Consider the following 57,671-nt stretch of genomic DNA (forward strand, 5'->3'; position numbering starts at 1 on the left):
CGCTGTTCTACAAGGAGAACACGCGGATGCTGTTCGGCGATGCCAAGGAAAGCGTCGATGCGCTGCTGAAAGCCATCGCCTAGCGCGTCAAAACAACCATTCGCGATCGAAGCAATTGCCAGCCGGCCAAAACCGGCTGGCATTTTTTGATTCTTTGCAGATTGGCATGAAACAGGGCACGAAATCGTAGGATGGGTGGAGCCGCAATGGCACCGGCTGTCGGTTTGTATCCCTGGCTACGCGGCGTAACCCATCGGTAAGATCGGTATCGAACAGGCTGAGCCGGTATCCCGGCGGACAGGGGGCATTGGCAAAACAGGTGCCGCACCTGTGATGGGTTACGCCGACCCGGGCTTGCTACTAAACGGCAACCGTGCGGACGGCGGCTGCACCCATCCTTTCTGGTTAAAGCGCGAAGAAACTTTTGCGCCCGGCGCCGATGTCTTTTTTTTACAGCGGTGCTGTTACCACAGCCGAGGTGGCATAGGTAGGGGGGGGGAATAAACGCGCGCCGGCCTGAGGCCGGCGGCGATTGACGGGGACGGCAACCGCTACGGGGTGTCGTTCGTCACCGGCGTCAGGCCCGCCAGGTAGCGTGCCGTCGCCGCGATATCGGTGTCGGACAGTGTGCCGGCGATGCCATTCATGGCCCGGTTTGCATCCTGGCGTTGGCCGCTTTTGAACGCCTTCAGCTGATCGACGAGGTAGAGCTCTCCCTGGCCCGCGAGGCGGGGGGCGATCGGTCCTCCCATCAGGTGGTCGCCATGGCAGGAGGTGCAGGCGTTGGCGGCGACGGTCGCCTGGCCGCGCTGCTCGAGCGCGCTGTCCTTGGCGGCAGCCTCGTTTCGCGCCGGGCTCTGGCGTGAGAAATAGTCCGCCAGTTGTGCGATCCGCCCGTCGTCGAGGGACGCGGCGAGCGGGCCCATCTGCGGATCGTGCCGGCGCCCCTCGGCAAAGGCCTGCAGTTGGTTTTCGATATAGGTCGCGGGCAGGCCGGCCAGGGAAGCATACTGCGCGTTGCCGGACTGGCCGTTGACGCCGTGGCACTGGAAGCAGGAGTCCTGGAGCTGGGGCCAGGCGCCGACATTTGTCTCGTAATCGGCATAATAGGCGTCAAGGGCGCCCATGAAGCGGTAACCCGAAACGATTTCCGGTCCCAGCACCGTACCCGCCACCACCAGGGTCGTGCCTGCGACTGCCGCACCGATCTTGACTGCGCGTTTCATCAGGCGTTCCTCCGATCTTTGACCAGCGCCTGGAGCGCCTCGAGTGCCGCCCGGTGGCCGGCCCGAACCGCGCCGTCCATCGAGCTTGCCCAGATTTCGGCCGTTTCGGTGCCGGACCAGATCAGCCGGCCGACCGCCGGTTTCAGGTAACGGCCCCACCGGGTCAGGAAGCCGGGCGGTATGGACCCGACACAGGTCAGGGTCCAGGGGTCGACCTTACCCCAGTCGTGATCATGGAACTGTTTTGGGTGCAGGGCGTCGTCGCCAAGGGCCTGCGCGTAGATCGATGACAGCCTGGTTTGCGCCTGTCGGGCGTCCCGGGGCAGCTGGCCGGCCCTGACGAAGGCGGCGAGGACGCCGACACTGCCGTCCGGGGGCGAGTTGTCGTAGGAAAGGATCAATGGACCGTCGGCCTGGGTGATCTGGCCGTTCAGCCCCAGGTCGCGCCAGAATGGCCGCTCGTAGACGTGCACGGTCTTGCGCATCGGCGCGTGGGACGGCCAGAGCTGCTGCAGCTGCGCACGTCCTTCGGGCAGCGGCGGATCGAAGCGGATCTGGTTGCACAGGGCCGGGTGCAGCGCGGCGATGACCCGGCGGGCGCGAATGACGCCCTGATCCGTGTGCAGTTCGACGATGTCGCGATCCCAGCCGACGATTCGACGCACCGGGCAGGACAGTTTGAGCCTGTCGCCGAGGGGCTCCGCCATTCTGGTACTCAGAACCTGAGAGCCGCCGACGAAACGGGTTTCCTGGGCGCCGCCCTCGAACCCCTCGAGCTTGCGCATGCTGCTGTCGGCCGAGTTGACGATCGAGAGGTAGTGCAGCAGCGACAGGTTCGAGGGCGGGGTGCCGGTGGTCAGCCCGATGGAGGTGTCGAAGGTGAACCTGCTCTCGTTGTCGATACTCTGGTCCGCCAGCCATTCGCCGACCGACAGCGTGTCGAGGCTGGCCGCATCCGCTGCCTCCCAGGGCGCCCGGCTGGGGACCCCTCGCGCCAGCTCGTTCAGTTTGACGGCGACCGGGTCCTCGGGATCGGTGCTGCCGGGCAGGGCTTCTTCGAACCGGGCGTTCCCCGCCAGGTAGACACTTTTGCCCTGGAAGTACGTCGGGAAGGTGTCGATGTCCAGCTCGCGCGCCAGGTCCGAGATGGCTGTCTGACCCGGCCCGATCCACTGACCGCCGGCCTCGGAAACGACGCCGTTACCCAGGTCGTGGTTATAGGTACGGCCACCGACACGGTCCCGCGCCTCGAGTACGACGAAAGACTCGCAGCCTGCGCGCTGCAGGTCGCGGGCCGAGGTCAGGCCCGCCAGTCCTGCCCCGATAATCGCCACATCCAGAACGTCTGCCTGATCCGGTTGCGGCTCGGCAGGCCGTGCCTGCCCGTTCAGGCTGAACCCGCCGGCCACGGCGCCGCCTCCGATTGCCTGCAGCAGCAGACGCCTCTGCCGTGCCTGCTGCGAGAGTTTAGCGTTCTCTGAAGCCATCTTCGCTCCCGTAAAGTTCGTCTTATTATTTAAAATTACAAATGTTATGTAAATATACATGATGGCTGTCAGGGCGCAAGGGAAAAATCCGAAGCGCCGACGGGAGCGGAATCAGATGTACGACGCCCGACCGCACGGGCAGGGCGCTTGTAGCTGGGAGGGCATTGAAAAGGTTCGCCGCAGATTAGCAGGACAGCGAGGACAAAAAGCCGGGGAAAGCCCCGGCGTGTAGAGAGGCCCGAGCGAGCGCGGTTTCCCGCGGGCGGCTCAGTCGCCGGAAGCGGGGTACGGGCTGATCATGGTGATGGCGGCGTCGAGCAGGGTCTGGACGCGGTGCGGCTCGAACCGTTCGGGTTCGAGCGGGAACATCATCATCCAGCCGTCGCTGATCGCGCTGATCTGGTCGGCGAGCAGGTCGGCGGGAATGTCCCGGCGGATTCTGCCCTGGCTTTGCCCGCTCTCCAGGATCGAGGTGAATATCTGCCGGAAACCGGCGTAACGTTGCTGCAGGATGTTCGCGAACGCGGGTTCGTGACGGGCGTGGGCGAGCAACTGAAACAGAACCAACCAGGCGTCATCTTCAGTTCGCGTCCATTCGAGCCACTGCTCGAGGATGGCCTTGAGATCGGCATGTTCGCGTCCTGCCTCGAGCAGGGCATGGAATTCATCGAACAGGTTTTCGGCGACGGCGGTGATCATGGCTTCCTTGTTGGCGAAATAGTAGGTCACCGCGCCCGTTGTGTAGCCCGCCTGCTTCGCGACCTTGCGCAGCGACGCTCCCGCGTAGCCCTCCTTCGCAATGACCGCGATAGCGGCTTTCAGCAGCACCGCCTGCTTGGCCTTGTGATCGCCTACGGGGCGTCCTCTGCGGGCCGTCGATTTGGTTTTGCCGTTTGTGTCCCTGGTGGGCTCGGAGTGTGCATCTTGCATGGACTAATCGTGACGTCATCAGCTTGAAAGCGAAATAACATAACAGATGATTGGCAAATAAAACAGCGGGTCGTATCGCATGCCAGGCCAGTCCGGCTCGCTGAGGTGTTGCCGCCGGGAGTTGATGGATTCCCGGCGGCGTTCAGGAACCGGCCGGGCGCCTTTAGTCGTCTGCGCGGAAAATCACGGGTGCAATGTTGGTGAAGTTCGCCACATCCGCGATCACCTCGGCTGTCCTGGGGGAGGCGAGCGCCTCATCGATATTCGATTGGCTCGAGAAGCGAAGTATCGCCATGTTGTGCAGTGGTTGGGGGCCGGGGGCCGGTGACAGGTTTTCAGCCGACTCGAGGCCGAATTCGGACCAGGCGGAAAGCGCCAGTTGCAGGTGTTTCGAGAGGTAGTAGTCCCAGTCGAAGGTCCCGCCCTCGGTAGTGGGGTAGCTCACGATAAGAGTCGCCATCGTTAATTCATTCCTCTTGGTTGATGGGCTGAAGTGCGCCTCGCAAGGGTGAGGGCTCCGAGACGCATGGTTTCCGTTGTCGTGTCGGTGGCTTCATCCGGCCGAGGGCATGACTCATACCCTCATGTCGGGCGGCGGCGCTAACTCCAGCGCCAGGTCGATCGGGCCCGTTTACCTGCCAGTCCACAGATCCTTTCCTGATTTAGCGGAGCGCTCCGGTGTCGGTCCCTGCCGGTTCAGAGATGCCTGAAGCAAATGCGCGACCAGTCGGACCCCGCCACCAGTTGATTCGCAGGCTAGCAGTGCAGATAAAATAAAACAACAGATGTTATTGAAAATAACTTTCGTCTGTGGTTATTTACATAACATATGTTCTGTTTAAATGATCGGCGTTGCCTGACGCCGTGAACAACAAAAAAGCAAAGAGGTGCTTACGCATGATTCCCCTGAAGCCTACCCTTACCTTGCCGGCGGTTGGCCTGTCCGGATTCGAGACCCCGTTGTCCGAGGAGGAAGCAGCAATCCAGGCCTCGGTACATCGTTTCGCCAAAGAGGTTATGCGGCCGCTCGGGTGCGAACTTGACCGGATGCGGGCGGAGGATGTGGTCGCGCCGGGCTCGCCGTTTTATAGCCTCTTCGAGGAGTTCCAGAAGCTCGGTCTCGACCCCTCACTGCTGGCCGAACTGCCCCCGGAGATGGCCGTGCGTATCGAGTCGCTGATCGGCGAGGAGCTTGGCTGGGGCGACTCCGGCCTCGGGGTCTCGCTGGGCTGCGCCGGCTTTCCGCTGCAGATGGCGATCGCGGCCGGCAATCAGGAGCTGGTGGAGCTGTGTCAGGGCCGTATCGGCTGCTGGATGGCGACCCAGCCGGATCGGGGCAGCGACAACCAGTTGCTGGATGTTGCGCGGGACTGGCCCGCGGGCGTGCCGGCCAATACCGGCAACCTCACCGCCAAGGTGGTTGGCGACGAGATCATCATCAACGGCCAGAGCTCGGCCTGGGTATCCAATGGCGCGGTGGCGCAGGTCGCCTTCGGCCTGATGTGCGCTGATTACGGTGACGGCTTCTACGATCGCGACGGCCTGCCCCACGGCATCGCGGTCATCGTCCCGCTGGAACTGGCGGGTGTCTCCAAGGGCAAGCCGCTGGAGAAGATCGGCCAGCGCGCGCTGCCGCAGGGCGAGATCTACTTCGACAACGTGCGGGTTCCGCGGCGTTTCGCCATCGCCGAGCAGGAGGGCTATTACGGCGCCATGAGCTCCTCCTGGTCCCATGCCGGCACCCATATGGGCCAGGTGTTTACCGGTGTCGCGCGGGCGGCCTTCGAGCTGGCGCTGCAGTACTGCCATGAACGCCGCCAGGGCGGCCGGCTGCTGATCGACCACCAGATGACGCGGCTGCGCCTCGGCGAGATGATGCGCCGCGTCGAGACCGCCCGCGCGGTGGCCCGCCGCTCGCTCGGCTTCGCGCGGTTGTCGCCGCAGACGCACCCCTACGCCACCGCCTCCGCCAAGGTCACGGTGACCGAAGAGGCGAAGTTGGTGGTCGACGAGGCGTTCCGCCTGTTCGGCGGCAACGGCACCACGCTGGAGTACCCGATCGAGAAGCTGGCGCGCGATACCCAGGCGGCGCTGATCGAGGACGGGGAGAACCGCGTCCTGACCATGCGGCTCGGCCTGCTGGCGCAGCAACTCTACGCCGAAGGCTGGTCGCAGTACTGATCACGGCACTCACTCCATTCATCAATAAAAAGCGAGGAACACCCGATGGCTAAATATCCAGTTGTTGTTTACGGCGCCAGTGGCTACACCGGCATGCTGATCATGGACTGGCTGATCGACCAGCACATTCCGTTTACCGCGGTCGCCCGCAACGCCGGCCGCGCCCGGGAGATGATGGCGCAGCGGGTGGTGGGGCTGGAGTCCGCCACCTACGAGATCGTCGAGTGCGCGCACGAGGTCGAGGCCCTGGTCGAGGTGTTCAAAGGCGCGAAGGTGGTCTGCAACACCGTCGGCCCCTTCGTCAATTTCGGCCTGACCGCGGTGGAAGCGGCGCTGAAGGCGGGCTGCCACTACCTGGACCCGGCGGGGGAGCAGGCGCACATCAAGGCGCTGCGCGATGAATTCGGCGAACTCTATCGTCAGGCGGGGCTGCTGCTGTCGCCGTCGCTGGCCTACATGTACACCTACGCCGAAATCGCGGCGGAACTGGCGCTGGAAACCCCGGGCGTCGATTCCCTGGAGACGGCGACCCTGACCCGTGGGCCGCGCGTCGGCGCCGCCGGCGTGACCGTCGGATCGACCGCCACCATCTTCGAGGGCATGCGTCACCCGGGCGCCTACCTGTGGGAGAAGGAGCTGGTGTCCTACGCGCCGAATTCGAGCTTCAACGTCGTCTGTCCGGACCTGCTGGAGTCGGTGTTCTGTCTGCCCTGGGGCGGCACCTCGCTGCCGGTGTTCTTCGAGCGCGACGGTCGGGTGCGCAGCTGCATGTCCTGCGTCGGCTTCTACGACAACCCGGTGATGAAGATGGTCCATGGCCTGGGCGAGAAGTGGGAGACGGAGTACAAGCACCTGCCGAAGGAGCAGCAGGACGCGGTGATCCAGAACCTGGTGGACTCGACGACGCCGGCGATGCCGCCGCGCGAGCGCAGCACGCTGCAGCGCACGGTGGACTTCGCGATCGGCCGGGGTCAGCTGACGTCGGTGCGGGCGACGGTACACGGCATCACGCCGTACATCGCGACCGGTGCGCTGCACGCGGCGGCGGTGGCGAAGCTGCTGGACAACGACCTGAACAAGGCGGGTTTCGCATCGTCGTCGCAGGCGTTCGGGCACCACTACATGCTGGGCTTCCTGGAGCAGCGCGGTCTGGCGCGCGCATCGGTGAAAGAGCTCTAAGGAGGCCGCGTTGTACGGGCTTGCCTGCCGGCAACAGACGCAGGCAGGCCCGGCTGGAGAGAACTTGACAGGCAATAACGCCGATCCGGATTGCGGATTGATAGAAAAATAAACGAGGCCTCAGTTATGCAAAAAAGTATTCATCTCAAGCGGTTGCCGCTGGCCGTCGCGGTGCTGTCCGGCATGCTCGGACTGGCAAAAGTCAATCAGGCCGAGGCGCTGCAGCTGGATTTCGGCGAGGACAGCGAGCTATCCGGCAGCCTGGACTTCACCCTGGGCTACGCCGCGGCTATCCGCGCCAGCGACGCCAAGTCGGCGGCTCTGGACCCGACCAACAATCTGCTCGGGTCTGGCGCGACACCGAACTATCTGTCCGACGCCCGGGTACCGGACGCCGGCGATCTGATCTCCAGCGTTTTCAAGGGCACCGCCGAGCTGGGACTGGGCTGGCGTAATTACGGTTTCGTCGGCACAGCGACCTACCAGTATGACAGCGAAATCATGGATGGCGACTCGGTCGACTTTCTCGGCAATCCTGCGCCCTGGAGCAAGGCCGCGGAGGACTACGCCGGCAGCGACCTCGAACTGCTCGACGCCTATGTCTACGGTTCCTTCGAGGTTGGCGGCAACCCGCTGGACCTGCGGCTCGGCAAGCAGGTGATCAACTGGGGCGAGGGGCTCTACTTCCTCGACGGCGTGTCGGTCCAGGTGCCGCTGAACATCAACAAGCTGGTAACGCCTGGCTCTGAACTCAAAGAGGGCTATATCGGCGTCAACAGCGTCTATGCCCAGCTGGGCATCGGGGACAGCTCGTCGCTCTCGGCCTACCTGCAGACCGACTGGGAGCGCGCCGAGTTCGGCCCGCGCGGTACTTTCTACGGTGACGACGTGCTGTTCCGCGGCGGTACCGAGACCGACCCGCTGCTGGGTGTGCCGATTCGGGACAATGACGTCGAGCCGGACGAGGGCGGCCAGTGGGGCATCGCCGGGCGCACCTTCGTCACCGATGACACCGAACTGGGACTCTACTACTCCCACTACCACGAAACCTTCCCGTTCCTGCAACTGGCCTTTCCGAGCAACTCCGCGACCGGGCTACGGCAAATCTGGCCCGAGGATCTGGACATGTACGGTGCCAGCTTCGCGACCACGCTCGGCACCTGGTCGCTCAACGGCGAGCTGGCGTACCGTCCGGACCGGCCGCTTTGGACGAACCTCGCGACCTTCGACGCCAAGGGCCGCAATATCGAGAAACACGACACTGTCAATGCCTCGGTACATGGCATCTGGCTCGGCGGCGCACTGCCACTGGGAATCGACGCCCAGCTGCTGACGGTTCAGTTCGGCGCCGACTATATCGACGGCGACCTGGATAACCTCCAGGCCCACAACTCCATCCATTCGGAGGCGTTATCGCCGGACCGCCTGTCCTATGGCGTCGCCGCTCAATGGAACGGTACCTGGCAGGCGATTTATCCCGGCACGGACCTGACGCTGGGGCTCTTCCTGCAGAAGGACCTGCAGGGCAACTCCCATTTCTGGGGCAACTTCGCCGAAGACAGACTGCTCGGCACCCTGTCGTTGACCGCCAATATCGGCAATGCCTGGGAAGCCCGTGCGGGTTACACCTGGGTGAATCAGGACAATTCCAACTACGAGTCACAGGACGTGGTCAACCTGTCCGTCAACTACAAATTCTGAGCCTGAACGCTGAGAGGAGTATCACGATGTACAAGAAAACATTGATCTGTGCCGCGGTTACCATCCTGAGCATGAACAGCGTATATGCCGCGATTTCAGCCGAAGAAGCCGCCCGGCTGGGAGGTGCGGAACTGACGCCGGTAGGCGCCGAGCGGGCGGGCAATGCCGACGGTACCATCCCCGCATGGACCGGCGGTCTGACGCAGGTACCGGCCGGCTGGAGGCGTGGCGACGACCGTCCGGACCCCTTCGCCGGCGAGAAACCGCTGTTTACCATTACTGCGGGCAATGTTGACCAGTATGCCGACAAGTTGACCCCGGGCTCGATTGCCCTGCTGAAGCTGCACCCCGAGTTCAGGATGCCGGTCTACCCGACGCACCGCACCGCGGCCTGGCCGCAGCACGTCTACGACAGCATTGCCGCGAACGCCACCACGGCTAAATTGGTTGATGACGGCAACGGCGTCGAGGGCGTCTGGGGTGCGGTGCCGTTCCCGTTGCCGAAGAACGGCAACGAGGTGATCTGGAACCACAACCTGCGTTTCAAGGGCACCTATTTCAATGCCCCCACGGCGGTCGCGAACGTCGTCTACGACAACGGCCAGCGGCAGGAATGGCTGTTCGAGACCAAGGTGCATTACACCTATTACGATCCCGGCATTGCCGCGAAGGAGCGCGAGTCCGGCGACATCATGCGCTATGCCGCCACCACGATCAGCCCGGCACGCGATGCCGGGGAAGGTTGGCTGGCACTGGAAAATATCGATGCCAAGACGAATCCCCGCAAGGCCTGGACCTACGATCCGGGCGAGCGCCGCGTACGCCGCGCCCCGAACCTGGCTTTCGATACGCCGGACCGGCCGCTCAACGTGATCGACGACTACGACATGTTTTCCGGCTCCCCCGAGCGCTACGACTGGACGCTGGTGGGCAAGCGCGAAATGTACGTGCCGTACAACAACAACGGTTTGAATTCGATCGCGCATTCGATCGAGGACGTCTATACGCCGGGGGCGGTCAATTCCGACCTGACGCGCTACGAGCTGCACCGCGTCTGGGTGGTCGAGGCGAAGCTGAAGCCGGAGGCGCGCCACCTCTACGCCAAGCGGGTCTTCTTCATCGACGAGGACAGCTGGACCATCCTCGCCACGGACAAGTACGACGGCAACGGCAACCTCTGGCGCGTGGGCTTCAACTACCCGGTGACCGCGCCGGAGGTGCCGGTCACCGCCGGCGGTTTCGATGTCAGTTATGACCTCAAGGTCGGCGGCTATTACGCCATTACCGGCGTGACCGGTCAGGACCGGGCGCAGACCTTCGACGAGACGCCGCCCGAAGCGTCCTATTACTCCGCGGCAGCCATGCGCCGTCGCGGTCGCTGACGATGGCAAGGCGGGGCGCTCACCCCGGTGATGCAGCGCCGTGCCTTGCAGACTTGACTACCCATCCCACTTCGGCCCGCCCCGTTTCGAGCTGTGTTTTGACAACCGCTTAGAGCGAACGGGGCGCAAGGATTCCACCATGAAAAGAACCACAAGCGCCGGGCGCAGCCGTGCCTGGTTCCGTTCGCTGTGCGCGCTGGTTTTGACGGGGCTGATCGCCGTGACCGGCCCCCGAATCGCCGCGGCCGACTACCTGGACCCACTGGACATTGCGGCGCAGCCGATGGCGTCGGCGCCGCAGTCTCTGCTGCTGGATATCACCCGGGCGGGTGAGCGCCTGGTGGCGGTCGGCGCGCGCGGGCATATCCTCTACTCCGACGACAGGGGCCAAAGCTGGACCCAGGCCGCAGTGCCTGTTCGCGCCCAGCTCGATGCCGTCTGCTTCGTCGACGACAAACAGGGCTGGGCGGTCGGCGAGGACGCGGTGATTCTGCACAGCATCGATGGCGGAGAGAGCTGGCAGAAGCAGTTCGACGCCCGCGATGCCGATATGCAGGGCCCGTTGCTGGATCTGCTGTTCAGAAACGCCGAGGAAGGCTTCGCCGTCGGCGTCTTCGACAAGCTCTACCACACCGCCGACGGCGGCAAGACCTGGGTGGACTGGCGCGATCACGCCGACAACCCGGACGAATGGCACTTCTTCGCCATGGCCGCCACCGATGCCGATACCCTCTACATCACCTCCGAAGCCGGTCTGCTGTTCCGCTCGCTAGACGGGGGCGACAGCTTCGAGGCGATCGAAACCGGCCATGTCGGGTCCTTCCACGGCATCCTGGTCCGGCGCGGGGAAGACGGCCAGGATCAGCTGCTGCTGTCCGGGGTCGGCGGCAAGCTGTTCAGCAGCGACGATGGCGGCGAGCGCTGGCGCGAGATTCGGACCGGTACCGAGGCGGGACTCTCGGGCGGCACCTGGCTCGCCGACGGTTCGGCGCTGGTGGTCGGCGCCGACGGCGTACTGCTGCATGTCGCCGCGGACCTGAAGTCGGCGAAAAAATACCAACGGGACAACGGCCTGCCGCTGAGCAATGCGCTCCAGCAGGCGTCGGGCGACTTCGTGCTGGTCGGGCTCGGTGGCCTCCAGGCCCTGAACCATCTGCAGGACCGCTAAGAGAGGACGCAGAGAATGACGACAAGCAACGACACGCTAAGATTTTCCGCCCTGACCCGGGCTGTTTTTCGCTACCGCCTGCCGATCCTGCTGCTGAGCCTGATCGCCACGCTGTACCTCGCCTGGCAGGCGAGTTTCGTACGCCCCGACACCCGGCTGGATCGGCTGATCCCGGGCAGCCACGAGTTCGTCACCAATGCCAGGGCCTTCCTCGGCTCGCAAAGCGCCGGTGGCGACAGCGTGATCCGCGTGGCGGTGGCGCGCAAAGCGGGCACCATCTTCGACTACGACCATCTTCTCAAGCTGCAGCAGATCAGCGACGAACTCTCGCTGCTGGACGGCGTGGACACCGGCAGCCTCAACTCCCTCTGGTCGCCCGGCATGCTCTGGTTCACCATCACGCCGCAGGGCTATGCCAGCGGTCCGGTGATCGACAACGCCGGCTTCGCCGACACGCCCGAGTCGATGGACCGGATCCGTACCAACGTCTTCCGCGCCGGCCTCGTGGGCACCTACGTTTCCAACGACTTCAAGGCCAGCATGATCGACTTCAGGGTGCTGCCGGTGAGCCCGTCGACCCGGCAGCCGCTGGACTTCAACGCCTTTTCCGCGCGGCTGGAGCAGGTGCGTCAGAAGTACCAGGACGACGACATCAGCATCCACGTGATCGGCGACGTCAAGAAGGTGGCCGACCTGGTGGACGGCTTTGGCCAGGTGGCGCTGTTCTTCCTGGCCGCCTTCCTGATCACGGCGGCGCTGCTGTTCAACTACTCGCGCTGCTACAAGTCCACGCTGATCCCGCTGCTCTGCTCAGTGGTGGCGGTCCTCTGGCAGCTGGGCGTGCTCAACCTGATGGGGTACGGCCTCGGCGTCTTCTCGGTGCTGGTCCCCTTCCTGGTGTTCGCCATCGCCGTGAGTCACGGCGTGCAGGTGATCAACGCCATCGCCCACGAGACCGCCAAGGGCGAGGATCGCCTTGGGGCCGCCCGCGTGACCTTCCACCACCTGCACAAGGCGGGGCTGGTGGCGCTGGTCAGCGACGGCATCGGCTTCGCGACCCTGTTCGTGATCGATATCGGCGCCATCAAGGACCTGGCGCTGGTGGCCAGCGTCGGCGTGGCGCTGGTGATCCTGACCAACCTGGTGCTGCTGCCGGTGCTGATGTCCTACGTCGGCGTCACCCGGCGCTGCGTCGACCACGCCCAGCACAAGCTGCAGCACAAGACCGCGCTCTGGGAGCGGCTGGCCCACTTCGCCGAGCCGAAGCTCGCGCGCCTGACCGTCGTCGTCGCGCTGGTCCTGACCGGCGCCGGTGTCTGGTTCAGCCAGGACCTCAAGATCGGCGACCTGGACAGGGGCGCGCCGGAACTGCGCGCCGACTCGCGCTACAACCGGGACAACAACTACATCACCGACCATTTCAGCACCAGTACCGACCTGCTGACTGTCTTCGCCGGCATGCCGGACGGACAGTGTAATACCTATAAGGCGATCGACCTGATCGACCGTCTCGGCTGGCAACTCGAGAACACCGAAGGGGTCAAGGCGGTGACGTCGCCGGCCACGCGGGCCAAGCTAAACCGTTACCTTGGCAACGAGGGCAACCTCAAGCTGATGGCACTGCCGCGGGACGAGCGGGTGCTGGGCCGGGCCATCGCCATCACCGGGTTTTCGGCGGCTGTCGAAGACAGCGCGTGCAACCAGCAGCGGCTGCACCTGGAGCTGACCGACCACCGCCAGGAAACCCTGCAGCGGGTGGTGGCGGTGGTGCGCGATTTCGCCGCCGGCAACGACGATGCCGATATCTGGTTCCGTCTCGGCGACGGCAACGCCGCCTACGAGGCCGCCACCAACGAGGTCATCGAGCGTGCCCAGCTCGAAATACTGGCCTACGTCTACGGTATCGTCGGCCTGATGGTGCTGCTGACGTTCCGGTCGCTGAAGGCGGTGGTCTGCATCCTGCTGCCACTGGCGCTGACGTCGCTGCTGTGCCAGGCACTGATGGCGCTGCTGGGAATCGGCGTCAAGGTGGCGACGCTGCCGGTGATCGCGCTGGGCGTCGGCATCGGCGTCGACTACGGCATCTATATCTACAGCCGTCTGGAATCCTACCTGGCGCTTGGACATCCACTGCGGCAGGCCTACCTGGAGGCGCTCAAGACCACCGGCAAGGCGGTCTCTTTCACCGGCATGACGCTGGGTATCGGGGTGGCGACCTGGATACTGTCGCCGATCAAGTTCCAGGCCGACATGGGTATCCTGCTGACCTTCATGTTCCTCTGGAACATGGTCGGAGCCCTGACGCTGCTGCCGGCGCTGACCTGTTTCCTGATGCGGGACCGGCGCCGGCCGACGCAGGCGGTGCTGCAGCCGGCAGCTTCCGGGGTGGCGGAAGCAGGAAGCCATTGAAGTCATCGCGACGGATGGCACTCGCCTATGCTGAATAGAGAATTCTGGCAGCCGAGGCGCTCGTTCCATGCACTGTTCGCGCTGTGGATCGGAGAATCCCGTCAATGCCCGTTTCTGTAGCCAGTGCGGTGTCCGGCTCGATGCGCTCCGGTCTTCCGAGGGTTTGCAGGAACGGGCACCCATAGATTACACCCCCCGGCACCTGGCCGAGCGCATTCTGGCGGCGCGCGCGACACTTGGTGGTCGCGGGGGTGGCGAACGCAAGCTCATCACCGCGATGTTCGCCGATATCGCGGGCTCCACGGCATTGATCCAACACCTCGATCCGGAAGATGCCCGGCACCTGATCGATCCGCTGCTGGTGCTGATGATGGAGGCGGTTCATCACTACGAGGGCTACGTCGCCAAGTCACTGGGCGACGGTATCCTGGCGCTGTTCGGCGCGCCGATTTCACATGAAGACCATCCGCAGCGCGCAATCCTCGCGGCCCTGCGCATGCAGGATGCGATGCGGCGCCATGGCAACAGCATTGCGCCGGAATCGGGGAGTCGGCTGCGCATACGTGTCGGCGTTCACACCGGCGAGGTGCTGATGCGCGCCGTCCGCACCGAGAATCTTCAAGCCGACTACGACCCTGTCGGGCACACGATTCATCTGGCATCGCGCCTCGAGGGGCTGGCTGTCCCCGGCTCGATCGTCATCAGCGGCACGACACAGCGGCTCGTCGAGGGATATTTCGATGTCAGCGCCATGGGCGCCGTACCGGTCAAGGGAATTGACGAGCCGGTGACGTTGTTCGAGGTACGGGGTCCGGGGGCCCTGCAGACACGATTGCAGGTGGCGGCGTCCAGAGGACTGGCTCGATTCGTCGGCCGGCAGACGGAGATCGAAAGCCTCTGCGAAGCGCTGGAGCGCGCCTTGGCCGGGCACGGCCAACTGGTAGCGGTGGCAGGCGAACCCGGGGTCGGCAAATCCCGCCTGTTTCACGAGTTCAAACGCCGTTGCGACCGGGGCTGCCGGTTTTTGGAAACCTTCTCTGTATCCCACGGCAAGGCATTCGCCTACCTGCCGCTGATCGAGCTGCTGAAGCATTTTTTCGCGTTAGCGGCTCAGGATGATGAACGGCAACGCCGCCTGAAGGTGACCGAAGGGGTACGGGCCCTGGATCGTCGTCTCGAAGACATATTGCCCTACCTGTTTCAGTTGCTGGGGGCCGGCGACCCGAACGTCTCGTTGCCGCAGATGGATCCCGGTCTGGGGCGCCATCGTACCTTCGACGCTCTGCGGCGGCTGCTGCTGGCCGCAAGCGTGCGGCAGCCGCTGGTGCTGATATTCGAGGATTTGCAGTGGCTGGACACCGAAACCGCGGCCTTTCTCGATTTTCTCGTTGCGGGACTGGGTGATGCCCGCATTTTGCTGTTGGTGAACTACCGGCCCGAATACCGCCATCACTGGCCAGAGGGTGCATGCTTTCGACAGTTGCGGCTGGATGCGCTGGATCAAGGTGAAACTGAAACGCTACTGAGCGAGCAGTTGGGCGATGACGACTCCCTGGCCCCGCTGCGTCCCCGTATTGCGCAACAAGCCGAAGGCAATCCGTTTTTTCTCGAGGAGCTGATCCGTACACTGGCCGATCAGCAGCTGATCGGCGGCGGTCCCGGACGCTATCGCCTTCTGCGTCTTCCCGAATCGTTGCAGATACCCGACACGGTAAGGGGCGTTCTGAATGCCCGTATCGATCGGTTGCCGCTCCCGGCCAAGGCACTGTTGCAGACGCTGGCGGTGATCGGCAAGGAATTTACCTGGAGCCTGGTTCGACGGGTGCTGGATAATGTCGAAGACGACCTGCGTCGCCTGCTGTTTCAGTTGGAAACGGGCGGGTTCATCTACGAGCGGCTGGCCTATCCGGAACTGGCATACGGATTCAGGCACGCGCTGATCCAGGAGGCCGCCTACGACACTTTGCCGAGGGAGCAACGTGGTCGGCTGCACGAAACGACGGCCGAGGCGATGGAAATGCTGTTTGCGGACCAACGTGAGGAGCGCAGTGCCGAACTGGCGTATCACTTCCGCTGCGGCAACAACCTGGCCAAGGCAATCCAGTATCTGACGCTGGCAGGAGACCGGGCGGCGCGGCAATGCGCCGTTGCCGAGGCGGTCGAACAGCTGACCACGGCACTCGAACTGCTGAAGCAGTTGGCCGATACCCCGCAAAGAGCTCGGCAGGAACTGGCGATACGGCTGCGGCTGGGACCGGTCTGGATGGCATCCCGTGGATACGCGGCTGCCGAAGTCGAGACGACCTATCGCCGGGCGGCGCAACTCTGTGACCAGGTTGGCAGGATGCCGGAACTGTTTTCGGCTTTGTTTGGGCGCTACGCCTACCACCTGGTGCGCTGCGATCTGATGGCGGCGTATGCGCTTGCCGAACAATTGCTGGCGCTGGCGAAGGAATCCGGGGAAGCCGATCAGCAGCTTCTGGCTCGATGCCTGACGGGGGAGTCGCTGTTTTTCCTCGGCAATCTGTCTCAGGCCCGGCAGCAGTTGCAGCAGGCCGTGGCCGGGTACGATAGCGGTCGACACCGCAGGCTGACCTTGAATTTCGGTCTTGACCCCGGCGTACACGCCCTTGGCTATTTGACCTTGATAACGGAGCTTGAAAACGAACCCGCGGCAACGGGGTTCCCGCCAGATGCTGCGCTGGTGCTGGCGGAGCGCCAGGCGCACCCGACCAGCCTGGCGTTGGCGCTGAGCCTGGCGGCGTTGCGGCAGCAGCTTCGAGGGGAGGCGACCGAGGTGCGAAACCTCGCCGAGGCGGCTGTGACGCTTTCAACCGAACGGGGGTTCTCGTTCTGGGCCGCCTTCAGCAACGTGCTGTTCGGCTGGGCGCTGGCCTGCCTCGGAGAGATCGACGATGGTCTTTGGGCGTTACGGCGGGGACTGGACGCCTACCGCATTACCGGTGCCCGCCTGTGCCTGAGCCACTTTTTCGGGCTACTGGCCGAGGCGCAGCTGCGTGCCGGTCGCGTCGCTGAGGCCCTGGAAAGCATCGATGAAGCGCTGGGCGTTTCGAGGCGCACAGCGGAACGCTATTACATGGCTGAACTGCACCGGCTTCGGGGCGAGGCGCTGCTCGCCGGCGATGCCGGCTTTGGCGACGACCGGCAACGGCAGGCGGCCCGCAGCTTTCGGCGGGCCATCGCCGTCGCCCGCCGCCAGGGTGCCGGTCTGCTGATGTGGCGGGCACTGCTGTCACGGGCGCGACTGCAGAACCTTCAGGGTCACAGAGACGCTGCCCGGCGGACCCTGCAAACCATCATCCGGGCGTCCGGCAGGGCTGTCGAAACGGGGGATACCCTCGCGGCCCGGACGTTGCTGGCCGACATCGATCGGCAGGCATAGGTCTCGTTCAGGCCTGTTCGGCAATGGCCTCGAGCGCCAGTTCTGCCAGCGGGCCGACGTACTGGCCCATTTCGGCCGCCTGCCTGTTGGAGGCGTTGCCGTCGATGGCCCGTTTAGCGACGCCCTGGATGATAGCGGCCAGGCGGAAGAAGCTGAACGCAACGTAAAAGCCGAAATTGTCGATCTTATCGATGCCCATTCGCCGACAGTAGGTAGCGACGTACTCCTGCTCTGACGGGATTCCCAGTGCGTCCAGGTCCTTGCCTCGCAGGCCCGATACCGTGCCGATAACCGGCATGCGCATCTGCATGCAGAGGTAACCGAGATCGGCGAATGGATGACCGAGGGTCGATAGCTCCCAGTCGAGCAGGGCAATCGCCCGAGGCTCAGTGGGGTGAAGCATCAGGTTGTCGAGGCGATAATCGCCATGCACCAGCGATACACGGCCGTCGTCGTCGGGCAGGTTGCGTTCCAGCCATACCATCAGCTGTTCCATCGGCGCTATAGGCTCCAGCTCCGAGGCGCGATACTGATCACTCCAGCGGGTGAGCTGGCGCTGAAAGTAGTTGCCGGGCCGGCCGAAGTCGCCAAGCCCCGCCGTGTCGATATCGACCGAGTGCAGTGTTGCCAGCACCCGGTTCATCTCGTCGTAGATCGCGCTGCGCTCGTCCCGTCCGACTTCGGGCAGGGCGGCATCCCAGAACACACGACCGTCGCAGTACTCCATGATGTAGAACATCGAGCCGATCACCTCGCGGTCCTCGCACAGGTGGTAGACACGGGCAACCGGAACGTCGGTATCGGCAAGTGCCGCGAGCACGCGATACTCGCGGTCGACGGCGTGGGCGGACTTCAACAGTCTGCCCGGTGGTTGGCGGCGCAGCACATAGATACCGGATTCGGCGGTTATCTTGAATGTCGGGTTCGACTGTCCACCGGAGAATTTTTCCACCTGCATCGGCCCCCGGAAGCCCTCGACATGGGCTTCCAGATAAGGCTGCAGTTTGGTGAGGTCGAGCGTTTCAACGGCGCGGGTCATGCGTTGTCTCCATCATTGAGGCGTTCATGGATTTCGCGGGACAGGTTGCGGCCCAGCTGCATCATGTGAACCTGGTCGGGCCCATCCGCCAGCCGGATCGAGCGGGCGATGGTATAGGCTCGCGCCAGGAAGGTGTCCTGGCTGACGCCGGCCGCTCCATGTATCTGGATGGCACGGTCGATCACGGCGCAGGCCATGTTCGGTGCGACGATCTTGATCATCGCGATCAGGTCCTTGGCGGCCTTGTTGCCACCCTGGTCCATCTTCGCCGCGGCCTTGAGCGTCAGCAGTCGTGCCTGTTCGATCTCGCAGGCGGAGAGGGCGATCGCCTCCCGTACCGACTGTTGCTTGCTGAGTGGTTGGCCGAAGGCAATGCGCGTTTCGGCGCGCACGCACATCTTTTCCAGTGCACGCTGCGCCAGTCCGATGGTACGCATGCAGTGGTGGATACGACCGGGTCCAAGCCGCCCCTGGGCGATCTCGAAGCCGCGACCTTCGCCCAGCAGCAGGTTGTCCGCGGGCACCCGGACGTTGTCGAAGATCAGTTCGGCGTGGCCTTCGGGCGCATCGTCGTAGCCGAATACCTGCATCGGGCGCACCACCTGCACGCCGGGTGTGCCGGCCGGCACCAGCAGCATCGACTGTTGCAGGTACTTATTGGCGTTGCCCGGGTCGGTCTTGCCCATGACGATATAGATGCGGGTGTGGTTGTTGCAGGCCCCGGATATGAACCACTTGCGGCCGTTAATGACGTAGTCGTCGCCGTCCCGGACGATCGAAGTCGCCACATTGGTCGCATCCGAGGAGGCCAGTTCCGGCTCGGTCATGGCAAACGCCGAGCGGATCTCGCCGTTCATCAGCGGTGTCAGCCACTGCCGCTGCTGCGCTTCGTTGCCATATTTTGCCAGCACCTCCATATTGCCGGTATCCGGGGCGTTGCAGTTGAACACTTCCGGGGCCCAGTAGACGCGGCCCATGAGCTCGGCCAGAGGGGCATATTCCAGGTTGGTCAGGCCGGGGCTGAAGCGGTCGTAGGTATCGGGCAGAAAAAGGTTCCACAGGCCGGCAGTCCTGGCCTTTTCCTTCAACTCGGCTAGTAAGCCCGGCGGCTCCCAGCGGTCGCCGTCAGCCACCTGAGCCTCCCAGCGGGCTTCGTTTGGATAAATGTGCTCATCCATGAAATCCAGGAGGCTTTTGCGCAACTCGCGCACTCTGGGGGAATACTCGAAATCCATAGGTTCATTCCTTCGGCTTAACTGTAGGTGATCAGCTCGAGGCTATAGGGGGAGTCCAGATGCGGCACACTGTTAAATCCGGTGACAGTGGTACGTGCCGGCGTGTAAAAGCAGTGGGTGATCGACGAGTTGCGCATCTGCAGGTTCGTACTGATCAGCGTGTCGGCACCGAACCCCATCAACTGGCTCAGCGCCATGCTGATGGGGCCGCCGGAACTGCAGACGAGGGTATTTCCGGTCGCATCGCGGCGCGCGAAATCCAAAGCGCGATTTACCCGTTGCTCGAACGCCTGCCAGCTCTCCGGTACGGCGCTATCCGGCAATTCTCCGCGGGACCAGGACCGCATGGCATGGCGCAGGCAGCGATAGACATCCTGCGGGCTCTGCCAGTCGCTAATGGCGTACTCCGGAAAGGTCTGGCAGTAACCCAGCAGAAGTTTTTCGAAGTCGAATTCGTTGAAGCCGTGGTGCGTTTCATAGGCCGGGGCGGCGTCGAGACTCTGGCAGATGGCGTCGGCGGACTGGCGATGGCGTGCCATCTGACCGCATATAATGCGCTCAAACGTAATTTCACGGGTTCGGAAATATTCGCCGAGCCAGCGGCACTGCCGATACCCGAGCGTCGAGAGTTGGTCGTAGTCGTCACCACCGAAGGAGGCCTGACCGTGTCGAATTAGATAGAGCTCAGCCATTTTTATATGAGTCAGTTGTCGTGTAACACTTCTGGTTACTTGGGGGGCATGAAACAGCTTTAACGTAGGCGTATTTCTCCAAGTGAAATAAGGGTATCGGGCGTTACTGACTTAATGAAGTTTATATGGGTGATGCCCTGATATTCATGCAGGAAATATCATTGCGTCTCGGCGTGTGACGTCGACAGCAAAACGTCCGGGAGAGTGGGTAGAGGCGCCAGGCCGCCGCCATGCCAGAAGCCGCTACCGGTCCTGCTCTGGTGGCAGTCAGAGGATGTTGGAGGTACGAAGTGGAATTCACTAACTTGTCCCGCGGTACCTGGCGGGACAAAATGCGGTCTTAGCTCAATCGGCAAACAGGCAAACTCTGTTCCTCAGCAATGGGTTGGATACAGTTTTTAGTTTCGCTACCCGCTCCACTTCGGCTTTCCAGAGCCCTCCGCTGAAAGCCAATGCACGTTTAATGTCACTGATCTCGTTATAAATTTTTTTACGTGATCCCGTGGCGTCCAGCAACATCCACCAACAGCCGGTATATGACGGTACATTTGGTGGTACATCATTGCGTGAGACTCCAGATCGCATTTTTGCTGTAGGAACACGGGACCGATAACGAACAATGCATCCAACTCGCATCACGGGGAGTTGGACATATGCTCACCGACATGACGGCAGGCGAAGGCCACGGGCAAGCCATACACAATCGCCGATTTCGATGGCCTATCGCTTTTTTTCTCGGCCAAGGGCAGCAAGGCCTGGTACTTTAGCTACACCTGCCTTGGGCAGCGCGCTCGTATCTCGCTTGGCAGCTATCCCGAGTTGTCGCTTCGGGATGCCCGGCAGCTCCGGGACTTTTCGTGCTTGTCAACTTCAGCGCCGCCCCATCTGTTCCCGTTAGCCAAGGGCAGAGAAATATTCGCAGTCAATTCCGGGCTTCCAGGTGGACTCACCTTGGCTTCAGGGCCCGCCAACTGTGCCTAGTGGTGTGAAGCCTGCGCTGCTAGATTGACCTGATATTTATGGGCATTGGTTCGGTAGCATTGAGTGCTACTCTGGCCAGTATCGATTCGACTATTCGCTCCATTGGGGTTCCGGGGCCGAATACATGCTGTATCCCAATAGCCTCGAGCCGCGTCTGATCTTCTTTCGGAATCACGCCCCCTAGGAATAGCGGTAGATCGGCATAGCCTTCGCGATCGAGCGCAGTCTTCAGTTCCTGAACCAGGGCAAGGTGAGCACCGGAGAGCAGCGATATCCCGATGGCATCGAAGCCCGTCTTGTGAAGTTGCTGCAGTACTTGCTGCGGAGTGCTGAACAGTGGACTTAGTTCGACCCGGAAGCCGGCGTTGGCGAGAGCTGCGGCGACTACCCGGGCGCCGCGATCGTGACCGTCGAGGCCGAGTTTTACGATCAAGATGGAAGGATTTCGCAGGTTATTGAGGGAAAAGGTTTCGACCCTGCGCTGTGCCCGGCGCCAGCTTGCATCATGCCGCCGGCTTTCTGCATAAGCATTCGGGCTGAAACGACTCAGGGCCCTGTACCGAGGCCAGCTCAATAGTAATGCGCGGGTGCACTCGCCGAGGGTGGCGCGAGCCCGAATCGCATCCACGGTTAGCGCGAGCAGGTTGCCCTGTTGTTGCCGAGCGGATGCAGACAGGGCCGCCAAGGCATGATCGACAGCCTCGTCGTCCCTGCGTTCGCGTAATTGCTGCAGACGGTGACGCTGTTCCCCTATTAGCGACTCGGCATCGATTTGACGGGTGCTCGACTGCAATTCTTCGTCGCTGACGAAACGGTTGACGCCAATGATGGGGCGCCGGCCGCTGTCAGTCGCCGCCTGCGTCTGGGCGGCACTTTCGTGGATGCGATCTCGCACCCAGCCGGATTCGATCGCGGCGATGACACCGCCCTGAGCGTCAATGTCGTCTACATACCCCCGTACCTTGTTCACCATTGCCTGGGTCAATGCCTCCATCATGTAGGAACCACCCCAGGGGTCGGCGACGTCGCAGATGCCGGTTTCATGCTGCAGAATCAGCTGTGTATTGCGTGCCAGCCGTGCCGAGTGATCGGTAGGCAGTGACAGGGCTTCGTCATAGGCATTGGTATGCAGCGATTGAGTGCCGCCGAACACGGCGGCCATCGCTTCGATGGTGGTGCGGATCAGGTTGTTTTGGGGCTCCTGGGCGGTCAGCGACCAACCGGAGGTTTGACAGTGCATTTTCATCCTCTTGGCGCGATCCGACGTAGCGCCACGGCGCTCCACCTCTTCGCTCCAGAGCAGGCGGGCCGCACGCAGCTTCGCGATTTCGTCGAAGAAGTTCATCCCCACACCGAAGAAAAAGCTCAGGCGGTGGCAGAAGGCATCGAGATCGATCCCGCGGTCGGCGATCTGATCCAGATAGGCGCGGGCATTGGCCAGCGTCAGGGCCAGTTCCAGGGCCGGTTCGGCGCCGGCTTCCTGAAAGTGGTAACCGGAGATCGACATGCTGTTGAAATTGGGCAGCTCCTGGCTCAGGTATTCCACGACATCGGTGCTGATCCGTATCGAGGGTTCAGGTTCAAAGATGTAGGTGTTGCGTACCATGAACTCCTTCAGAATGTCGTTCTGGATGGTGCCGCGTAGTTGCTGGCGTGGGACACCGCTCTCCTCGGCGGCGACGATAAAGGTTGCCATGATCGGCAACACGGCGCCGTTCATGGTCATCGAGACGGATACCTGGCTCAGGTCGATGCCGGCGAACAGCCGCTTCATATCTTCGACACTGTCGATCGCCACGCCCGTGCGGCCTACATCCGCCTGCGCGGCAGGGTGATCCGAATCGAAGCCCAGGTGGGTGGCCAGATCAAATGCGACAGAGAGCCCTTGTCCGCCTTCAGCCAGGCAGCGCTTGAAGGCGGCATTGGACTCTTCTGCGCTGGCAAACCCAGTGTATTGGCGGATCGTCCATGGCTTCTGGCGGTACATTGATTCGAACGGTCCGCGTACAAAAGGGGCCTCGCCGGGAAGGCTTGAGAGGTGTGGCAGATCGCTGATATCGTCCCGTGTGTAATATGGTTTGTGGTTCTGCATGCTTACCCCCTGTTGGCCCAGCGATACCCGGTGCTGCTCAAGCGTTGCTTGTGGGTCAGAATGTCCGCGATCTTGCTGCCATCTGAATCGCGCCGGACTGTCAGCCAGTGGATCAGACGGCGGTCATCGCTTTTTAACGTGGCGAACTCAAGGTGCAACGAGTCACCGATATTGATGTTGCCGTAGTAATTCAGTTGGCGATCGCGGGTTTGCCACAGTTGGCGGTTGCGGTTCCAGGCCCACTCGGCGCGATCGGCTGCGGCCTGGAAGTTGGCGAAGTAGAGAAAGTCTGCGCCGTTGAAATCATTGTGTGGACAAGGGTGATGCACAATACCCGGTAGGGTTACGGCCCGATTGGGCTTGAGCCCGTGCCACTCCTGCCACTGTTCGCTGCGGAACTGCTTGGCTGACTCTGCCAGTGTGATAGCGCGTGCCTTCAGCCGCAGTAAGTCGTCGCTGTTGGATGTTGATGCGAGAGCAGTGGGAAGGTTGATGCGGGTGACGCTCTGGTTGTTACCCGTTTCCTGCCGGCTGACCTGGGTCGACAGCATCTCCACCTGGGCGCATTCTATACCCTTACACAGAATTCGGTGGGTACTGAAAAAACGTGCCCGGCCCGCAGGGGCCAGGCAGGTTTCAATGACGAAGCGATCGTTTTCGTCGATCAACTGAAGGCGGGTCTCTGCCAGTTTGACCGCCACGAAAGCGGCGTAAACCGACGAACCATCCTGGGCCTTGAATGCGGGCAGCGCCAGTCCGAACAGGTCGGCCAGGGCCAACCAGTGCTGGTTGCCGCACTCTTTCAATAACCAGTTCTCGCTCAGTCCGCACAGCGACAGATTGGGCATGCCGGCCAGAAACGCTGCCTCGTGTGTGATCATGCAATCGCTCCTTCCGGCTTAGGCCGGTACGGCTTCCTCAGAGGTGGCTTTCACCCTGCGCTGGTAGGCCGCGATGTGTTCGGACAGGTGCTCGGCGTCCTGACCGACGCTCGTGAATCGACCGGAGCCCCAGGTGTGCAACCAGGGCAGACCAATGAAGTACAGGCCCGGCTGGTTGGTGACACCGCGATCGTGTTTCGGGTGGCCCTGGCCGTTGAATACCGCCGCATCCAGCCAGCCGAAATCCGGGCGGAAGCCGATACACCAGAGAATGCTGGTGATGCCGGATTCAGCCAGGTTGAGCTGCGTGCGTTCCTGCTCTGGTGTCCAGCTCGGTGTGTAGACGGACGGGCCTTCCTCGGTTTCGATGCCCTGCTGTTCGATCCAGGCGTCGATGCGGGCGTTGATGTTGTTCAGGGTGGCGTCGGCCTTGTCCAGGTTCTGCGTCAGGTTGGGCAGGAAGACCAGGTATTCGCCGTCGTAGTCGGTCATCAGACCGTACAGTTCCATGCCTTCCTGGGCGAACTTGCGTAGGTCGATGTCGCGACCGCCGTCACGGCCGGTGACATAGTGGTTGGTGTTGTTGCGGACGTTCTTGCCCAGCGGATGCTCGTTAACGGAGATCTTGTAGTAGCCCATGTCGTCGAGCCACTCGACCACATCCTTGCCGCGGTAGAAGCGGGATACGCGCGGTGCATCGCCGGTGGCGAGGAATACTTTGCGGCCGGCCAGGTGCAAGTCTTCTGCGATCTGCGCGCCGGACTGACCCGAGCCAACCACCAGCACGGCGCCTTCCGGCAGCTGGGCTGCGCTCTTGTACTGCGCGGAGTGCATCTGGAACACCGATTCCGGCAGACGCTCAGCCATGCGCGGGATCACCGGGATGTGGTAACCACCGGAGGCGACAACCACCTGATCGGCCGTGTAATCGCCGTCTGAGGTTGAGACGTGGTAGACACCATTGGCGTCGGTTTCCACTTTGTTGACGGCCACGCCTTCACGTACCGGGGCATTGAGCTTGGATGCGAAGGTATTCAGGTAGGCGATGGTTTCATCCCGGGTCATGAAGCCTTTCGGATCATCGCCATCATAGGGATGGCCGGGCAGGTTGCACTGCCAGTTCGGGGTGACCAGGGTGAATGAGTCCCAGCGTTCGGCTTTCCAGCCGTGCATCAGGCTGTTTTTCTCGAACACCAGATGATCCAGCTTGAGCTGCTTGAGGTAGTAGCTGACGGAAAGACCGGCCTGGCCGCCGCCAACAACGATGACGGAATAGTGAGTACGGGTGTGATTGAGGTTGCTCATTTGGATATCCCACATAGTCATTAATCTGATTTCGGGTTAGGAGACGCTGACGATCTCGACAGTGTCGTTCTCTGCGTCTTCGTAACGGGCGGCTTTGGCTTTGATGACCGACAGCTGGTCCATGGCGCTGGAGCAGAAGTAGCCAAACTTCTGTTCCACCCGGTTGCTGGCCGCGTCCAGTGCCACTTCGGCTTTGGCGATGAACTCGCTCAACGGTAGGCGGTCACCCGCCTTGAAGTGCTCACGCACAACGGTGGAAGGGGAGTAGCAGTTGTCTTCACTGCCGTCGGGCCAGCGGACGCTGAAGTTGATTGCAGGCATGGTTAGTGCTCCATTGCGTGTTGCGGGGCCCGTGGGTGCGGGCTAAAACCGGTTAAGGGGGTGTTTCTCAGGTCGCGGAACAGCTGGCGCTCCAGCGCCTTGGCAACCCACAATTGTTGGTTGGCGGTAATTTCACCGATCGCCGCGGCGCTGATCTCGCGGTGATGGAACAGTTCCAGTAGCTCTGGCAGGCGCGCCGAGTCGGTGGTCAGCAGGTAACCGAAGCTGGGGAAAGCACAGAGCCAGTCGCTCCAATTCACCGTCGCCGGCTTCGGGAGCGCATCGAGATCGATGCGAGCGCCGACACCGGAGCTCTCCAGTAGCATCAGCGCAGTGCCGAGCAGTCCTGCCTGGCTGATGTCTTTGGCCGCGAAGGCCAGCTCGCGCTCGGCGATGGCCGGTAACAGCGCAATGTCGCCGCGCAGGCGCTCTGCTGGCGCGTCCGTGGCCGCGTTCCAGTTCAAGTACGGCTTGCGGAAGGCGCCGCGGTGGTCGATGGCCGCGACCAGAAGCTGTCCGGGCCGGGCGGCAAAGGCGCTGAGCAGGCGCTTGGCGTGCCCCAGGATCGACACCGCCAGTTGCGGCTGATTGGCGCGCAGGTTGGTGTGGCCGCCGATGATGGGGACGCCGAAGGTCTTGGCGGCGGCACTCATGCCGTCGAAAATCTGCCGCGCGTTTTCAAGATCGTGGTTCCACAGGGCATTGACCACCGCGCGAGGGTGGCCTCCCATGGCGGCAATATCGCTGATATTGACCATTACACCGCACCAGCCGGCGAACCAGGGATCCTGCGCGACGAAGGCGTTCAGGAATCCCTCCATTGCCAGCAGCGAGTAGCCATCGGCTTGCGGAATCGCCGCCGCGTCATCGCCATTGGGGTGCCAGCCTTCGGGCAGGGCCGGAAGATTGGGTGCCAGCAGGACGATATCTTCCTTTTGGGCGATACCGGCGTACTGACTGACCTGACTGAGGATAGTGGCAAGCTCCATCATCAGGCTCCCTCTACAAGAGCGGCCGCAGGCGCTGATGCAAGAGCCGCCGCGGGCGCTGCTGCGGTGGTCAGGTGTGATGCATTGGCGACCGGCAGCTCCAGCAGCTGAGGCGCGATCTCGGTATCGACGCGACGGTTGCGACCGCGCAGTACAAAGCCGCCGTAAGGGGTATGGCAGGGCGGGTAGTGATCCAAATCTGCCTGCATAACCACGTGGGGACGGTTGCGCACAATCTGTTCGCCAATACGCTGCCAGTGCAGGCGGCGGAACAGGGTTTCGTTCTGTTCCTGCACGCGGGCCAGAAAACAGTGGCAGCCAAGTGCATGGGCACTGGATACAGCCAGTTTGATCAAGGTGGCGCCCAGATAACCTTGGGTCCGGAAGGCCGGATCGACTGCGAGTCGAGAGCCGTACCAGATTCCTGGTTCCTCTTCGTGAATACGGACGGTCCCGACGACTTGTTCATGCCAGCCGCCATGTCCACCGAGGGCGACCAGCAGTTGCGCCGACTGGTCGGTCAGGTCGCGGTCGTCCTGCTCGAACAGCGACTGCTCTTCACAGAACACCCGGCGCCGCAAGGCGTAGGCTTCATCAGCCTCCCAGGGCAGGCTGGCCCATTTGATGGTGTATTCGGAGTAGGCCGGATGGCGGCTTGTTACAGTCATGTGGACCTCCTTTGAACTCAGTGCTCGTACTCGGAGAGGGTGGAGCAGGCTCCGCAGCGGCCACAGCCCGCCTTGATGTCGCTGGAGCGCATGGCGGCCAGCTGCAGGTGTTTACCCAGCGGCGCCAGGATCGACGCCATGAACTCGCTGCTCGGCGGCGTCAGATCCTCCAGCGGGGTGCCGGTAATCGGTACGAAGGGCACCACGAATGGGTACACGCCGATCTCGATCAGTTGTGAACAGGTTTCAAGAATCGCGTCTTTACTGTCGCCGAGGCCCGCCAGAATATAGGTGCTGACCTGACCGCGACCGAAGACGGCCACCGCCTCGCGGAACGCCACCATGTACTCCTCGATGGATATCTCAGCCTTGCCGGGCATCAACTCCTTGCGCAGCGCGGGTGTCACCACCTCCAGATGCATACCCAGGGTGTCGATACCGGCCGCTTTCATGCGCGCATACCAGGCTGGATCGGCTGGCGGTTCGCACTGCGCCTGAATCGGGATATCCACAGCGGCACGAATCGCGTCGGCGCTCTCGCACAGAATCGCCGCACCACGATCCGAAGTTGCCGGGGTGCCGGTGGTCATTACCATATGCTGCACACCGTCCAGCTCGACCGCGGCTTTAGCCACCTCTGCCAGTTGCTGCGGCGTTTTGCGGGCGATGGTTCGACCTGCCTGCAGTGACTGACCGATCGAGCAGAACTTGCACGCCTTGCGCCGGCTCTCATAGCGGATGCAGGTTTGCAGTACGGTGGTGGCCAGTACGTCCTTGCTGTGCAGCGTGGCGATATGCGAGTAGGGGATACCGTCCGTCGTGCTCAGGTCATAGAAGCGAGGCGTGTCGGCAAAGGTGATATCCGCCAGCGGTATCGCGTTTTCAATCAGTTTGTGACCCTGCTCGCTGGACTCCACGCTAAACGGGGAGCGCCAGGCCGACTGGGTGTAGATCGGTACCATGACCGTAGTACCGTCGATCGTTACCGCCTGGTGGTCGGAGGGACCGGCGCCGCCGCGGCGACTGACATGATCCTGGCCGGCGTTGTGCAGGCGCAGGCCTCGGGTCTGCAGCTCAGTAATCAAATGCTGGCGCTGGGTTGACTTGCTTAAGCTCATCATCGGCTCCTTGGAGGCATTCAACCTCCGGTGTGGGGGCAAGTGCATGGCTGTAACGTGCCGGACGGTCATTGATCGCAAGACTCAGCAGCTCCGGGCGGGCGTAGTGGCCGACCGCATCCATCATCCGCTTGCGCTTGGTGATCAGGCTGAAGTCAAGATCGGCGATCACCAGGCCTTCACCCTCTTTCAGCGGTGTGGCCAGGTGTTTGCCCTCGGGCGAAATGATTGCGGTGTTGCAGCCATCGCGCAGGGCTTGCTGCAGTTTCTCGTCGGTGGTGATCGATTCGATCTGCTCGTCGTGCAGCCAGCCGGTGGAGTTCACCACGAAGCAGCCGGACTCCAGCGCATGGTGACGGATGGTGGCTTCGATCTGGTCGGCGAACACCGGACCCACCAGGGAACCGGGGAACTGACTGCAGTGGATCTGTTCGTGTTGGGTCATCAACGCATAGCGTGCCAGCGGGTTGTAATGCTCCCAGCAGGCCAGTGCGCCGACGCGGCCCACGGTGGTATCAGCAACCTTCAGGCCCGATGCATCACCCTGACCCCAGATCATCCGCTCGTGGTAGGTCGGGGTGATCTTGCGGCGTTTGAGCAGCAGTCTGCCGTCGCCATTGAAGATCAGCTGGGTGTTGTAGAGGCTGCCGTGGTCACGCTCGTTGACGCCCAGCACGACGACCATACCGTGCTTGCGGGCCCGTTCCGCCACCGCATCGGTGATCGGGCCGGGAACGACAACCGCTTCCTCGTACAGGCGCAGGTGCTCGGCGCCACAGGCTACCGCCGGATAAACGAAGGAGAAGTACGGGTAGTAGGGAACAAACGTCTCCGGAAAGACGATCAGCTCGCCCCCCTTGGAGGCCGCTTCATCCATTGCATTGAGTACGTTAGCCAGCGTGCCGTTGGCGCTCCGGAGATCCGGAGCGATCTGAACGGCAGCGGCCCGTACCACTCGATTGTTGGTCATGGCCGCTACGCTCCTTACAGGGTCCAGGTATCGAGGATCACGGCGTTGTCACGCATGTGAAGCAGCTTGAGATCCATCACGTCCAGCGGGTTGATCGGACGGATACCTTCGATCAGTGCCGGTTCGCCGTGGCCATACAGTGCCTGCAGAGCAAAACGGCAGGCGTACACCTTGCCGCCCTCGGCCATGAACTTCTTCAGCTGATTGGTGTAGTTCTGGTGTCCAGGGAACGCTTCGTCGCCGATGGTCGGGAAGCCGCGCTGGATGCCCAGAGTGACGCCCGGTCCATACAGCAGAATGGATGTTTCGTAACCTTTGCGCTGCAAGCGGGTAGCCTGCAGCATGTTGACCAGACCGATGGAACCTTCGAATGCCACGGTGTGGAAGGTAACCAGGGCTTTCTCGCCCGGATTGGCCTTCACATCCTCGAATACTTTCTCTTCGTAATCGACAAAGAAGTCACCGGCCTTGTGCTGCGGTTGGGATACTGTCGGCATTGTTGTTACTCCATTAGTGTTGCGTGATTGGGTTACACACCAGAGCGTGCCTCTGCGTGATGCAATCAATATAGAGCAATCGATATGCCATTTGTTTTTCTATTGAATGCAATCAATATGCGATCAATGATTGGAGTCTAACTTTAAGAAGCGGCAAATAATTTTCTATGAGGCTTTGCAGTTATCTCGGGACTCTTTTTGTAACTGTTTGATTGAACTAATGTTGTGCGCTTTTATTGAAGAGCGCTTCTTCTTGGTGCGCGCGGTGCGATCGTTTGGTTATAAAAGTTGCATTTTTTCATTATGGATATTGCAGTAGAATTGAGTCTCTTTGTTGTATGCGATAGATGGGGATTGATTGCATAGATGAGTACGCACGAACTCCAGCGCTGGCGTCATCGATTGGAGTCGGACACGGGTGTTCCGGCTTATCGGTTGATCGCAGATCTGATTGAGGAAGATGTAGAGAGTGGGCGCTTGCAGGCTCGCGACCGCTTACCGCCTTTGCGTGATCTGGCCGCTGCTGTTGGTATCAACTACACCACGGCGGCGCGCGCGTACAACGAAGCGAGGACTCGGGGCTTGATCGATTCCCATCCCGGTTCGGGTACCTTCGTCAAAGGGAAAACGGTGATGGTGCAGCCCAGTCGGGGTGGCTATGAGATGACCATGAACCTCATGATTGAGCCGGCAATCCCGACGCTGGTTGAGCAGGTCCGAGACAGTGCCATCTCCACGCTGGCGCGGCAGGACCTGTACTCGATGCTGCGTTATCAGGCCTTTGGCGGAAGTTCTCGATCTAAGGAAGCGGCGTTACACTGGCTGGATCGACGCCTGAGCCGGGCGGTGCCCGAGCAGGTGCTGGTGTGTCCCGGTATCCACAGCGCATTGGTGGGGTTATTGACTCAGCTGGTCTCGCCGGGCCAGCTGGTCTGTGTCGAAAGTCTGGCCTACCCCGGCATCAAAGCGATCGCCGCGCAGTTGGGGCTGACGCTGCACTCGCTGGAGCGCGATGCTGACGGACCTCTGGTGCGTCCGTTCGAGGAGATCTGCAGGCAGGGCAATGTGGCGGTACTTTACCTGAATCCCACCATCCACAACCCGACCACGACCATTATTCCCAAAGGGCGGCGCGAGGCACTGGCGGATGTGGCCTTGCGCTACAGCATTCCGATTATCGAGGATGACGCCTATACCTTGCTGAGCGAGGAGTCCGTAACGCCGATTGCCGACCTGGCCCCCGAGCTGACCTATTACATTATGGGCACTGCAAAGTGCTTTGGGCCTGGGTTGCGGTCCGCTTTCGTGCATGCACCCGCCAGGCGCCAGGCACAACGATTTTCCGGTGCCATGCGCGCACTGTATGTGATGTCGAGTCCATTGGTCGACGAACTGGTCAGCAACTGGATTCTGGATGGCACAGCCGATGCCATGTGCAAGGCGATCCGAACCGAGGCGATAGCCCGACTCAAACTGGCGGAGCAGTATTTGGGACGACAAAGGATCTCTTCAGCTAAGGGAGCCTTTCACCTCTGGCTGAAGTTACCGAAAGCGTCCAACTGGAACCCATCTGAACTGGCTGTTCAGCTACGCAGTCACGGAGTCAGTGCGGTGGCCAGCGCGGCGTTTAGCACCGATAACAATCCCCCGGATGCGTTGCGCCTGTGCTTCGGTGGCCCTATAACGCGTGATAACTGGGAAGAGGGGCTGCAACACGTAGCCGACCTGATCGACCAGCCCGCTTATCTTTCGTCGTTAACCACCTGAGGTGAGAGCGTATGCAACAGTATCTGGATCTCTGCCGACGCATTATCGACGAGGGCGAGTGGGTCACCAATCAGCGAACCGGCAAGCGTTGCCTGACCTTGATCAACGCCGACCTGACCTACAACGTGGCGGCCAACGAGCTGCCGCTGATCACCACTCGCCAAAGTTATTGGAAGGCGGCTATTGCCGAACTGTTGGGCTATATACGCGGCTACGACAGTGCGGAGGATTTTCGCAAGCTCGGGACCAAAAGCTGGGACGCCAATGCCAATGACAACGATACCTGGCTGGCCAACCCCTGTCGCCGGGGCGTGGACGATATGGGGCGTGTCTACGGTGTTCAGGGGCGCCATTGGCGCACCCCGGAGGGCGGCGAGGTCGATCAGCTGGCGAAACTGGTGGATAACCTCAGTCGAGGCATCGACGATCGCGGCGAGATCCTCAGTTTCTACAACCCGGGCGAGTTCCATCTGGGCTGCCTGCGCCCCTGCATGCATACCCATACTTTCTCGCTGCTTGGCGATACGCTCTACCTGACCTCCTACCAACGCTCCTGCGATGTGCCTTTGGGGCTCAACTTCAACCAGGTGCAGGTGTTTACCCTGTTGCGGCTGATTGCGCAGATTACCGGCCTTAAGCCGGGTATCGCGTATCACAAGATCGTCAATGCCCATATCTACGAGGATCAACTGCAGCTGCTGCGCGACGTGCAGCTCAAGCGCGAGCCGTTTGCGCTGCCTAAATTGGAGATCAATCCCGATATTCGCACCCTGCATGACCTGGAGACCTGGGTGACGCTGGATGATTTCAAGGTTGAGGGGTACCGGCATCACCCGGCGATCGGGTATCCGTTTTCGGTGTGATCTCCCTGTGTGGTGTGCGAGCTGATGAGGGTCAGGCGAGATAATACTGGCGATATTCGCTCGGGGTCCTGCCGAACTGTTTTTTAAACGCCTCGCTGAAGTGTGTCATATCGTTGAATCGTAAGCGTCCGGCGATCACAGATAAGGCGCCTCAGTGATGTTCCATCGCATTGCAGCAGTTGCTTGAATATAGCGGGTCGACATCCGCATCGCCTCGGCAACTTTATTGGAGCTGAGTTCGGGGTCGTGCAGATTGGACTCTACAAAAGAGCGGGTACGCGTAAGAGTCGCGATCTTGCTATCCGACAAAGGCGATTCGCTGCCGCTCAGATGTTCGCCAAGTAGGGCGCTGATCAGGTCTGCCAGGGAAGCTGTGATCAAGTCCGCGCCATGAGACAATAGCGGCCATCATCTACTTCAAGGAACGCTCGGATGGATCAGCAACTCACATTCACCGACAGTGAGTTCAGCAACAAACGCCGCCAGCCGCGAAAGGAAAAGTTCCTCGGCCCAATAAGGTCAGGATCCGCACCGAGCATCTGAAGGCCTGCCTCTGCGCCACGGTCGAGCATCCGTTCCGCATCATCAAGTGCCAGTTCGGCTTCGTGAAAGCCCGTTATCGCGGTCTGAAGAAAATGACGGCAAACTGGCGATGCTGTTTGCTCTGTCTAACCTCGTCCGCTTGGATTAGATGTGACGAGCACAGGGTTAATCCGTCTGCACTACCTTAAAAGGTAGTCCATAGGCATCAAAAACCGGGAAACGGCAGCCGAATCCGTATTTCCACTTTTATGGCTACGCTTCAGAGCAGCAATGAAGACTTAATCACAGGCGCTCTAAATAATCAGTCGTCCCTTTTTGGCCGGGCACGGTCTCAATATGAAATTTTCGCGTAATATTGCGATAGCCTTATTGGGGCAGTAATTTCCGAAAGTCCTAAACTTCTCAAGATACTCACAGATGAAAGTACAAATAGTGCCCAAGACCTGCCGTTCAACAAACGCCTAAATGCTGGCGACGGTATTCGCTAGGTGAAAGGCTGTAGCGCTTACGAAACGTCTTGCTGAAGTGTGCCGTGTCGTTAAAGCCGCAACTAAACGCCAGCGTCGATATGTTCTGGCACACCAATGCCGGGTCCCGCAAGCAGCGGGCTACACGCTCCAGGCGTTGTTGCCAGATATAACGGCTAAGAGAGGTGTCCTCTACTGCCAGCAATTGGTTGATGTATCGAGTGGAAATGCCTAGCGATGAGGCTACGGTCGCGGGGCAGAGTTCAGAGTTCTGCAGGTGCTCCTCGACGAAAGTCTTTATTCTGAGCAGGTTTGCAAACTTGTGATCGGAAATTAGCGTAGACGAGTGTTGTACAGTTTCTGATACCATTGCAGCCAGCAGGTCCGCCAGATTGTCTGCGATCTTTTTTGCTGTAAGAGGGGGAAGTGAGGCAATGCCAATTGCTAGTTCTTTTACATAGGCTACTATAAGCGGGTAATATGGGTTGTTGGTTGCCAAGTTTCTGGCTACCACTCGATCCAGACCGGGGGCGCTGCGACTAAGCATTTTACGAGGCACCTGCAGCACCGCTAATTCACTATTCTGCGTGATATTTAATCTGTACGCACGTTCGGCGTTGACCACAACGCCTGTGCCAGTTGGAAGACTTGACTCTCTGCCATCCTGAGTTGCAATCAGATTACCCAATAGTACGATATTAAACACCAGAGAATCTGATCTCGGGCTAAAACGATTGAGCGGTGTGCGCTGAGCGATATGGGGAGTGGCTTTTATAAAAGACAGGGTGGCAGGACCGAGTTCGCTTGAGTACAACGAGCCTTCAAATGGTGTATCGCCGACAACTTTGAATTCCAGGGGCACGACTTTTTCTTCAACCAGCGAGCGCCAGTAATCAAGTTTTTCCCGTTGAGGAATATTTTCTGTCGACTGCGTATTATGCGCTATCGCGTTTTGTGATTGGATGTCGCTGTTGTTACGCATGAAGTATTACCTCCTAACAGTCCGCTTCCGTAAGAGTTAAATGGTTGGTGCGGATGCCAATCCATTATCGCTCTGCACTCACGAACTAAAAGCAAAATGCATGCCAATTGTACTCAATTTTCGTTTGCCCTGACGTCTGGGCCCTAAGTTCTTGAATCATCTGCGGCTTTGGTACCAGCGCTTTGGCCTTGGGTGTGACTCCTTAACGCTCTTAGTGTCGCTGAAAGACCCAGCGTCGAAACGGCCCGGCTTCGACACCAACGGAACGTTTGGCTGCTGTCATGCTGTAGCCTTGATCCACCCCAATGCGCGGTGGCTTCACGCTTGAACTCGGTTGAAGGTGAGCGACGCTGGTTTGCCATTGAACACCTCTTACCAACTGGTGATTGTACCACCTAAAACGGAGCATGGGAGCATGGGAACATGGGCCACCCAAGTTCAAGAGTTCCGTTTTGACAAAGAGTTATCGCCGTTCTGACCAGGCTGATACTTGGCGTTTTGCATACAGTGGAATCGTGAAGGCAGACCTGATGCGCCCTGTAGGCGGCTTATTGCACAGAATCTGTAGTCGTCACTACAGAAGAGGTGCATGGGTTGATAGGTCGTCGACAAGAACCAGAGTCTGCCATGGTGGTCAGGACTCAATGATCCGCATAACAAGAAGAGGGCAATATGGGCATTACACACCCCAAGTACAAGGTGGCCGCAGTGCAGGCCGCTCCGGTTTTTCTCGATCTCGACGGAGCTGTAGATAAGACGATAGCGTTGGTCGAAGAAGCAGCAAAAAAGGGAGCCAAGCTGATCGCGTTCCCGGAAACCTGGATCCCGGGTTATCCCTGGTGGATCTGGCTAGGCTCTCATGCCTGGGCTGTACAGCGTGGATTTGTGCAGCGCTATTACGATAACTCACTGAGCTACGAGGACCCGCAGGCCGAACGTATCCGTCAGGCAGCCAAGCAGAACAACATTACCATAGTACTTGGCTTTTCAGAGCGTGAGTCGACAACCGGTACACTGTACATCAGCCAGTGGCTGATCGGCCCCGATGGAGACACGATAGCCAAGCGGCGCAAGATTAGACCAACCCATTCTGAACGCACCGTATTCGGTGAGGGAGACGGCAGCGACTTGGCGGTCCATGCCACTGACCTTGGTCGACTCGGAGCACTTAATTGCTGGGAAAACCTGTTGTCACTCAATCGTTATGCCATGTTCTCTCAAAATGAGCAGGTGCATGTTGCAGCCTGGCCCAGTTTCTCGACCTATGAGCCATTTGCCAACGCGCTCGGAGCGGACGTGAACAACGCCGTCAGTAAAGTCTACGCAGTTGAGGGTGCCTGTTTCGTAATAGGACCCAGTGCCATTATCTCCCAGGAGATGATCGACACCCTGTGCGATACCCCGGACAAGCATGAACTCACTCATGTGGGTGGGGGGCACGCTGTTATCTACGGCCCTGATGGCTCGTTGCTATGTGAAAAGCTGCCAGAGACAGAAGAGGGAATTCTCTACGCCGACATCGATCTTGCACAGATTTCGCTGGCGAAGAACGCAATGGATCCATGCGGACACTATTCTCGACCAGACGTCATGCGCCTGATGTTGAATAAAACCCCGATGAGCCGGGTCGAGCATCTGGCGCTACCACTTGATGTTCAAGATGAATTTCCGGTTAAGGCTGACAAAGGGAATGACAAGGGTCTCGATTGAGCCCAAATAAGACGATCTAACGCAATAGCTTTTTCAGCCAGTCAGTGTTTCCTGACTGTGAACAGACTGTTGACTCCATGAGCACCGAGATCTCCCGAGCCACCAGGTACGGCAGTTGTCTAGTACCGATAACTGCCTGGGAGGTTGTGGTGCGAAGGATGCGTTTCACAATAGGAAACCAAGGCTGGTAACTGCTTTGCCTGTACGTGTGTATTGCATACGCAGAATGACATTGCCTCGGATATCCAATAATTATCATATAAAGCATGAGGTCACGACGTGAGGATTAAACACTCCAAATTCAATCGAGCTGCGATAGCATCAGTTATGCTGGCCGCCGCTTCGCTCGTACACGCCACTGAGAAACCCAATATTCTACTGATCGTTGCCGACGATCTGGGCTACTCCGATATCGGAGCATTCGGCAGTGAGATACCAACTCCCAATCTGGACGAACTGGCATTCGAAGGCGTGCGCCTGACCAGTTTCCACACCGCCCCCACCTGCTCACCTACCCGCGCGATGTTGCTTACCGGCATCGACAGTCACCAGGCAGGGTTGGGCAATATGGCCGAGCTCCTCACGGCTGAGCAAAAAGGTCAACCGGGTTATGAAGGCTACTTGAACAACTCGGTGGCCACACTGCCGGAAGTATTGCGTGACAATGGATATAACACCTACATGGTTGGTAAGTGGCATCTCGGCGGCACTGAGGAGCGAAGCCCGGCAGCAAGAGGATTCGATAAGTCTTTTGCCTTGATGCAAGGTGGTGCCAGCCATTTTGATAATCGTGCGATTATGGCCGGGGATCCCATTGCGACTTACCGCGACAACGGCAAGATTGTCGATCTTCCGAAAGATTTCTTCTCCACCGATTTCTACACCGACCAGGTGATGAGCTATATCGGAGATGATTTGGAGCAGAAAAAACCGTTCTTCGCATACGTTGCCTATACCGCGCCACATTGGCCTTTACATGCCCCCGAAGAATATCTGAAAAAGTATGAAGGCCATTACGAAGAGGGTTACGAGCAGGTCCGGCAGGCTCGTCTGAAACGAATGAGGGAGTTGGACATAATCGATTCCTCTGTCACAGAAAACACGCCGTTGAAGCAATTACCCAGATGGAATGAATTGACCGACGAGCAGCGTAAAATCGAAACCCGCCGCATGCAGATTTACGCAGCGATGGTGGACAATCTCGACCATAACATAGGCCGCCTGCTGCAGTGGCTAGACCAAAAAGGAGAGCTGGATAACACCGTGGTGCTGTTTATGTCCGACAACGGTGCAGACGGTAACAGTCCAGCTACAGGTCCCGGTAATTACGATTGGATTACAAATGACTTCGACAATAGTTATGAGAACATGGGGCGTGTGAACTCATACGTTTGGTACGGGGCTCAGTGGGGCCAAGTGAGTGCCACTCCCTTCCCGTTGTTCAAGGGTTTTCCCTCCGAAGGCGGGATAACTGCCCCAGCCATCATTCGCATGCCTAAGCAAAATACAGGCGGTGAAATCAATCGTCAGTTTATTCATGTCATGGACGTGATGCCTACCTTCCTTGAGATGGCTGGTGTCAAAGAGGTCAGCAGCCCCTATAACGGTAGAGACGTTCGCAATATTCAGGGCCGTTCCTTCTTGCCGGTTTTGAATAACAAACCTATAGAAGAACGTGCTATTGGATGGGAGTTGTTCGGACGCTTGGCCCTTAGCAAGGGTGACTGGAAGATCCGCTGGCTTGACAAACCCTATGGAAAAGGCGAGTGGGAGCTGTTTAATCTGAAAAAAGACCCGACCGAAAGATACGACATTTCTCAAGAAAACCCTAAAAAACTGGCAGAGATGCTCAACGAATGGAACTCCTACGTTAAGGAAAATGGAGTGTTCCCTTCAGACCCAGATAAAATTAAAAAGATAGGTTACAGCTTCAAAACATGTGTCTTTGAGCACTGCGTCCAGTGATTATTATTGGTAGAAGTAGGTGAGAAACTTCAATACCCTCGTTGTGAAAATAGCTAACGTCTTCTCCTAAAGAAAGCGGAAGCCCCACAACTTGACATCGACAGGCTTTTCAAGTTGGGCACGCTCAAAATCTATGAGCGAGTTTGTGCGTGCTCGACTTTCTTTCGCACGGGTTATGTCGAACTAGGATGAACCAAAGTTAAGTATGCTGTCTCCTTAATTTAAAATAAATATATTGGATAAGTTTTCCAAGAGCGAAATAGGTGTGCCAGCAGTCAAAATAATATGGAATATTGTAGATTCAGCCAAAGTTATTGAAAAGAAAACAAATATTTTTGAAGAAAATGTTTTTAAAGCTTTCCTATGCGAAAAGCTAAGGAGCTTTTTCGAAGCGAATTATAAGGAAGCTGCGTTACAACCCGGCGCTGCGACAGCGGCACTACTCTGCCTGGTATCGGGTATGTGCCGCGGCACTCAGGGATGTTTGTTAAGAACTCATAGATCCAAAAACTACAAAAGGAAACGATGTGAGAACCATAGCCACCACCCGCTTGCTAACCACCGCTGTATTCATGTCCCTCTCATTAACCGCTACCGCTGAGACCGGCCCCAAGGTATTCGGTAATATCAGTGTCGGTGCGCTGAACGACGAAAAAGACTTCGAAGCGGAAGCCTATGAGCTGGAATTCGGCATCAAGGGGGTCTATGAGCTCGAAACCACCAGGGTCGTGTATCAGTTGCTGATGGACGTCGCAGACGCCGCCAACGCCGACGAGGACATCGACGGTGAGGACGAAATCCATGTTCGCGAGGCATCCGTCGCATTCCCGACACGCTACGGCAGCTTTGTCATTGCGCCCCGCTCGGTCAGTGGCCATTTCCGAAACATCTACGGTGGCCTGCGCAAATTCGAGTACAACGAACCCCATGCCTTTACGCCTGCCTCCGGTGGCAAGTTATTCGAGCAGCCTGACGAAGGACAGAACGTGCTTGCCTATGTTTCACCGAACTGGAACGGTTTTCAGTTCGTCGGCGCTACGCTGCAAATCAACGAGGATAATGACGAGGACAATGACGTTATTGCCGCCCGTGCGCTTTACTGGGGCGACAACTGGAATGTCGGCATCGGTCGCGTCAGTGTCGACCAGAAAGTGGGCCCGCCAGGTGCCGACGACAACTACAACCGCGACTCCATCGGTTTCGCCTACAACATCGAAAACCTGGAGCTCGGCGGTGTCTACGAGATAAATAGTGACCGCTTCGGCGGTGACGATTCCGACGTCTTCGGTCTCGCGGCGAAATATCGCTTCGGCCAGGGCTGGTCGACGTCGCTGGGCTATTTCGACAAGGACTACGATGACGACGATACTGGCACGGACGATAGCCTGATAGTCCTCAACGTCAAAAAGCAGCTGGAAGAAAAGGTCAGCCTTTGGGCTGAAGTCGGTGAATACGACGAGGGCCAGGATAATATCGCCGTCGGCGTCAACGTCGAGTTCTAAGCTAAGGAACCCTTCCCCTTCTTGAATTTTTGCCCCGCCTTCGTGGGGCTTTTTTGTGCGCCCGGCACGGGCGCACTCCTGGAGGTGCAAGTCCTCCCGTAAGCTGGCCACAGCGAACGAAGTGAAGCGCAACTGCGGAAGGGTGATCGACCGTGGGGAAGAAGCGTGGAGCGTAAACCGTGAGCCGATGAACAAGAATCGGATATGAGGCGCCGCCGAGCAGGGCGAGCGGGCGTAAAGCCGCGAAGCTCTCGTGGCCAAGGCGAAGTGGCGTATATCCGGCGGTTGTGCGGTGAAGGAGTGTGTTCTTACCCGGGGAGATCTCGCCTTGTGCCTGAAGGGGCGACGTGAAGACATGGAGCGAGAAGTCAGTAGAGGCCATAGTAGCCGCCGGCAAGGGGCGAAGGGCCGAACGAGAAGGAGCGTCAAACGCCTTGTCGATGATAACGGTAATGCATCAGATGCCTGCTTCTGCAGGGCGGGTCTTGCCCGGCCAGGGTGAAGCCCTGATCCAAAGGACCAGAAGCATATCACTGTCAGCAGTTGGCTACCCCTCGCCGTTCAACCATGAGTGTCGCCTAAATTGAGTTCCAGTTGTGGCAATTTCGGCTCACAAAGGTAATAAGGACTTAATCACAAGCTCCCTATCAGAGGTACCGGGTAATATCCATGGTTTGCCAGGTCACCGGGGGAGCGTGCGAATATACGGGGCGCGATATGAAAGCGGCCCATGCCCACCTGAACATCACCGCCGCGGAATGGGATCGTATGGTCGAGCTGTTCAAGCAGGTGCTGGACAAGCACGAGGTGCCCGAAACCGAGAGCGGCGAGCTGCTGGAGATCATTGGCTCCACGCGCGGCGATATCGTGGTCGAGTAACCGTGGACGGGAATCGCAGACCGGGTACAGAGACTTCGGCTCCGGCGGGCGCAGGCTCAGGCCGCGCGTCCGGAGGTCTTCAGGTTACGGTGCCAGTCTATGCAGGCGTCGGCCAGGGCGCCGGTGGCGTCGACCGCGAATGCTCTGTGCCGACCGTCCAGCTGTTCCAACGCAACGGGGATCTCGGTGCAGCCGAGAATCACCCGTTCGACGCCGTTTCCCAGTATCTCCTCGAGACGGCGCTCGAGCAGTTGTCCGCCCTCGGCAAGGGCGCCTGCCTTGACAGGGTATATGCCCTCCATGATCCGGCGCTACAATGCAGCAGCAGGCGTGATCAGCTCGATACCCTGTTCGCCGAGCCTGTGCCTGTAGATATCGATTTTCAGGTCACCGCGATGGCAGTTAGCGGACGTCTGAAGCATGCAGTGGATCTCGCTAACCTGCCGCGGAGGCAGGGTTCGCAGAGCGCAACTGGGACTTGTTCATAGATTCTCTATTCACACCCAACGATATGTTTTCTTGCTGATGCCTTACCGGCAATTGCAGGGTTGGAGGCGTCAGCGTTACCGAACGCAGGCGTAAATAAAAGAACTCCCGCGTTCGGTCGTGAATACTCCAGGCTCGCACCTCCTGTCGGAGGTCCCCGCAGTACCGGACTTTCTATTTTAGGCTTAGCGTCAAGGCGCAGCTTTTACGGTGGTGAAAGTCCAGGGTGACGAGGACCAGTCCGGCGATTGCTGCCGGCACGGCGACCACCGGATAAGGCACCAGAATCGTCACGGCCAGTACTACGCGAAGCAGTCGGTTGCCGGTGTTCAGGGAGGCGTTACCGATGGAGGCGCCGCCACAGCCGCTCGCCGCCAACCAGATCGATATCAGCATCGCGGAGAGGGCCCAGCAGAATTGCCAGAACGAAAAGTCGAGCACCAGCAGCAACGAGGTGTTGAACACGAAGGCAAAGGGTACCAGCAGGCCGATAATGGATAGCCGGAGCGATGTCAACGATATGGCCAACGGGTGTGCGCCGGCAATGGGCGCCGCTACATAGCAGGCATAGGCGACGGGAGGCACGATCGAGGAATAGACGGCGTAATAGAGTACGAAAAGATGTGCCGCCAGCATCGGAATGCCCGCTTCTACCAGTGCCGGCGTCAGCATCAGCGCGATGATGAGGTAGGCGGGCAGGGTCGGCAGCCCCATGCCAAGGACGAGAGCGCCAAGCATCGCCATCAGGAGTGTCAGGAAAACGCTGCCCTCGCTGAAGCCCGCGATTTCGGATGCGAACCGAATCGAAAAACCGGTCTCGTTGAGTACGCCCAACACGATGCCGATGGCCGCGACCGATACCATGATCCGCCCGCCGTCGAGGCCACCCTGGCGCATCGCCAAGATGATCTTGAAGGGATTCCGGCGAAATTCGGGATTCAATGCGAAACCGGCGATGATTGCTGAAACCACGCCGCAGAAGCCCGCGAAGCCGGGTGAGCTGCCGGCGAAAAAGGATCCCATCAGAACAACGATAGGGATGAAAATGAGCAGCGAATTGGTCCAGTCCGATTTCGTCAGGCGAACCCGGTTCTCGACGGGTTCCGGTTTGATGTCATGGCGAACGGCTTCGGCATGCACCTGGGCGAACAGGCTGAGAAATTTGAAAGTGGCGGGCAACAGTGCCGCAGTGATGACGGTCAGGTAGGTGACGCCGACCATGTCGGCCATCACGAACGCAGCTGCGGCCATAATCGGTGGCGTGATCTGGCCCGTACTGGACGCAACGGCTTCTACCGCGCCGGCAAAGGCCGGTCGAAAGCCCTGGCGCTTGATCATCGGGATTGTGAAAACGCCGGTGCTGGCGATATTGGCCGCGACGCTGCCCGACATCATGCCGAAGACGGCGCTGGCAACGATCGCCGTGTGTGCGGAGCCGCCGCGAACGTGGCTCGTGAGAGAGCTGGCCATCTTGATCAGGCTTTCGCCGGCGCCGGTATTCTCGAGTATCGCGCCGAAGATCAGGTAAATCAGCACCACGCTGGCGACGAGCCCCGTCAGGCGGCCGAATACGCCGTCGAAGCTGTACCAGACCGTGAACAGGAATTCACTCAGGTCGACGCCATAGTGGTGAAGAATACCGGGCAGATGAGGGCCAGAGAAGGCGAAGGCGATAAACGCCATGGCAACGATGACGAGCGCGATTCCCCAGGCCCGGCGAGTGCACTCCAATACCACGGCGAGGCCGATAAGGCCGGCGATCAGGTCGGGTGTCGAAGGGCTGTACAGTCCGCTCCAGATCACGTCCTGAAGCATGAAGAACCAGTATCCGGAAAAGCTCATGCCCGCGAGCAGCAATGTATCCAGCGAACAGGCTGCAACGACGCGAAGGTTCGACTGCTTGAAAAACGGCTGGGACGAAAGCGGCTGGGTGAAAAGCACAATGGCAACACCCGCTGCGATCGAGAAAAACCTGACCAGGGACTCGTCCAGCAGACTGATGGCGATCGTATAGATGACCGCCAGGGACAGGGCAAAGCCGATCCAGCTGCCAATCTGGCGTGAATGATCGTTGAGTTTCTCATGAAAGGGTGAGCTTTGTGCGTTCGCGTCAGTCACTTTCACTACCTCCTTAAGGTAAAGGATTTGGTCAAGAGGGCGGCCGGTGACGACCGACCTCTGCAGGGAATCCTCAGATCACTGACGGAAATCCAATGGTGCCTCGGGTTCGATACCGATTTCGCGATAGTATTTCAGCGCGCCGGGGTGGAGGCGGCTCGGAATGACGGATGTCGCATTCTGCAGTGTCAGCGTATTTTCCAGCCACTTTGCCTGGGAGCGTATTGAGTCAACATTTTCCCAGAATGCCTTGGTGATCTTGTAAACGGTTTCTTCCGGCATGGTCATGCGCGTTCCGATTCCGACCCAGGCTTCATAGGTCGTCACGGCCTCGGCATTGGCCTGTTTGTCGCCGTACGCCCCGGCGGGGATGGTTGTCAGCTTGAATCCGGGGGTGCTGAAGAAATCGTCCTTGACCTTGCTGGCATCCAGCGACAGGAGGCGGATATCGTGCATCAGCGCGATCTGCTGGAAACCGGGCCCAGGCACGTTGGCGGGGGCGGCCAGCATATCGATCTTGCCGTCCTGGAAGGCATCCAGGGCGGCGCCCCAGCTCATGGCGACGGCCTTGTAGTCGACCCCGGCCTTGTAGCCTGTCTGCATTTCGATCATGCGCTCGGCGGTACGCGTCGCGGATCCGGCCGGCGGACCGATGAAGACGTTCCGTCCTTTAATGTCGTCGAGGGATTCGATACCGGAGTCGTCGAATACGACGAAGTGTTCCGGTCCCAGCGAGTAGCTGAGAATATGACCAAGGTTTTTCTCCAGCTCCGGTGCATCTTCGATTGTCTTGAACGGACCTTCCTTGTGAATCATCATCCAGTTGCCCGCAGGAGATGAAATGGCAAAGTCCATTCTGTTTTGCGCCGTTTTCAGCACATGGCTCATACCGCTGCCGGTCGCCGATACCTGGATTTCGATGCCATCCACATTGTCATTGACGACTTTTGCAAAAGCCGTGTTGATGGTGAAGGGAGAAAGGCCCGGAGCCAGGCTTCCCATTTTAAGCAGCTCAGTCGCGACGGAGTTGACGGATACCAGGCTCAGTATGCCTAGCAGGAGTCCTGTATTTATTTTATTCATGACGACACCTCTGGTAGTGATTGATTGTAGGTAATTACCAAATCCCGATATGCACGCCGAACTTGCTGTCGTTGTCGGTCTTGTCTTCCACCTGCTGATAAGACACCGTCGTTCTTGACTTGAGGGATTTCAGCCATTCAAAGAGATGAGCCTTCATCTCGTCCTGAACACCGGCATGCTCCGGGCTACTTCCCAGGTCATGGAACTCGTTGGGGTCGTTCTCCAGGTCGTACAGCTGGCAGGGCAGGCCGGACCATTCGATATACTTCCAGCGCTCGGTCCGTATCATCCAGCCACGGCACTCGTCGGGTTTCCGTGCCAGGGTATGACGCGCTCCCCGATAGGCGTAATCCAGTTCCGAAACGGCAAAAGTCCGCCAGTCGCCTGCGTCGCCGTTTCGCACCAGCGGCAGGACGGACTTGCCTTCGATCCGGTGGTCGTAACCGCCGATCCCCAGGGCGTCGAGGATAGTGGGCAGGGTGTCGACGCACTCGGTAAATCGCTTTTCCACCGTGCCCCGGGTCGCATCGGCTTCGCCGGAGGGGTCGTATACGATATAGGGTACGCGCACGGACTGTTCGAAGAAAAGCTCCTTCTCGCCCAGCCAGTGGTCGCCCATATAGTCACCGTGATCGGAGGTGAAGATGATCAGGGTGTCGTCCAGGCGTCCAAGCCGCTTGAGCTCTTCCCAGAGTCTGCCCAGATGATCGTCGAGCTGCTTGATCAGGCCCATATAGACCGGCCGAACCGTCTCCACGACTTCGTCCCTGGCAAAAGCGAGGGATTCCCTGTGCTGCTGATAGGCGGCGACGACCGGATGCGGGTTGTCACGCTCGTGGTCCGCGCGGATCAGGGGCGTGCAGTCTTCGATGCCGTACATGTCATGGTAGGGAGCCGGCGCAATGAAGGGCCAGTGGGGCTTGATATAGGACAGGTGCAGTACCCAGGGGGCATCGCCCTGTTGCTGAATGTAATGAATTGCCTGGTCGGTGGTGTAGGCGGTTTCCGAGTGCGCTTCGGCCACTCTGGCCGGGTACTTGGCGTTGCGCATGGACCAGCCGCTGACGACTTCGCCGTCCGGCCGTTCGCCGGACACGACGTAGTCGTTCCAGGGGTCGTCTCCGGCATAGCCATGGGCGCGCAAATAGCCGCCATAGCCGCTCTCAGCGCCCGGAGGCGCGTGGCCGTCGTAGCGGTCGACTTCGCTAAAGCCGCCCTTGATGAGGCGGGTGTAGGAGTCGTCGTTTTCCATTTTCAGGCGGTCGAGGCCGGATAGGTCGGGTTTGACGTGGGTCTTGCCGACAAGTGCTGCTTTAAGGCCGCTACCGCACAGGTAGTCACCCATCGTCAGTTCACTGACAGACAGCGGGACGTGATTCCAGGTGGCGCCATGACTGCTCATGTATCGTCCGGTGTAGGAGGACATCCTGGACGGGCCGCATACGCCGGAGGTGACGTACGCGCGATCGAAAAGCACGCCGCGGCTCGCCAGCCAGTCGATATTGGGGGTCTCCAAACGGGGGTGGCCATAGCAGGAGAGGTGGTCGGCCCGGAGCTGGTCGGACATGATATAGAGCACATTACGTATCCTGCGCTCGGGCTTTGATAAGTGCTCGCTGCCCCTATCGGTATTCTTCATCTATCTATCCTCGATCTTGTCTGGAACGGCGGCTTCCGTAAGGCAAGGCCGTGTATCAGTGCAGCCTGCGACTTGAAACCCTCGACGACGTGCCGAGAAACAGCCATCAATAGCCGACTGGTCTTTGCGGGTCTCGAAGCCTGCTTCTTCGGTGTTCGGCGCTGTTGCTTGTTGCATTAAAATCAAAATAAGCAAAAAATCATACAAACACAATAGTTAAAGCAAAATTAAAATATCAAAAATCTTATTAAATGATAAAAATGTAATATGTGTGCTTGTCTCGCCTTTGCGTGGCTGGTGAGGCTCAGCCCTGCTCGGACTCCCACTGTTTGATCGCATCGCTGGCGACTCGGAAGGCCGCCAGTGCCGACGGAACGCCAGCGTAAATCGCTGCCTGCATTAGCACGGCGCGAATCTCGTCGACGCTAACGCCATTATTGAGCGCACCTCGTACATGGAGTCCCAGTTCGTGGTGTTGGTTGATGGCTGTCAGCATGGCGAGGTTGAGCAGGCTACGGGTTTTGAACGGCAGGGTTTCGTCACCCCATACCTCGCCCCAGCAGTACTCGGTTACCAGGGCCTGCATCGGCCGGTTGAAAGCATCGGCCTGGCTCCAGGATTTTTCGACGTGGGCGTTGCCCAGGACTTTTTTGCGATTCTCGAAGCCGTTCTTGAAGCGTTCGTTGTTCATGGTCTCGTTCCTGGTTGGAGGATGGGGTTATACAGAGGCGCCGGAGCGGGACAAGGCGAGGCCCCTTGAGTGCTGCGGATGCTCCGGCTCCTTTTCGACGCCGTCGGCTGGCCGGTGGCGGCGCCGGAGATTTGCCGCGATCCGGTTCGCGGTATCAATGACCTTTTCGATCACCGTGTCCGCCCGTAGCAGTTCGAATTTGTGACTGGCCCCCACGGCGGAGATGCTGCCGACAAGATTGTGGTTGTCAGGGGTGATGATCGGGGCCGCGATTCCGGTCAGTCCCGGGTTAACTTCGTCGTGGGTAATGCAGTAACCGTCGTTGCGGATTTTCTTCGACGCCCTGGCGAACGAGGCCCAGTCAAGCTGGTTGCCGGGATCGGTGGCAATCTGCTCGTCAAACAGGCGGCGGAGCCGCCGGCCCTTTTGATGGGCGATCAGCACCTTAGACTGGGCGCCGCGAAACACCGGTAACGGTCTGCCCCGGCCAAATGCGAATTGGTAGGTATCGTTCGGGTCGTCGATGTGGGTGTTGATGATGCGGCTTTCGAAGAAGACGCTGGCGAACACCGCCAACCCGGTTTCCTGGGACAGTTCGTGCATCAGGCTGCGGCCTGCCCGCAACAGGGGGTCGTACTGGCGCATCATCCAGTCCAGTTCAATGATGCGGGCACCCAGTACATAGCCGTTGTCGCCGCGCGACAGCAGGCCGGATTCGCACAGGTCCCTGACATAACGATAAACCGTCGCGCGGGACAAGCCCGTGCGTTCGGCGATGGCGTCGGTGGTCAACTGCAGGCACTCGGGACTGAAAAGGTCGAGGACGCCTAGCATCTTGCTGTAACTGTTCATGAAGTTCCTGTCTTTGATACCTGATGAAAAGGCGAACCACGAGGTCCTGCTTGTCTGGCCTGCCAAGGCGTGCGGTGCGGCCAGGGATCGTTCGACGGGCGTGCCGTAGTGTGGTCCAGGTACGTGCTTTCTGATTGAGATCATAGCGATTAAAATTGCTAAAATCTCGCTATATGAAAAAATAAGTAAAAAAATATTGATTTTAGCTTCTTCTGTGTGAGACAAATATCAATAACACAAGCGAACGAGATAGGGATCTGGTTATGAATGGTGCCGAATTGCTGGTGAGAGCAGCCGCGGCAAGCGGGGTCGAATACTGCTTTGCCAATCCGGGAACGACGGAGATTCCCCTGGTTGCAGCGCTGGCCAACGAGCCGGTGCTGAAGCCCGTACTGTCGATGTTCGAAGGCGTGTGCACGGGAGCTGCGGACGGTTACGGGCGGATTGCCGGCAAGCCGGCCATGACGTTGACGCACCTCGGGCCGGGCTTTGCGAACGGGATCGCCAATCTTCACAATGCGCGCCGCGCTCACACACCGATCGTGAACGTCATCGGAGACCACGCGTCCTGGCATTTGAATTACGATCCACCCCTGGCCAGCGATATCGAGTCACTGGCCGGCGCAGTGTCCGGCTGGGTCGGTACCTCACGCAGCGTTGCGGGGATCGGTGAGGATTTCCAGGCCGCGGTCGAGGCTTCCTATCAGAACGGAGGGCAGGTAGCGAGCCTGGTGCTGCCGATGGATCTTCAGGCGCTGGAGGCGCCGCGCGGGCAGGCCTATGCGGCGCTGCGGGCGCCGAAGCGGCGCTTCGACGGCGACAAGGTCGAGGCGGTGGCGCGCGAGCTGTCGGCGGGCAAGCGTCTCGTGTTCATCGTTGGCGACGAAGGGCTTTCCGAAAAGGGCCTTGAGGCTGCGGGACGGCTGGCCCAGGTCCCCGGCGTGCGGATGTTCGCAGAGACCTTTCCGCGCCTGAGTTATCGCGGGGGCGGCCTGCCGGACCTGGATCGCCTGCCATATTTCCCCGAGGTCGCCATCGAGGTTCTGGATCAATACGACCTCGTCGTCTGTGCGGGCGTGCCCGATCCGATCAGCTACTTTGGCTACGAGGGCATTCCGTCGCGTCTGGCCGGTCGCGAGCGACTGCTCGACCTGGCGCGTGTCGGGGATGACATCTCCGGTGCTCTGGCGGCGCTGGCCAATATGCTGCATGCACCTGAATTTATCCCGTCCGAGATCGGAATCGAGTTGCCGCCGGCGCACGCGCCGCTGTCGCCGCAGTCGATCGGTCGACTTCTCTCTGCAGCCTTACCCGACAACAGCATAGTGTCCGTCGAGGGTGGTACCTGCGGATATCCGTTCTTTACCGCGTCCGTCAACGCCGCACGACACCGGGTGATGACGAACACCGGCGGGGCGATCGGCCAGGGAATACCCGCCGGCTTCGGCGCGGCGCTTGCCGAGCCGGGCACCCCGGTCTTTTGCCTGCAGTCGGACGGCAGCGCCCAGTACACCATCCAGACGCTCTGGAGCATTGCCCGCGAACAGCTACCGGTGGTGATTCTGATCGCCGCCAATCATCGCTATGCCATTCTGCAAAACGAACTACGACGTTTCGGTGTGGAAGAAATGGGTGCCCATGCCCGTAATCTGACCGAGCTGGACCGGCCGCGCGTGGATTGGAAAGCGCTGGCCAAGGGGTACGGCGTGGCGGCGGAAAGCGTTCGAACCAATGCCGAGTTGCAGCGGGCCCTGAGTGCCGCCAAGGACTCGAAAGCCCCCTATCTGATCGAAATGGAAATCTGAAGGAGATCCTTGTGAGCGACATCGAACTGTTACCGGGAGTACGGGACTTTCTCTCCGTCCCTCAGAAAATTTTTGTCGACGGCAGTTGGCAGCCGGCCAGCGGCGGCGCGTATTTTGCGGTCGAGAATCCGGCGACGGAAACCACGTTGTGCGAGGTTGCCGCCGGTACCGAAGCGGATATCGACGCGGCCGTGGCCGCGGCCCGGAAGGCCTTCGAGGGGCCCTGGCGCAGGGAGACGCCGGCGCGTCGCGGTATGCTGCTGTTGCGGCTGGCGGAACTTATCGACGCGCACGCAGAGGAGCTGGCGCAGCTGGTCGTGTTGGAAAACGGCAAGCCGATCAGGCTGGCCCGTGGCGAGGCTGCCAGTGCGGCGAACATCATCCGCTATTTTGCCGGCTGGCCAACCAAGATCGAAGGCAGCACGTCGCCGGTGTCACCGGCCTCCGGCTCACCGATGTTGAACTATACGCTGCGCGAACCCGTCGGCGTTTGCGGCCTGATCGTGCCCTGGAACTTCCCGCTCACCATGTGCGTTTGGAAGCTGGGGCCGGCTCTGGCGGCAGGTTGTACCGCGGTGCTCAAGCCTGCAGAGCAGACCCCGCTGGTGGCGATTCGCCTGGTGCAGCTGATCGAGCAAGCGGGCTTCCCGGCCGGCGTGGTCAACCTGGTCACCGGCCTGGGCGCGGCAACCGGTGCGCCTCTGGCACAGCATCCCCAGGTCGACAAGGTGGCTTTCACCGGTTCCACCGCCGTAGGCCGCCTGATCGCCCAGGGCGCGACCGGCAACATGAAGCGGGTTTCGCTGGAGCTGGGTGGCAAGTCCCCCAACATCATATTGCCGGATGCGGATATCGTGCGCGCGGCCAAGGGCGCCGCCGACGGCATCTTCATCAACCAGGGACAGACCTGCACCGCCGCTTCGCGTCTCTATGTGCACGAGAGCGTTCTGGACGATGTACTCGCCGAATTGCGCCAGCACGCGGCGGCCCATCGCATTGGCTCGGGCCTCAGCGAGGCAACCACCCTGGGGCCGCTGGTATCGGCCCGTCAGCTCGATACGGTCAACGGCTTTATCCAGCGTGGGCTTCAGGATGGTGCCGAGCTCATCTGCGGCGGTGGCCGGCCGGATAACCTGGCAAAAGGGCACTTTGTCGAACCAACCGTGTTTCTCGATCGGGCGGAACGGGCCTGCATCGCCAAGGAAGAGATCTTCGGCCCGGTGCTCACCGTGATGAGCTGGTCGGATGTCGACGACCTGGTATACCGCGCCAATGACACGGAGTACGGGCTTGCGGCGGGTGTCTGGACGCGCGATCTGAAATCGGCTCACCGGATCGCTGCCGAGCTCAAGGCGGGGTCGGTCTGGATCAATTGCTGGAACGTCGTTGACCCGGCCGCACCGTTCGGCGGCTACAAGGCGTCCGGCTGGGGCCGGGAAATGAGCAAGAACGTAATCGATGCCTATACCGAGACGAAAAGCGTCTTCGTGGATCTCGGCTGAACCAAAGGGGGAATGAATATGAATCTCGAATTGAAAGACCGCGTCGCCATCGTAACCGGCGGCGGTATGGGAATTGGCAAGGACGTGGCGCGCTTCCTGGCGGAAGAGGGCTGTGACGTGGTGATCTGTTCCCGGACGATGTCCGTGCTGGAGGCGACGGCGGCTGAAATCAGCGAAGCCACCGGTCGCAGGATCCTGCCGGTCTCCTGCGATACCACCGACATGGCGTCGGTGGAGCTTATGGTTGCGACGACGATCGAAGTGTTCGGCCGGGTCGATATCCTGGTGAACGGTGCTGCCGCTCCGTCCGGCGTGGTACGTAACTCCATCGAGTTCGCCGGTGACGACGAGCTGCTGGGCGACCTGGACACCAAGGTGATCGGCTACTTCCGCTGTGCCAAAGCCGTTACACCGCATATGAAGAAGCAGGGTTTCGGACGCATCATCAATATTGGCGGTCTGACCGGCCGCAGCAGCAAGGTCATGTCGGGCATGCGTAACCTGGCCATCGTGCACATGACCAAGAACCTGTCCGACCAGCTCGGGCCCCACGGTATCACCTGCAACATCATCCACCCGGGTGTGGTGGATACGCCGCATATCCAGGAGCTGTACGAACGCGAAGCCAAGCTGCAGGGCAAGACGCCGGCGGAGGTCGAGCAGGGCTATATCGATGTGACCCCGATTCGCCGGACCCTTCAACCGGTCGAGATCGCCTGGCTCATCGGCTTCCTGGCATCGCCGAAGGCGGGCGCTGTCACCGGCGAGTCGGTTGGCATCGACGGTGGTTTGACACGTGGCATCTTTATTTAAGGAGGCTGAAATGAGTAACGGAACTCTGTTGGTGGCAACGGTGGGGCAGGCCATTGTGCGCAGCTCGGATGATGGGCGCACCTGGCATCGGCTCGGGGTGGGCCAGGCACTGGAATTCGATGCCATCGCCCGATCGTTGAGCGTCAGCCCGGACCGGCCCGAGGTGATCTACGCCGGTACCGATATCGGCCTGTGCATCAGCCGGGATGTCGGCAATACCTGGGAGCGGGTGAATTCCCCGTTCAACGGCGAGACGGTCTGGAAGGTCGCTGTGGATCCGAATGATCACAAGCGCATCTTTGTCGGCACCGGCGCACCTTCCCGCGCGGTGTTGTGGCGCACCCTGGATGGTGGCGAAACCTGGGACCGTGCGCCGGTCGAAATTCCCGAGTTTTGCGCGGGCGTCAACCGGCCCCGGCTGCTGGCATTCTCCTACGATCCAACCGACCGCAACCAGCTGTGGTTCGGTCTGGAAGAGGGCGGTCTGTTCCACAGCCGGGACGGTGGCGACAGCTGGACGCGGGTCGATGACCGCCTGCAGTGGGAGTACAACTCCGACGTGCACAGCATACAGGTGCTGCCCAATGGCGGGCGTAAGGTCGTGGTCGTCGTCTGTGTCAATGCTATCTATCGCAGTTTCGACGAGGGGCAGACCTGGGAAGGCGTCATCGCTGCAGAGGCCTTCGGTCTGTACTACGCACGTGTCCTCAGTGCGCCGGTTGGCAGCGAGAAAACGCTGTATTTGAGCATTTCCGACGGTACGCCGGGTACCACCAGCAAGATACTGGTCTCGCGGGACGCTGCCGAGTCCTGGGAGGTGCTGCCTTTGCCGCAACAGCCCAATTCCTGCGTCTGGGCGCTGGCTGTCAACCCGGCGAATCCGCGGCAGGTCGTGGCAGGAACCAAATATGGCCACCTCTTCACGTCCGAAAATGGTGGCGATGGCTGGCAAAAGCAGTGGCGGGAATTCAGCGAGATCGCCGATGTGCTCTGGACGCCGGCGCAGGCGAAAATTGCCGCCGCACATCAGTCCGTGATTACCAAGTGAGGATGGCGCGATGAAGGTTAAGGTCAATCGCACTCATATTTCACTGTTCGTTACCGACCCCGATGCATCCGCGAAATGGTATCAAGACATCCTCGGTATGGAAGAAACAGCCCGCAACGGCAGCGAATGGGTGATGGTGGGGTTTGGTCAAAAGCATCATGACATCGCCCTCATCAAGGCCCCCGAGGGTGCCCGGCAAGGCACCCTGGGACTGCAGCATTACGGGCTGGAGATCGATGGCGACGAAACCACGCTGCGCAGGTTGTACGGCATGCTGCTGTCCAAGCAGGTCAATGTGGTGAAGACCACCGACCATGAAGTGGGCAAAGGCGTCTATTTCACCGATCCCGACGGCAACCGCCTGGAATTCTTCCTGGAAACCGAGCATGACGACGCGCTTGGCAAGGAACGCTTCAAGGCGGCGGGCGCGCCCAGCCGAGAGATCGTCCTCGACCCCATCTTTGATTGATTTTCTGTAGGTTTTATCGATGAAAAAAGCGAATTTTGGTCCTTATCATATCCGTAAATGGTTCTCTTTCTACGAAGAGACACTAGCGAACGAAACCGGCATTCTGGCCGACGGTGAGCCGGTGAAGAAATATGTGATCGCCGCGGCAATTCACAACCCGCTGGCGGGACAGTTCAAGGAGGATCTCTCCGAATTGATCGAAAACTCCCCGGAGCTGGGCAGGGAGTTCGGCCGTCGTATCAACGCGCTGGCCGGTGATAACGAGATCATCAGTTACGGCAAAGCGATTCTGGTCGGCGCCGATGGCGAATACGAGCACGGTAACGCCTTTCTGACCAATCCCGCCGCCAATCCGGTGCGCGATGCGGTCGGCGGCGGCAAGTCCTGGGTGCCGTCCACCGGCAAGATCGGTGGTCCGGGTGCGATCCTTGATGTACCGCTGGCGCACAAGAACGCGCTCTATGTGCGCTCTCACTATGACTCTATTTCCGTGTCGTTCAACGATGCGCCGCGGCGTGACGAGGTGCTTGTGATCTGGGCTTTCGCCACCCGCGGGCGTCTGCATGCACGCCTGGGCGGTTTGAAAGCCGAAGAGGTGAAGGGGGAGGATGGCCTTGTATAAGGCCATTGGATCTTAACTGGATTCGGGATGTGCTCTGATGCCTGTGAAAAGTGATTATTTCAACAGCGGTTCGCTCAGGTTGCATTACCTGCGGTGGGGCAACCCTGCCGGCACCCCGGTGGTGATGTTGCATGGCTTGCGGGGATTTGCCGCCACCTGGCAGTCGCTGGCCAGCGAGTTGGCTGACGAGTACTGCTGCTATGCACTCGATCAGCGCGGGCGCGGCGAGAGCGACTGGGGCGATATGGCCGATTACCACACGGACAGCTATGTCCAGGATCTGCAAGCCTTCGTCGACCATCTCGGGCTGGAGCGGTTGGTGCTGGTCGGTCACTCGCTCGGTGGCACCAATGCGCTGGAGTTTGCACGACGCAACCCGCAGCGGGTGATGGCGCTGGTGATCGAAGATATCGGTCCGGGCTCCTCCAATCGGGGCGACGGCGCGGAGCGCATTCGCAGAGAGATGAAGAGCACACCGCTTGCATTCGACTCCTGGGCCGAGGCTGAGGCGTTCTGGCGCTCCAGCCGGCCGAATCTCACGGCCGATGCGCTGTCCTCGCGCCTCACCCACTCGTTTCGGGAAAAGGATGGCCGCATTGGCTGGAAGCACGATCAGCAGGGGATTGCCGAGGCGCGCCTGACGATTGAGCCGATTGATCTCTGGCCGGCGGTAAAGTCGGTCAAATGCCCGGCGCTGCTTGTCAAAGGCGGAAATTCCGACTTTCTGCCCATCGATACGGTGAATCAGATTATCGCGACCAATGCCTCGTTCACGGCAGTGGTGGTCGATGATGCGAGTCATTACGTGCACGACGATCAGCCGGAACAGTTTAACGATGCGGTGGTGGGTTTCATCCGCAGCATAACGAATTGATTGAAGTAGCGGAGGCAAGTGCCGTGGATATTCAGAAAACCGAGGTAGTGATTGTCGGCGCCGGACCAAATGGCGTAACGCTGGCCAATTATATGGGCATGTACGGTATCAATACCGTCGTGATCGATTCCTCCGAAGAGATTCTGCCGTTTCCCCGCGCTGTCGGCATGGATGACGAAGCTATGCGGGTATTGCAGGGCGTGGGCCTGGCCGAAATAGCGCTTAAGGATATGATCCGCAACGTGCCGCTGCGCTACTACAATGCGCGCGGTGTCTGCTTTGCCGAGGTCAAGCCAACCACGGCGAAGTATGGCTGGCCGATGCGCAATATCTTTATGCAGCATCTCACCGAGGTGACGTTGCGGGAGGGTTTGAACCGCTTCGAAAATGTCGAGCTCTGTCTGGGGCATACCATGAACAGTATCGACCAGGACGACGATCGGGTCTCGCTGCAGGTCACCGACAGCCAGGGCGTTCCTTACAGGCTGGACGCCTCCATCGTCATCGCCGCGGACGGCGGCCGGTCCGACATTCGCAATCAGCTCGATATTGGCTTCAGCGGCCAGACGCATCCTGCCAAGTGGGTGGTCGTCGATGCCGTCAACGACAAACTCGATGCCCCCTTTACGGCGCTGCATGCCGACCCGGAAAGGCCTTTCGTTTGCATTCATCTGCCGTATCAGTACCGTCGCTGGGAGTTCATGCTCCATCCGGGCGAAGATGAGCAAAAAATGTGCGAGGAGGAGGTGATTCGTGGCCTGATCCGAAACCATATCGGTGCCATGGTCGATGAGCTGGAGATTGTCCGGATTCGCGCCTACACCCATAACTCACGTGTCGCGGACACCTTCGTCAAGGGCCGCGTGCTGCTGTGTGGCGATGCGGCGCATATCTCGCCGCCCTGGGCCGGACAGGGCCTCAATTCCGGGTTACGCGATGTGGTCAATATCGGCTGGAAGGTGGCCGCGGTGATCAAGGGGCGGGCGCCGAAATCGATTCTGCAGACCTACGACCAGGAGCGTCGTGGCCATGCCACCGACCTGGTCGCCCTCGCGGACAATATGGGGGCGGTTCTGGGTATGACGAATCCGATACTGGCCGGTGTTCGCGATTGGATTTTCAAGGCAAGCGATTCGGTCGACCCGTTGCGCGAGCATCTGGCCGAGTTCAAGTTCAAGCCCAAGGCCCATATCACCAGGGGCATCGTTCACCATGAAGGTGACGAAATCTATGACGACAGCCTTGTCGGCCAGCTTTTCGTACAACCCGACGTCGAAGATGTCGAGGGACGGCGCACCAAGTTTGACGAGGTGCTGGGCTCCTGGTTCTCGATCGTGGGGTTCCGCACCAATCCGGCGGAGTTCATGTCCGACGAAAACAAGGCGTTCTGGGACCAACTGGAGACCCGCTATATCCAGGTCAATCGCTCCCGCAGCGGTCACAGCCACGATGCTCGCTTGCAGGCAAGCGGCGCCGTCAGTGTGGAAGACGTGGATAACGTGCTGGCTGACTGGTTCGGCACGGCGCGAAACAGGATTGTCATCGTACGTCCGGACCGGTTCATCGCCGCGATCACGTCCCCAGGCCGTCTGAACGAAACGCTTGATGCTCTGAGGGCGAAGCTGAGCTAATCCAATTGGGAGCCTGCGCTCCCCCCCCCCCGTTTTTCCATCGAATCTTGACCAGGAAATGAGTGAATGCGCGATCTTGTCCATAAAAAACTGCTCCGTGACCGGTGTTTGATCGATGGCCAGTGGTGTGCGGCCGATAGCGCAGAGGTGGTTGACGTCACCAATCCGGCCAGTGGCGTGGTCATTGGTCGTGTGCCGATGATGGGGGCGGCCGAGACCGACAGAGCGATCCTGGCGGCGGAAAACGCCTGGAAAGCATGGCGCAAGACAACTGCGAAGTACCGTTCCCAGGTTTTGCGTCGTTGGTTCGACCTGGTGATGCAGTATCAGGACGATTTGGCATTGATTCTGTCAACCGAACAGGGCAAGCCCCTGTCAGAAGCCAAAGGAGAGATTGTCTATGCGGCGTCTTTCCTCGAATGGTTTTCCGAAGAGGCGAAGCGTGTCTATGGCGATCTGATTCCGGAAGTGACGCCCGGCACCCGGCTGACCGTGCGCAAGGAGGCGGTCGGTGTCTGTGCTGCGATTACCCCCTGGAACTTCCCGGCAGCCATGATTACCCGCAAGGCCGGACCCGCTATTGCCGCGGGCTGTTCGATTATCATCAAACCCGCTACCCAGACACCGCTGACCGCACTGGCGCTTGCCGTTCTTGCCGAAGAGGCGGGGATACCGCAAGGCGTGCTGCAAATCGTCATCGGTCGATCCACCGAAATCGGCGACAGGCTCTGTGCAAGTCCGTCAGTGCGCAAGCTGTCCTTCACCGGCTCGACCGGCATCGGCAAGGTGCTGATGCAGCAGTGCGCGGCCAACGTGAAGAAGGTGTCCCTGGAGCTGGGTGGCAATGCGCCTTTCATCGTGTTCGACGATGCCGATCTCGACCAGGCGGTTCAGGGTGCGCTGGTTGCTAAATTCCGCAATAACGGACAGACCTGCGTCTGCGCCAACAGAATCCTGGTGCAGGATGGGGTTTACGAGGCCTTCGCCGAGAAGCTTGCCGCGGCTGTCGACAATCTCGTAGTCGCCGAAGGCACCAGCCCCGGTAGCGACCTGGGACCCCTGATCGACGGCAAGGCGTACGATTCCGTCTGTGCAATGGTCGATGACGCCCTGTCCAAAGGCGCGTCCCGGGTGACTTCCCGCGATCCCTGCATCGATGGCGACAAGCGGTTCCTGAACCCGGTTGTACTGACTGATGCCCGCGACGACATGGCGGTATACAGGGACGAGATCTTTGGCCCCATCGCGCCCTTGTTTCGTTTCAAGACGGTGGACGAGGCCATCGCAATGGCGAACGATACCGAGTACGGACTGGCTTCCTACATCTATACCGCCAGCATCGCAACTTACATCAGGGTCTCGGAGGAGCTGGAGTACGGCATGGTGGGGGTCAATACTGGCCTGATTTCCAACGAGGTGGCGCCCTTCGGCGGTATAAAAGCGTCCGGTATCGGTCGTGAAGGATCAAAGTACGGCATCGAGGATTACCTCGAAATCAAATACGTC

Annotated in this window: 48 protein-coding genes and 2 pseudogenes (1 of these 50 running past the window's edge); 25 read left to right on the forward strand and 25 right to left on the reverse strand. The window is 60.0% G+C overall.

All coding sequences use genetic code 11. From position 1 onward, the window contains the following. Window positions 1-551: 551 nt before the first annotated feature. The 4 genes from IEX85_RS16660 to IEX85_RS16675 form a co-directional block, all read right to left on the reverse strand. Window positions 552-1,226 (reverse strand): c-type cytochrome, encoded by a 675-nt coding sequence (locus tag IEX85_RS16660; protein ID WP_188861751.1) that lies wholly within the window; start codon window positions 1,224-1,226, stop codon window positions 552-554. Further along, window positions 1,226-2,713 (reverse strand): flavin monoamine oxidase family protein, encoded by a 1,488-nt coding sequence (locus IEX85_RS16665; protein WP_188861752.1) that lies wholly within the window; start codon window positions 2,711-2,713, stop codon window positions 1,226-1,228. The genes IEX85_RS16660 and IEX85_RS16665 overlap by 1 nt, the downstream gene beginning before the upstream one ends. A 267-nt stretch (window positions 2,714-2,980) precedes the next feature. Further along, window positions 2,981-3,643: a TetR/AcrR family transcriptional regulator gene (locus IEX85_RS16670; RefSeq protein WP_188861753.1), complete on the reverse strand. Its 663-nt coding sequence runs from the start codon at window positions 3,641-3,643 to the stop codon at window positions 2,981-2,983. Between the two features lie 163 nt (window positions 3,644-3,806). Beyond that, window positions 3,807-4,103 (reverse strand): EthD family reductase, encoded by a 297-nt coding sequence (locus IEX85_RS16675; RefSeq protein WP_188861754.1) that lies wholly within the window; start codon window positions 4,101-4,103, stop codon window positions 3,807-3,809. 437 nt (window positions 4,104-4,540) lie between these two features. On the opposite strand from IEX85_RS16675, the gene IEX85_RS16680 reads away from it, so the two are divergent. The 7 genes from IEX85_RS16680 (at window position 4,541) to IEX85_RS16710 (ending at window position 17,066) form a co-directional block, all read left to right on the forward strand. Continuing rightward, complete coding sequence (locus tag IEX85_RS16680; protein WP_188861755.1) at window positions 4,541-5,824, forward strand: acyl-CoA dehydrogenase family protein; 1,284 nt, start codon at window positions 4,541-4,543, stop codon at window positions 5,822-5,824. Between the two features lie 45 nt (window positions 5,825-5,869). After that, window positions 5,870-7,003 carry a saccharopine dehydrogenase family protein gene (locus tag IEX85_RS16685; protein ID WP_188861756.1) on the forward strand — a complete coding sequence of 378 codons (1,134 nt, stop codon included), beginning with the start codon at window positions 5,870-5,872 and terminating at the stop codon, window positions 7,001-7,003. A gap of 126 nt (window positions 7,004-7,129) precedes the next feature. Next, window positions 7,130-8,704 (forward strand): DUF1302 family protein, encoded by a 1,575-nt coding sequence (locus tag IEX85_RS16690; protein ID WP_188861757.1) that lies wholly within the window; start codon window positions 7,130-7,132, stop codon window positions 8,702-8,704. A gap of 26 nt (window positions 8,705-8,730) precedes the next feature. Then, window positions 8,731-10,086, forward strand: a complete 1,356-nt coding sequence (locus IEX85_RS16695) for a DUF1329 domain-containing protein (protein ID WP_188861758.1) — start codon at window positions 8,731-8,733, stop codon at window positions 10,084-10,086. A 139-nt stretch (window positions 10,087-10,225) separates the two neighbouring features. Beyond that, window positions 10,226-11,254, forward strand: a complete 1,029-nt coding sequence (locus tag IEX85_RS16700; protein ID WP_188861759.1) for a WD40/YVTN/BNR-like repeat-containing protein — start codon at window positions 10,226-10,228, stop codon at window positions 11,252-11,254. Between the two features lie 15 nt (window positions 11,255-11,269). Beyond that, on the forward strand, window positions 11,270-13,663 hold the full coding sequence (locus tag IEX85_RS16705; RefSeq protein ID WP_188861760.1) for an efflux RND transporter permease subunit: 2,394 nt from the start codon (window positions 11,270-11,272) through the stop codon (window positions 13,661-13,663). 67 nt (window positions 13,664-13,730) lie between these two features. Then, window positions 13,731-17,066, forward strand: coding sequence for an adenylate/guanylate cyclase domain-containing protein (locus IEX85_RS16710; RefSeq protein WP_188861761.1), 3,336 nt, complete (start codon window positions 13,731-13,733; stop codon window positions 17,064-17,066). A gap of 7 nt (window positions 17,067-17,073) precedes the next feature. Here IEX85_RS16710 and IEX85_RS16715 read toward each other — a convergent pair whose 3' ends face one another. The 3 genes from IEX85_RS16715 to IEX85_RS16725 are packed head-to-tail and all read right to left on the reverse strand — an operon-like array spanning window position 17,074 to window position 20,032. Beyond that, window positions 17,074-18,105, reverse strand: coding sequence for a phosphotransferase (locus IEX85_RS16715; RefSeq protein WP_188861762.1), 1,032 nt, complete (start codon window positions 18,103-18,105; stop codon window positions 17,074-17,076). Next, complete coding sequence (locus tag IEX85_RS16720) at window positions 18,102-19,340, reverse strand: acyl-CoA dehydrogenase family protein (RefSeq protein ID WP_188861763.1); 1,239 nt, start codon at window positions 19,338-19,340, stop codon at window positions 18,102-18,104. Before IEX85_RS16720 ends, IEX85_RS16715 begins: the two co-directional genes overlap by 4 nt. A 17-nt stretch (window positions 19,341-19,357) precedes the next feature. Next, window positions 19,358-20,032: a histidine phosphatase family protein gene (locus tag IEX85_RS16725; protein ID WP_188861764.1), complete on the reverse strand. Its 675-nt coding sequence runs from the start codon at window positions 20,030-20,032 to the stop codon at window positions 19,358-19,360. Window positions 20,033-20,731: 699 nt separating this feature from the next. Between IEX85_RS16725 and IEX85_RS16730 the strand changes: the two are divergent. Next, window positions 20,732-21,013 (forward strand): annotated as a pseudogene (locus IEX85_RS16730) (Arm DNA-binding domain-containing protein); the annotation flags it as partial. Window positions 21,014-21,032: 19 nt separating this feature from the next. On the opposite strand, the gene scpA reads toward IEX85_RS16730, so the two are convergent. From scpA to IEX85_RS16775, 9 genes are read right to left on the reverse strand one after another with little or no spacing between them, the layout of a single operon-like run. After that, window positions 21,033-23,105 (reverse strand): methylmalonyl-CoA mutase, encoded by a 2,073-nt coding sequence (scpA, locus tag IEX85_RS16735; RefSeq protein WP_188861765.1) that lies wholly within the window; start codon window positions 23,103-23,105, stop codon window positions 21,033-21,035. A 2-nt stretch (window positions 23,106-23,107) separates the two neighbouring features. Continuing rightward, complete coding sequence (locus IEX85_RS16740) at window positions 23,108-23,986, reverse strand: Pnap_2097 family protein (RefSeq protein ID WP_188861766.1); 879 nt, start codon at window positions 23,984-23,986, stop codon at window positions 23,108-23,110. Between the two features lie 18 nt (window positions 23,987-24,004). Further along, window positions 24,005-25,291: an MSMEG_0569 family flavin-dependent oxidoreductase gene (locus IEX85_RS16745; RefSeq protein WP_188861767.1), complete on the reverse strand. Its 1,287-nt coding sequence runs from the start codon at window positions 25,289-25,291 to the stop codon at window positions 24,005-24,007. 36 nt (window positions 25,292-25,327) lie between these two features. Beyond that, window positions 25,328-25,612 carry an MSMEG_0570 family nitrogen starvation response protein gene (locus IEX85_RS16750; protein WP_188861768.1) on the reverse strand — a complete coding sequence of 95 codons (285 nt, stop codon included), beginning with the start codon at window positions 25,610-25,612 and terminating at the stop codon, window positions 25,328-25,330. Window positions 25,613-25,614: 2 nt separating this feature from the next. Beyond that, window positions 25,615-26,604: a sll0787 family AIR synthase-like protein gene (locus IEX85_RS16755; RefSeq protein WP_188861769.1), complete on the reverse strand. Its 990-nt coding sequence runs from the start codon at window positions 26,602-26,604 to the stop codon at window positions 25,615-25,617. Continuing rightward, the gene (locus IEX85_RS16760; RefSeq protein WP_188861770.1) at window positions 26,604-27,269 is read right to left on the reverse strand and encodes an MSMEG_0567/Sll0786 family nitrogen starvation N-acetyltransferase; all 666 of its coding nucleotides are present in this window, start codon (window positions 27,267-27,269) and stop codon (window positions 26,604-26,606) included. The genes IEX85_RS16755 and IEX85_RS16760 overlap by 1 nt, the downstream gene beginning before the upstream one ends. A gap of 17 nt (window positions 27,270-27,286) precedes the next feature. Further along, complete coding sequence (locus IEX85_RS16765) at window positions 27,287-28,387, reverse strand: MSMEG_0568 family radical SAM protein (protein ID WP_188861771.1); 1,101 nt, start codon at window positions 28,385-28,387, stop codon at window positions 27,287-27,289. Next, entirely contained in the window at window positions 28,344-29,357 is a 1,014-nt protein-coding gene (locus IEX85_RS16770; protein WP_188861772.1) for a Nit6803 family nitrilase, read from the reverse strand. Before IEX85_RS16770 ends, IEX85_RS16765 begins: the two co-directional genes overlap by 44 nt. A gap of 14 nt (window positions 29,358-29,371) precedes the next feature. Further along, the gene (locus tag IEX85_RS16775) at window positions 29,372-29,854 is read right to left on the reverse strand and encodes an MSMEG_0572/Sll0783 family nitrogen starvation response protein (protein ID WP_188861773.1); all 483 of its coding nucleotides are present in this window, start codon (window positions 29,852-29,854) and stop codon (window positions 29,372-29,374) included. 366 nt (window positions 29,855-30,220) lie between these two features. Here IEX85_RS16775 and IEX85_RS16780 point away from each other — a divergent pair, with 366 nt between their 5' ends. Both IEX85_RS16780 and IEX85_RS16785 read left to right on the forward strand, forming a co-directional pair. Beyond that, window positions 30,221-31,621: an aminotransferase-like domain-containing protein gene (locus IEX85_RS16780; protein WP_188861774.1), complete on the forward strand. Its 1,401-nt coding sequence runs from the start codon at window positions 30,221-30,223 to the stop codon at window positions 31,619-31,621. Between the two features lie 11 nt (window positions 31,622-31,632). Beyond that, a complete protein-coding gene (locus IEX85_RS16785; RefSeq protein ID WP_188861775.1) occupies window positions 31,633-32,484 on the forward strand; it encodes a thymidylate synthase in 852 nt (283 codons plus the stop codon). 31 nt (window positions 32,485-32,515) lie between these two features. Here IEX85_RS16785 and IEX85_RS24255 read toward each other — a convergent pair whose 3' ends face one another. Continuing rightward, the gene (locus tag IEX85_RS24255; RefSeq protein WP_373290929.1) at window positions 32,516-32,593 is read right to left on the reverse strand and encodes an AraC family transcriptional regulator; all 78 of its coding nucleotides are present in this window, start codon (window positions 32,591-32,593) and stop codon (window positions 32,516-32,518) included. A 26-nt stretch (window positions 32,594-32,619) separates the two neighbouring features. Further along, window positions 32,620-32,865 carry a hypothetical protein gene (locus IEX85_RS16795; RefSeq protein WP_188861777.1) on the reverse strand — a complete coding sequence of 82 codons (246 nt, stop codon included), beginning with the start codon at window positions 32,863-32,865 and terminating at the stop codon, window positions 32,620-32,622. A gap of 122 nt (window positions 32,866-32,987) precedes the next feature. Here IEX85_RS16795 and IEX85_RS24045 point away from each other — a divergent pair. Next, window positions 32,988-33,175, forward strand: a pseudogene (locus IEX85_RS24045) (IS5/IS1182 family transposase); the annotation flags it as partial. 302 nt (window positions 33,176-33,477) lie between these two features. Here the strand turns inward: IEX85_RS24045 and IEX85_RS16800 are convergent. Then, window positions 33,478-34,476, reverse strand: a complete 999-nt coding sequence (locus tag IEX85_RS16800; protein WP_188861778.1) for an AraC-like ligand-binding domain-containing protein — start codon at window positions 34,474-34,476, stop codon at window positions 33,478-33,480. A gap of 672 nt (window positions 34,477-35,148) precedes the next feature. On the opposite strand from IEX85_RS16800, the gene IEX85_RS16805 reads away from it, so the two are divergent. From IEX85_RS16805 to IEX85_RS16825, 5 genes are all read left to right on the forward strand, one after another. Then, window positions 35,149-36,186 carry a carbon-nitrogen hydrolase family protein gene (locus IEX85_RS16805; RefSeq protein WP_188861779.1) on the forward strand — a complete coding sequence of 346 codons (1,038 nt, stop codon included), beginning with the start codon at window positions 35,149-35,151 and terminating at the stop codon, window positions 36,184-36,186. Between the two features lie 327 nt (window positions 36,187-36,513). Next, entirely contained in the window at window positions 36,514-38,151 is a 1,638-nt protein-coding gene (locus IEX85_RS16810) for a sulfatase family protein (RefSeq protein WP_188861780.1), read from the forward strand. Between the two features lie 235 nt (window positions 38,152-38,386). Next, window positions 38,387-38,752 carry a hypothetical protein gene (locus IEX85_RS16815; RefSeq protein ID WP_188861781.1) on the forward strand — a complete coding sequence of 122 codons (366 nt, stop codon included), beginning with the start codon at window positions 38,387-38,389 and terminating at the stop codon, window positions 38,750-38,752. Next, window positions 38,724-39,653: a porin gene (locus tag IEX85_RS16820; RefSeq protein ID WP_188861782.1), complete on the forward strand. Its 930-nt coding sequence runs from the start codon at window positions 38,724-38,726 to the stop codon at window positions 39,651-39,653. Before IEX85_RS16815 ends, IEX85_RS16820 begins: the two co-directional genes overlap by 29 nt. A gap of 663 nt (window positions 39,654-40,316) precedes the next feature. Beyond that, window positions 40,317-40,532, forward strand: coding sequence for a group I truncated hemoglobin (locus IEX85_RS16825; RefSeq protein WP_268238097.1), 216 nt, complete (start codon window positions 40,317-40,319; stop codon window positions 40,530-40,532). 56 nt (window positions 40,533-40,588) lie between these two features. On the opposite strand, the gene IEX85_RS16830 is transcribed toward IEX85_RS16825, so the two are convergent. The 6 genes from IEX85_RS16830 to IEX85_RS16855 all read right to left on the reverse strand — a co-directional run bounded on the left by IEX85_RS16830 (window position 40,589) and on the right by IEX85_RS16855 (window position 47,545). Further along, window positions 40,589-40,834, reverse strand: a complete 246-nt coding sequence (locus tag IEX85_RS16830) for an aspartate/glutamate racemase family protein (RefSeq protein WP_188861784.1) — start codon at window positions 40,832-40,834, stop codon at window positions 40,589-40,591. Window positions 40,835-41,192: 358 nt separating this feature from the next. Continuing rightward, entirely contained in the window at window positions 41,193-43,136 is a 1,944-nt protein-coding gene (locus IEX85_RS16835; RefSeq protein ID WP_188861785.1) for a TRAP transporter permease, read from the reverse strand. Window positions 43,137-43,214: 78 nt separating this feature from the next. Further along, the gene (locus IEX85_RS16840; protein ID WP_188861786.1) at window positions 43,215-44,219 is read right to left on the reverse strand and encodes a TAXI family TRAP transporter solute-binding subunit; all 1,005 of its coding nucleotides are present in this window, start codon (window positions 44,217-44,219) and stop codon (window positions 43,215-43,217) included. A 34-nt stretch (window positions 44,220-44,253) separates the two neighbouring features. Next, on the reverse strand, window positions 44,254-45,858 hold the full coding sequence (locus tag IEX85_RS16845) for a sulfatase-like hydrolase/transferase (RefSeq protein ID WP_188861787.1): 1,605 nt from the start codon (window positions 45,856-45,858) through the stop codon (window positions 44,254-44,256). A 304-nt stretch (window positions 45,859-46,162) separates the two neighbouring features. Further along, complete coding sequence (locus tag IEX85_RS16850) at window positions 46,163-46,549, reverse strand: carboxymuconolactone decarboxylase family protein (protein ID WP_188861788.1); 387 nt, start codon at window positions 46,547-46,549, stop codon at window positions 46,163-46,165. Window positions 46,550-46,576: 27 nt separating this feature from the next. Beyond that, a complete protein-coding gene (locus tag IEX85_RS16855; protein ID WP_229721977.1) occupies window positions 46,577-47,545 on the reverse strand; it encodes an IclR family transcriptional regulator in 969 nt (322 codons plus the stop codon). A gap of 119 nt (window positions 47,546-47,664) precedes the next feature. On the opposite strand from IEX85_RS16855, the gene IEX85_RS16860 reads away from it, so the two are divergent. The 9 genes from IEX85_RS16860 to IEX85_RS16900 form a co-directional block, all read left to right on the forward strand. Further along, the gene (locus tag IEX85_RS16860) at window positions 47,665-49,206 is read left to right on the forward strand and encodes an acetolactate synthase large subunit (RefSeq protein ID WP_188861789.1); all 1,542 of its coding nucleotides are present in this window, start codon (window positions 47,665-47,667) and stop codon (window positions 49,204-49,206) included. 11 nt (window positions 49,207-49,217) lie between these two features. After that, window positions 49,218-50,708, forward strand: a complete 1,491-nt coding sequence (locus tag IEX85_RS16865; RefSeq protein WP_188861790.1) for an aldehyde dehydrogenase family protein — start codon at window positions 49,218-49,220, stop codon at window positions 50,706-50,708. Window positions 50,709-50,726: 18 nt separating this feature from the next. Then, on the forward strand, window positions 50,727-51,521 hold the full coding sequence (locus IEX85_RS16870; protein ID WP_188861791.1) for an SDR family NAD(P)-dependent oxidoreductase: 795 nt from the start codon (window positions 50,727-50,729) through the stop codon (window positions 51,519-51,521). Between the two features lie 10 nt (window positions 51,522-51,531). Next, on the forward strand, window positions 51,532-52,569 hold the full coding sequence (locus IEX85_RS16875; RefSeq protein WP_188861792.1) for a sialidase family protein: 1,038 nt from the start codon (window positions 51,532-51,534) through the stop codon (window positions 52,567-52,569). 10 nt (window positions 52,570-52,579) lie between these two features. Beyond that, window positions 52,580-53,038 (forward strand): VOC family protein, encoded by a 459-nt coding sequence (locus IEX85_RS16880; RefSeq protein WP_188861793.1) that lies wholly within the window; start codon window positions 52,580-52,582, stop codon window positions 53,036-53,038. A 19-nt stretch (window positions 53,039-53,057) separates the two neighbouring features. Next, window positions 53,058-53,660: an amino acid synthesis family protein gene (locus tag IEX85_RS16885; RefSeq protein ID WP_188861794.1), complete on the forward strand. Its 603-nt coding sequence runs from the start codon at window positions 53,058-53,060 to the stop codon at window positions 53,658-53,660. 37 nt (window positions 53,661-53,697) lie between these two features. Further along, complete coding sequence (locus IEX85_RS16890) at window positions 53,698-54,534, forward strand: alpha/beta fold hydrolase (RefSeq protein ID WP_188861795.1); 837 nt, start codon at window positions 53,698-53,700, stop codon at window positions 54,532-54,534. Between the two features lie 23 nt (window positions 54,535-54,557). Then, window positions 54,558-56,165, forward strand: coding sequence for a bifunctional 3-(3-hydroxy-phenyl)propionate/3-hydroxycinnamic acid hydroxylase (locus IEX85_RS16895; protein ID WP_188861796.1), 1,608 nt, complete (start codon window positions 54,558-54,560; stop codon window positions 56,163-56,165). A gap of 66 nt (window positions 56,166-56,231) precedes the next feature. After that, a protein-coding gene (locus IEX85_RS16900) for an NAD-dependent succinate-semialdehyde dehydrogenase (RefSeq protein WP_188861797.1) crosses the window boundary here: on the forward strand, window positions 56,232-57,671 show its 5' portion. It continues 21 nt past the right edge of the window; 1,440 of the gene's 1,461 nt are visible here — the first part of the coding sequence; it begins with the start codon at window positions 56,232-56,234; its stop codon lies beyond the right edge, outside the window.

Source organism: Marinobacterium nitratireducens (assembly GCF_014645375.1).
Taxonomy (GTDB): Bacteria; Pseudomonadota; Gammaproteobacteria; order Pseudomonadales; family Balneatricaceae; genus Marinobacterium_A; species Marinobacterium_A nitratireducens.

Bases quoted from the DNA above. Each gene is read 5' to 3' on its own strand.
- IEX85_RS16660 (WP_188861751.1), bottom strand. From the start codon at position 1,226: ATGAAACGCGCAGTCAAGATCGGTGCGGCAGTCGCAGGCACGACCCTG.
- IEX85_RS16665 (WP_188861752.1), bottom strand. From the start codon at position 2,713: ATGGCTTCAGAGAACGCTAAACTCTCGCAGCAGGCACGGCAGAGGCGT.
- IEX85_RS16670 (WP_188861753.1), bottom strand. From the start codon at position 3,643: ATGCAAGATGCACACTCCGAGCCCACCAGGGACACAAACGGCAAAACC.
- IEX85_RS16675 (WP_188861754.1), bottom strand. From the start codon at position 4,103: ATGGCGACTCTTATCGTGAGCTACCCCACTACCGAGGGCGGGACCTTC.
- IEX85_RS16680 (WP_188861755.1), top strand. From the start codon at position 4,541: ATGATTCCCCTGAAGCCTACCCTTACCTTGCCGGCGGTTGGCCTGTCC.
- IEX85_RS16685 (WP_188861756.1), top strand. From the start codon at position 5,870: ATGGCTAAATATCCAGTTGTTGTTTACGGCGCCAGTGGCTACACCGGC.
- IEX85_RS16690 (WP_188861757.1), top strand. From the start codon at position 7,130: ATGCAAAAAAGTATTCATCTCAAGCGGTTGCCGCTGGCCGTCGCGGTG.
- IEX85_RS16695 (WP_188861758.1), top strand. From the start codon at position 8,731: ATGTACAAGAAAACATTGATCTGTGCCGCGGTTACCATCCTGAGCATG.
- IEX85_RS16700 (WP_188861759.1), top strand. From the start codon at position 10,226: ATGAAAAGAACCACAAGCGCCGGGCGCAGCCGTGCCTGGTTCCGTTCG.
- IEX85_RS16705 (WP_188861760.1), top strand. From the start codon at position 11,270: ATGACGACAAGCAACGACACGCTAAGATTTTCCGCCCTGACCCGGGCT.
- IEX85_RS16710 (WP_188861761.1), top strand. From the start codon at position 13,731: ATGCACTGTTCGCGCTGTGGATCGGAGAATCCCGTCAATGCCCGTTTC.
- IEX85_RS16715 (WP_188861762.1), bottom strand. From the start codon at position 18,105: ATGACCCGCGCCGTTGAAACGCTCGACCTCACCAAACTGCAGCCTTAT.
- IEX85_RS16720 (WP_188861763.1), bottom strand. From the start codon at position 19,340: ATGGATTTCGAGTATTCCCCCAGAGTGCGCGAGTTGCGCAAAAGCCTC.
- IEX85_RS16725 (WP_188861764.1), bottom strand. From the start codon at position 20,032: ATGGCTGAGCTCTATCTAATTCGACACGGTCAGGCCTCCTTCGGTGGT.
- scpA (WP_188861765.1), bottom strand. From the start codon at position 23,105: ATGCAGAACCACAAACCATATTACACACGGGACGATATCAGCGATCTG.
- IEX85_RS16740 (WP_188861766.1), bottom strand. From the start codon at position 23,986: ATGATCACACACGAGGCAGCGTTTCTGGCCGGCATGCCCAATCTGTCG.
- IEX85_RS16745 (WP_188861767.1), bottom strand. From the start codon at position 25,291: ATGAGCAACCTCAATCACACCCGTACTCACTATTCCGTCATCGTTGTT.
- IEX85_RS16750 (WP_188861768.1), bottom strand. From the start codon at position 25,612: ATGCCTGCAATCAACTTCAGCGTCCGCTGGCCCGACGGCAGTGAAGAC.
- IEX85_RS16755 (WP_188861769.1), bottom strand. From the start codon at position 26,604: ATGATGGAGCTTGCCACTATCCTCAGTCAGGTCAGTCAGTACGCCGGT.
- IEX85_RS16760 (WP_188861770.1), bottom strand. From the start codon at position 27,269: ATGACTGTAACAAGCCGCCATCCGGCCTACTCCGAATACACCATCAAA.
- IEX85_RS16765 (WP_188861771.1), bottom strand. From the start codon at position 28,387: ATGAGCTTAAGCAAGTCAACCCAGCGCCAGCATTTGATTACTGAGCTG.
- IEX85_RS16770 (WP_188861772.1), bottom strand. From the start codon at position 29,357: ATGACCAACAATCGAGTGGTACGGGCCGCTGCCGTTCAGATCGCTCCG.
- IEX85_RS16775 (WP_188861773.1), bottom strand. From the start codon at position 29,854: ATGCCGACAGTATCCCAACCGCAGCACAAGGCCGGTGACTTCTTTGTC.
- IEX85_RS16780 (WP_188861774.1), top strand. From the start codon at position 30,221: ATGAGTACGCACGAACTCCAGCGCTGGCGTCATCGATTGGAGTCGGAC.
- IEX85_RS16785 (WP_188861775.1), top strand. From the start codon at position 31,633: ATGCAACAGTATCTGGATCTCTGCCGACGCATTATCGACGAGGGCGAG.
- IEX85_RS24255 (WP_373290929.1), bottom strand. From the start codon at position 32,593: ATGACACACTTCAGCGAGGCGTTTAAAAAACAGTTCGGCAGGACCCCG.
- IEX85_RS16800 (WP_188861778.1), bottom strand. From the start codon at position 34,476: ATGCGTAACAACAGCGACATCCAATCACAAAACGCGATAGCGCATAAT.
- IEX85_RS16805 (WP_188861779.1), top strand. From the start codon at position 35,149: ATGGGCATTACACACCCCAAGTACAAGGTGGCCGCAGTGCAGGCCGCT.
- IEX85_RS16810 (WP_188861780.1), top strand. From the start codon at position 36,514: ATGCTGGCCGCCGCTTCGCTCGTACACGCCACTGAGAAACCCAATATT.
- IEX85_RS16820 (WP_188861782.1), top strand. From the start codon at position 38,724: ATGTCCCTCTCATTAACCGCTACCGCTGAGACCGGCCCCAAGGTATTC.
- IEX85_RS16830 (WP_188861784.1), bottom strand. From the start codon at position 40,834: ATGGAGGGCATATACCCTGTCAAGGCAGGCGCCCTTGCCGAGGGCGGA.
- IEX85_RS16840 (WP_188861786.1), bottom strand. From the start codon at position 44,219: ATGAATAAAATAAATACAGGACTCCTGCTAGGCATACTGAGCCTGGTA.
- IEX85_RS16845 (WP_188861787.1), bottom strand. From the start codon at position 45,858: ATGAAGAATACCGATAGGGGCAGCGAGCACTTATCAAAGCCCGAGCGC.
- IEX85_RS16850 (WP_188861788.1), bottom strand. From the start codon at position 46,549: ATGAACAACGAACGCTTCAAGAACGGCTTCGAGAATCGCAAAAAAGTC.
- IEX85_RS16855 (WP_229721977.1), bottom strand. From the start codon at position 47,545: ATGATCTCAATCAGAAAGCACGTACCTGGACCACACTACGGCACGCCC.
- IEX85_RS16860 (WP_188861789.1), top strand. From the start codon at position 47,665: ATGAATGGTGCCGAATTGCTGGTGAGAGCAGCCGCGGCAAGCGGGGTC.
- IEX85_RS16870 (WP_188861791.1), top strand. From the start codon at position 50,727: ATGAATCTCGAATTGAAAGACCGCGTCGCCATCGTAACCGGCGGCGGT.
- IEX85_RS16875 (WP_188861792.1), top strand. From the start codon at position 51,532: ATGAGTAACGGAACTCTGTTGGTGGCAACGGTGGGGCAGGCCATTGTG.
- IEX85_RS16880 (WP_188861793.1), top strand. From the start codon at position 52,580: ATGAAGGTTAAGGTCAATCGCACTCATATTTCACTGTTCGTTACCGAC.
- IEX85_RS16885 (WP_188861794.1), top strand. From the start codon at position 53,058: ATGAAAAAAGCGAATTTTGGTCCTTATCATATCCGTAAATGGTTCTCT.
- IEX85_RS16890 (WP_188861795.1), top strand. From the start codon at position 53,698: ATGCCTGTGAAAAGTGATTATTTCAACAGCGGTTCGCTCAGGTTGCAT.